This is a genomic window from Azospirillum brasilense (genome assembly GCF_008365405.1).
GTDB classification, from domain to species: Bacteria; Pseudomonadota; Alphaproteobacteria; order Azospirillales; family Azospirillaceae; genus Azospirillum; species Azospirillum brasilense_D.
In genome coordinates, this window is sequence record NZ_QOKV01000012.1 from 56,917 (window position 1) to 114,587 (window position 57,671).

The following is a 57,671-nucleotide window of genomic DNA, read 5'->3' on the forward strand; positions in this document are numbered from 1 at the left end:
ACCAGCTCCGGAACGACGAAGCTGGCGTCGTAATCCTCGACCCAGAAGAACAGGTTGTACTTGCACAGCCACTGGCCGTTGACGCCGCGGATGCCGTCGTAGCGGACGAAGGCCGGGCCGCCGGTGGCGCTGGGCAGCACCTTGTCGGCGTTCTGCAGGGCGGTGGTCAGCAGGCCGCCCATCCGGCCGGGGTCGTGGCGGGCGTCGGCGTAGTATTCGAGCTTCATCGACACCCGGTCGACCGCGCTGAAATTGACGACGGTCGCCTCCGACACCTTGGCGTTGGGCATGGCGACGATGAAGCCGGCGACGTTGCGGATGCGCACCGTGCGCCACGTCATGTCGACCACGACGCCGCGCACCAGATCGGTGATCTGGATGCTGTCGCCGATCTGGAACGGCCGCTCGATGTTCAGCACGATGCCGGAGAAGACGTTGGCGATGTTGGCCTGGATGGCGAGGCCGATGACCATGCCGACGAGGCCGGAGGCGGCGAGCAGGCTGGTGATCGGCTGCTTCAGCACGAAGGCGATGATGCCGCAGCCGGCGAAGCCGAAGACGATCAGCGTGGAGAAGCGGCGAACGATGCCGGGGATCTTGCGCTGGGTGCGGATCTCCAGCGGGGTCCAGACGAAGCGCTCCAGCGTGCGGTCGACCAGGATGGCCGGCACGATCCACCACAGCACGTTGACGCCGTTCACCACCATGGCGATCCCGCTCGGCGGCAGCGTCGCCACCGCCTGGTCCAGCACGATGTTGCCGACGGACATCAGCAGCAGCGGCCAGGACAGGATGCGCATGAACAGCGTCTGGATCTTCCAGAACTGGCCGCGGTCGCGGCGGTCCATGACGGCGGCGAAGACCGCCAGGACGGCGCTGAAGATGGCGATGTAGACGAAGAAGTCGCGGTGGATGAAGTCGCGCGCCGCCGGGGAGTCCGGTGCCGCGACCACGCCGAAGTCGACGCGCGAGAAGTCCGGCTGCGGGCGCCCGAAACCGACATAGTTCGGATCGCCCTCGCTGCCGACCGAGGCGACGTCCTGCGAGATCCAGGCGCGCGCCAGCCGCCAGCCGGGCGACGGCGCCAGCACCCGCTTGGCGCGGAGCTGGTCGAGCAGGGTGGAGCTCTCGCTCTCGCCCTCCAGCGCGCGGCGGAAGCGGTCGGCGAGGCCCGGATCGGCGGCGGACGCGGTCTCCGCCGCGGCCATCGCCTTCAGCTTCTCCACGAAGTCGTTGGTGTCGACCAGCGACATGCCCAGAACGTCGGTGACGAACATCACCGTGTTGCGGTTCTGCGTCCGGTGGCGGAAGCTGACGCCGACCGTCTGGCTGCCGTAGGGCGGGCGCTGGTCGAAGACGTTCAGGGCGAAGCGCCCCTCGATCCGGTAGGCGACGTAGGTGGTGACCTCGCCGCGCTCCTCGCGGTAGGGCTTGCCCAGCTCGACCGGCTTGACCGCGTTGGTGAAGACGACGTCCGCCGGGTTGAAGGCGCCGCGGTAGCGGAACCAGATCGTCAGGTTCAGCGTCGCCTCGTTGGCGTCCGGGTTCAGGTCGCGGATCTCGTGGAGCTGGACGCCGGTGTAGATGACGTCCGTCTTGTACATGAAGCGGTCGTTGACGTAGAGCGCCCGGCCCTTGGTGACCTCCTCCAGGAAGTTGGAGACTCCGGCCTCGCGGATCGGCTGGAGCTGGGTCAGCGCCGCCACCGGGTTCAGGCCGTTGTAGGAGGCCATCATCACCGGCAGGGTCGCCTGGCCGCGACTGTCGAAGGTCCAGGTGCCGACCGTGCCCTGGAAGGCGGTCTCGGCGCGGTCATGATCGGCGATGGCGCGGCGCAGCGCCTCGCCGTCCGGCTTACCGGCGGCGGTGTTCGTCTTGGCGATGGAGCCGGCGATCAGGTCGACGCCGTCGGCGCCCAGTGCCGCCGCCCAGTCGGGCACCGCGTTGAAGCGCTTCACATACTGGCCGTAGAAGCGCTGCGCCCGCTCGTTCGCCGTGTCGAACAGCACGGGCGAGGACACCAGCAGGCCGTGGCCGTAGGCCTCTGGAGTCAGCGCCTTGGGGTTGGCCTGCGCCTGGGCGACGATCTCGGTGCGGAAGGCCGAGGAGGCCATCTCCGAGCTGCCGGCGATCAGGTTGCGCACCCCGGCGTCGCGCAGCGCCACCACCACCCGCGCGCTGTCCACCGCCGAGCCGATGACGACGACGGCGCCGGTCGGCATCTTCTCCTTCACCGCCTGGGCAAGCGCCGGCAGGGCGGACGCACCGCCGCGGCCCGGCGCGAAGGTCCACTGGCCGACCAGCTTGGTGCCGAAGCGCTGGAGGATCGCGTCGAACTGGCCGGCCTGCGACGCGGCCTGCTCGCTGTCCTCGCGCACGATGGCGACGGTCGGCTCGCCCACCACGTTGCGCACGTAGTTGGCGAGGAAGCGCGTCTCGTGCGTGCGGTCCAGCGTGATGCTGAACAGCCAGGGGCTGGGCGCGGCGTCGGCCGGGCGGACCAGCGGGCGCGGGGCGATCAGCGGGATCTGCCGCTGGGCGTAGATCGCCGTCGCGCTGTCGGTGGCGTCCGGCGTGTGGCCGATCACCGCGAGGATGGAGGGATCGTTGGAGACGCGCCGGGCGATCTCCAGCGACTTGCCCTTGTCGCCCTCGTCGTCGAAGGGCTTGACCACCACCGGGCGTCCGGCGATGCCGCCCGCCGCGTTGATGGTGTCGGCGCGCAGCGCCGCCCCCTTGCGCAGCGCCAGCCCGAGCGCCGCGTCCGGCCCGCTGAGCGGCCCGACGACGGCGACGGTCAGCGGCTCGCGCGCGCTGTCGCCGAGGAAGCCGGCGCGGACGACCAGGGAGACCAGCACGGTGACGAGCATCGCCGCCGCCAGGATCAGCGCGAAGCGCGCCTTCTTGGTCAGGTGCGACCAGCGCAGCGGCGGCCGGGAGCGGGGCTGGAGCGAGCTCAGCATGGGGTGGGCCTCGGGCGGTCAGCGGTCGTTTCCCTCTCCCGTCCCGGGAGAGGGAAGGGGCCCGCGAAGCGGGAAGGGTGAGGGTGAATGCAAGGATCGGGTGGTCGCGCCGTTGGACGACCCTCACCCTCCCGCGCTTCGCGCGGGTCCCTCCCTCTCCCGGGACGGGAGAGGGGAATGGACGCGGGGAAAGGGGTGCCCATCCTCATTGCTCCTGCATCGCGTGCTGGAGGCCGTTGAGGACCGGCGAGAACACATAGTCGAGGATGGTGCGCCGCCCGGTCAGGATGCTGCAGGTCACGCGCACGCCGGGGAACAGCTCGTAGGTCTTGCCGCCGTAGTCGAAACGGGTCACCGGCAGCTCGACGCGGACCTTGTAGTAGGACTGCTTGTTGGCGTCGAGCAGCGTGTCCGGGCTGATCGTCCGCACCCGCCCCTCGATGTGGCCGAAGCGCGAGGCGTCGCCGCCGGCGAGCGTCACCACCACCGGCTGGTCGGGGCGGACATAGCCGATGTCCTGCACCGGCAGGCGGGCGTCCACCACCAGCTTGCCGTCGCGCGGCACCAGCTCCACCACGGTCTCGCCGGCCTTGACCACGGCGCCCTTGGTCGAGACGGCCAGCGTCTTGACGATGCCGTCCATGGGCGCGCGCAGGCTGCTGCGGTCCAGGCTGTCCTGGTAGCGGGTCAGGCGCTGCGACAGTTCGTCGTGGTTGCGCCGCGCCTCGTCGAGGGCGTTGCGGCTCTCTTCCTCGTACTTGCGGCCGATCCACACCAGCTTGCTGCGCGCCTCGGCCAGCGCCGCCTCGGCCTGGGCCAGGGTGGCGCGGTCCTCGGCGATGGCGCTGCTGACGCGGGCGTCGTCGCGCAGCAGCTCCAGATGCTTCATGCGGTTGGTGATCTCGCGCTTCAGCAGGGTCTCGCTGATGGACAGCTGTTCGCGGATCAGCCCTTGCGCCACCTGCGAGCCGCCGATGCGCGCCCGCACGGCGGCCACCTGCTGCTCGCGCTGCGCGATGTCCTGGCGCTGGATGTCGAGGTCGGAGGCCAGCCGGTCGCGGCGGGCGCGGAACAGGTCGCGGGTCTGCGCCACCAGATCGGGCCGCTCGCGCAGCAGCCGCTCGGGGAAGGCGATGGCCTCGCGGCGCCCGACCTCCGCCTCCAGCCGCGCGGTGTCGGCGGACAGCGAGCCGAGGCGCAGCTTCAGCTCCTCCAGATCGGCGCGGATCTTGGTCTGGTCCAGTTCGACCAACACTTGGCCGGCGGTGACCGAATCGCCTTCCTGCACCAGGATGTCGCGGACGATGCCGCCCTCGAAATGCTGGACCGACTGGTTGTAGGACAGCGGCACCACGTCGCCGGGCGCGCTGCTGGAGACGTTCAGCTCGGCGATGGCCGCCCAGCCGAGCGCGGCGAGGAAAGCGGCGATGCTGACGACGAACAGGCCGTCGCCGAAGCGGCTTTCGGTTTCATCGGTGACGGTGACGGCGCCGGCCAGGGTGACCGGTGCCGTTGCGGCCGCGCCGGCGGCGGGCTTGCGGATCAGCAGGGGGAGCGGCTTCACGGCGTCACCAGCCCCACCGGCTCGCGGACGGCGGCCGTGCTGTTCGGTTGGTCAAGGTCGAGCACCAGGGAGGCACCCTGGAGGATGCGCGGGTCGTGGGAGGCGATGATCACCGTGTGGCCGCTGCGCGCCAGCTCGATCAGCGTGCGGTAGACGGTGGCGGTTCCCTCGGAGTCCAGCCCGTCGGTCGGCTCGTCGAGCAGGATCAGCCGACCGCCGACCGCCAGGGCGCGGGCCAGCGCCAGCCGGCGGCGGTGGCCGGTCGGCAGCTCGTGGCCGAAGTTGCGCAGCGGCGTGTCAAGGCCCTGGGCGCAGTCGGCCACCGTGCGGTCGGCCCCGGCGCGGTGCAGGATGGCGTGAAGCTCCGTCTCCGACAGGCGCGGGTTGGCGAGCAGCAGGTTCTCGCGGATCGTCCGGTTGAGGAACACCGGCTCCTGCGGCAGCAGCCCGATCTGCTGGCGCCACCAGGAGGGGGCGAACTTGCGGATGTCCACCCCGTCGGCCAGCACCGCGCCCTCCTGCGGGTCGGCCAGCCCGGCGATCAGGCGGATCAGCGTCGATTTGCCGGAGCCGTTGCGGCCCTTCAGCACCAGGATGTTGCCGGCGGGCACCGACAGGGTCAGCCGGCGCAGCAGCGGAGTGACGCCGCCCGGCGGGGTGAAGGTCAGGTCGCGCAGTTCCAGCGTGCCGGCGTAGCGGGGCAGGCTGGTGCCGCCGGTCGGCTCGACCGCGGTGCGGGCGAACTGCTCCAGCCGCGCCTGCGCCTGCCGGGCCATCGCCAGGGACTCGCCGATCTGGGCCAGCCGGGTGAAGGGGGCCAGCGCGCGGCCGACCAGCAGGTTGATGCCGATCAGCGACCCGACGTCCAGCTCGCCGCGCACCACCAGGACGGCGCCGGTCGCGATCACCGCCACGCCCTGGAGCGCCTGGAGGCTCTGCGCCGCCGACTGGGCGCGGCCCTGGCGCATCGACATGCGCTCGCGGACCACGCGCAGGGCCTTGGCCGCGCGCTGCCAGTCGCCGAGGAGCGGCTTGGCGCCGCCGAACAGGGCGACCGCGTCGCGCCCGACGATGGCGGTGGTGACCAGCCCCTGGGCGTCGGCGCCGGCTTGGGCGAGGTCGCGCCCGACCGCCCGCATGTCCGCCTGGGCGAGCAGCCCGGCGGCGATGGCCAGCAGCGTGAAGACGAGGCAGATCGCCGCCAGCGGCCAGGAGATCAGCGCCACCACCAGGATGAAGCCGAGCGCGAAGGGCAGGTCGAACAGAGTCGCGAGGTTGGCGGAGCCGAGCGCGGAGTCGATCTGCTCCGGCGCCCGCAACGCCTCGCGCCGGGCCGCGTCGCCCTCCGCCGATCCGGCGCCGCTGCGCGCGGTCATCAGGATGCCGAAGGCCCCGGTGGTCAGACGCTCGTGCTCGGCCCGCCCGATGCGCCCGGCGATGCCCAGCCGGACGTGGCGGAACAGATGCTCGAAGGCGATGGACAGCACGACGCCGACGGTCAGCGCCGCCAGCGTCGAATCGACGCCGTGCGTCACGTAGCGGTTCAGCACCAGCATCGTGTAGAAGGACGAGGCCAGCCCGAGCAGGTTCGCCGCCAGCGACGCCGCAAAGACGCGGGCGGTCAGCCGCAGGTTGGCGCGCAGCCGCAGGGCGAGAAGCCCAAGGGCGCCGCCGCTCATCGTTGCTCTCCCGTGCCGCGCCGGCCCATATCGCGGAAGGCGCCGCGGCCCATCGGGGCCAGCTTCGGCATCGGCTTGGTCTGGATGTCGGCGGCGTTCAGCCGGCCCATGGCGGCGAGCAGGCGGTAGCCGGCCAGCACCAGCTCCGTCTCCGCCGCGGCGGCGTCGCTGCGCGCGTTGATCAGCGTCGTCTCGCCCGACAGGATGTCGATCAGCGACCGGGTGCCCAGCTCTCGTTCCGACCGCGCCACGTCGAGGAAGCCGGCGGCGAGGCTCGCCTGATCGTTCAGCAACTGGACTTGGGCGCGGGCGCTTTCCAGGCGGTTCCAGCTGTTGCGGACGGTCTCCAGCACCGTGCGCTCCTGGTCGGCCCAGGTGGCGTCGGCGGCCCGCAGGTCGGCCTCGGCCAGCCGGATGCTGTTGAGCGCGGTCAGGCCGGTGTTCAGCGAAAAGGTGACCTGGAGCTTGAACAGCAGCTCGTTCTGCCGCCCGGACTGGCCGGCGACGTCGCGCTTGATGTTGTGTTCCACGAAGCCGTCGATCCGCGGGTAGAGGGTGCGGCCGCGCACCGAGGTCACCGCCTCCTGCGCCGCGGCGGCGGTCAGGGCCAGCTCCTGAAGGCGCGGGTTGTGGCGGCGCGCCTCCTCCACCGCCGCGTCCATCGAGACGGGCAGGCCGGCGCGCGTCATCGCCAGGACCTGGGCGTTGCTCACCTGGAAGGGGACATGGCCGAAGAAGGCCTGGAAGCGGCTCTGCGCGTTCTGCGTCGCCTCCTCCGCCGCGACGCGGCGCGCCTGGGCGCCGGCGAGCTGGCTCTTGGCTTGGAGAACGTCGGTGGAGAAGCCGAAGCCCTCCTGAAGCCGCACCTCCTCCAGCCCGGTCTGGCGGCGGATGTTGTCCTCGGACTGGCGCGCGAAGGCGAGGAGCTGGTGGGCGCGGACGAGGCTGGCGTAGGCGGTGAGGCCCTCCACCAGCAGCTCCTGCCGGGTGCGCTCCACCGCGATGTCGGCGCGGACCAGCGTCACCTGGGCGCGCCGGATGTCGGCGTTGGTCGCGTCGAAGTCCCAGATCAGCTGCGTCGCCCGCGCCGAAAACTGCGAGGCGTTCATGTCCGTGTTGGGCAGGCCGGCCGGCTTGGTCGTGCTCTCACGCCCGCCGTTGGCCGACAGGCTCAGCGTCGGGAACCAGCCGCCATGGCTGACCCGCAGGGCGTTGCGGGCCCCGTCTGCAGCGGCCTCCGCCCCACGCAGGCGGTCGTGGGTCTCCGTTGCCTTGCCGATCAGCGCCACCACCTCGTCGCGCGGAGACGCAACCGAAGGTTGTGAGGCTCCGGTCAGGAGCGGAAGCGCAACCGTGGCGATAAGACAAAACTTGTGCATGAGGGTCCTGGAGATCGCCGCATGTCTAGGCTCTTCGGCCTACAGCGATGATGATCTTAGTCGAGAACTCTCATACTCATTTAGGACAAAACAGTATCCAAATACCTAAAAATGCGTCGAATTCTGTCAGTCGCTCATGAATTTTCTGCGACCGGCACAATCGTCGAGGCGTGGGTTGTGGCGTGGTGTGTGTCGGCGGTGTGGGCGGTCATGGCCCAATCGCCGTTGTGCGCATCCAGGCCGTTTTGCACAACCGGAACGGTGTCCGGCAGGCCCAGGCCGGAGGAGAGAAGCGCTGCGTAGTCGAAGCGCCCGTGATCGGCCTGCGGCAACGCGGCCAGCGGCTGGCTGTGCAGCTGCGCCGCGGCGGTGGCCTGCGCGTCGAAGGTGACGCCGGCCACCAGGCGGCTGCTGCCGTCGGCCATGGTCATGCTGGTGGTGCCGAGGATCTGGTTGCCGGCAAGCGTCGTGTCCGTTGGGGTCGCCGTGGTGGCGATGGAGAGGATTCCGGCGTCAGCCAGCGTGCGCAGCTCGCCCGGCTGGCTCACCCCGTCGCCGTCGGCGTCCTGCCAGACCTGGAGCGTGGCGAAGCTCTCGTCGGCGGCGTCCAACCGCCCGTCACGATTGCTGTCGAGCGAGGCGAGCGCCTCCAGGCTGCTGTTGAAGCCGCCACCGCTCGAGCCGGCTCCGAAATGCTCCGACACCAGTTCGCGCCCGTCGTCGATGCGCCCGTTGTGGTTGTCGTCGCGCACCAGAAGGGCGTTGCCCTTGCCGACCCAGCCGGTCCGGTCGGCCACGCCGTCGCCGCTGACGTCGAACAGGACGCCGTCGGTCAGCGCCCGCAGGGCCAGCCCGTCACCGCCCATGTCCAGCACGATGGGGTCGCTGGCGACGGAGGTCAGCTTGATGTTGTCGACGCGCAGGATCGGGTTGACGCTGTTATCGCTGGTGTCGGAGGTGCCGAATCCCAGCGACAGGGTGCTGTTGGCCGCGATCACCACGCTGAACTTGCCGCTGGCGCTCGCGTCCTTGGCGAGCAGCGTGACCACGCCGTTGACGCTGACGAAGGCGAAGTCGTGATAGCCGGGGTCGGAGAAGATGAAGGTCCAGTCGAAGGTCAGCGTCGTGTCCTTCGTCACGGTGACGGTGCTGGCCAGCTTCATCGCGTTGCCGAAGGAGGGAATGGTCCCGGTCGCCGTGGCGATGGAGCCGTGGGCGAGGCCGAGGAAGTCCTCCAACTGCGTCGGCGACCGCCCGCCCGCGGAGGTCAGGGTGCCCTCATGCCCGTCGCCCGTGGCGCCCACCGTGGCGCCGCCGGTGTAGTTCCAGCCGGTCAGCCCCTTGTCGAAGGAGCCGTTGGGGATCAGCACGCCGGGATGCAGGGTGACGGTGTCCGTCGCGGCGGAGAAGGCGCTGCCGGCGCCGAGGGTGACGGCGACCTTGGACCCGGCGCTGCCGGTGGTCTGGTCCCAGGCGCGGATGGTCAGGGCGCCGTTGACGGTGGCCGGCACCGCGGCGTCGGGCTGGAAGTAGAGCCGGTCGGTGGCACGCAGCAGAAGGGCGGAATCGCTGTCGTTGACCGCGCCGACGAGGCTCCAGCTGGCGCCGTTGTCGGTGGAGAACCACCAGCGGCCATAGCTCTCGTTGGCGCCGGTCAGGGCGATGCCGGTGAGGGCGCCCGCGTCTGCGTCGGTGACGTTCGCCGGGCCGCTGCCGTTCAGCCCGACCAGCTTGGACACCGCGAAGCCGACCGCTCCCGCGGTGGGGGCGGCCAGGGCCTCCGCCGCCACGGTCACGTCGAGGTTGGTGTCGATCAGGATGGGGGAGGCGTTCGGCGGCGCCACGGTGACTCCGATGGAGGCGGTCGCGGTCAGCGGCCCGCCGGCCCCGCCGTTGCCGAGATCGTTCACGACGATCCGGATGGCGTCGGCCCCGGTGTAGGAACTGGCCGTGTAGAGGAGCCCGTTGGCGGCGCCGAGCAGCCCGTTGATGGTGGCGAGCGTCGCACGGACGGTGACGGTGTCCGTTCCGTTGCCGGTGATGACGGCGTCCCACCCGGCATCGGCCAGGGTCAGCGTGCCGTGGCCGGCGCTCAGCGTCACCAGCATCGGCAGCGCGCCGGCGTCGACGTCGGACAGCGACAGGCCGGTGACCGCCACGGCCACGCCCTTCACCGTCGCCAGCGCCGCCGTGCCGGCGGTGATCTGCGGCGCGTCGTTGACGGGGGTGACGGCTCCGGTCAGGGCGATGGTGTCGGCGCTGTAGACGGTGCTGCCGCCGACGCCCGCCGTCAGGTCGACGCGGCCGCCGGTGACGACGGGCGCGCCGCCGTCCTCGATCAGCCGGACGGTCAAGGCCGGGGTGGTGCCGTTCCAGTCGGTGGCGGGAACGAAGCGCAGCAGCGCGTTGGCGGCGACGACCAGCGCCGCCCCCTCGGCCACCGCGCCCACGGTGATCCAGGCGGAACCGGACCAGTACTGCCAGACGCCCTGTCCGGCGGTCGCCGCGTTGCCGACGATGGCGACGCCGGCGAAGCCGTTGGCGGAGGAGCCGCCGCCCACCGCGTCCGCCGGGTCGGAGAACAGATGGCCGAACAGGGCGGTGACGCTGGTGCCCGTCGGATTGGCGGTGTCCTCGGCGATGGTCGGCAGTGTGGCCGCCGTGCCCGTTGCCACCGGGGCATCGTTGACGGAGGTGACGGTGCCCGTCAGCGTGATGGTCCCGGCGCTGAAACGGCTGTCTCCGCCGACGCTCGTCGCGTCGATCCGCTCGCCGCTGGCGATCGGGCCTTGCGACGTGTCGACCAGTCGGACGGTGAGGGCCGGGGTGGTGCCGTTCCAGTTGGCGGCGGGAACGAAGCGCAGCGCCGTGTTCGCCGCCAGCAGCAGGCCGTTGCCGCCGCCGATTGCGCCGATGTCGGTCCAGCCGCTTCCGGTCCAGTACTGCCATGCTCCTTGCGCCGCGGTGGCGGCGTTGCCGACCACCACCACGCCGGCCAGCGTGTCGGCCGCCGATCCGCCGCCCACCGCGTCGGCGGCGTCGGAGAAGAGAGGACCGAACAGGCTGGAGACGGTGGTGCCCGTGGGGTTGGCGGTGTCCTCCGCGATGGGCGTCAAGATGGCCGCCGTGCCCGTCGCCACGGGGGCGTCGTTGACCGCGCTGACCGTGGTGGTCAGGGCGACGGTGCCGGCGCTGTAGCGGCTGTCGCCGCCCACGCTCGCCAGGGCGACCCGCCCACCGCTGGTCACGGCCCCTTGGGAGTCGTCGATCAGCCGGACGGTCAAAGCCGGGGTGGTGCCGTTCCAGTTGGCCGCGGGAACGAAGCGCAACGCCGTGTTGGCGGCCAGCAGCAGGGCGTTGCCGTCCGAGGCGGCGCCCACGGCGGTCCAGCCCGTGCCGGTCCAGTATTGCCAGACGCCTTGCGAGGTCGCCGCGTTGCCGACGATGGCGATCCCGGCGAAACCGTTGGCGGCGGAACCGCCGCTCACGGCGTCCGTCGCGTCGGAGAACAGGTGGGCGAACAGGCTGGTAACGGTGGCACCCGCCGGGTTGACGGCGTCTTCGGCGATCATCGGCAGGGTGGCGGTCGTTCCGGTGGCGACCGGCGCGTCGTTGATGGGGGTGACGGTTCCGGTCAGCGCGATGGTCCCGGCGCTGTAGACCGTGCTGCCGCCGACGCCACCGGTCAGGTCGACGCGGTTTCCGGTGACAATGGGCGCGCCGCCGTCCTCGATCAGCCTGACGGTCAGGGCCGGGGTGATGCCGTTCCAGTTGGCGGCGGGAACGAAGCGCAGCGCCGTGTTGGCGGCCAACAGCAGCCCGTTGGCGTCGCTCGCAGCGCCGATGCCGGCCCAGGTGGTGCCCGTCCAGTACTGCCACGTTCCTTGCCCCACGGTGGCGGCGTTGCCGACCACCACCACGCCGGCGAAGCCATTGGCCGCCGAGCCGCCGCTGACCGCGTCGGCGGCGTCGGAGAACAGGTGACCGAACAGGGCGGAGACGGTGGCACCCGCCGGGTTGGCGATGTCCTCGGCGATGGTCGGCAGGGTGGCCGTCGTGCCGGTCGCCACCGGAGCGTCGTTGACCGCCTCAACGCCGGTGGTCAGGGCGATGGTGCCCAGGCTGTAGCGGCTGTCGCCGCCGGCACCCGTCACGTCCGCCCGCTCGCCGCTGGTGACCGACCCTTGCGAATCGTCGATCAGGCGAACCACCAGGCTTGGCGGCACGCCGTTCCAGTCGGCGGCGGGCAGGAAGCGCAGCTTGGTGTCGGCGGACAGCAGCAGGGCGTTGCCATTCGACACCGTTCCCACGGCGGTCCAGGCCGTGCCGGTCCAGTATTGCCATTGCCCCTGGGCGGTGTCCGCACCGTTGGCGATCACCGCCACGCCGGCGAAGCCGTTGGCGGCGGAGCCGCCCGCCACGGCGTCCGCCGGATCGGAGAACAGGTGGGCGAACAGGGTGGAGACGGTGGCGCCGGACGGATCGGCGGCGTCTTCGGCGACCGCCGGCAGAAGCGTCGTCGTTCCGATCGCGACCGGCGCGTCGTTGACCGGGGTGACGGTCCCGGTCAGGGCGATGGTGCCGGTGCTGTAAACGGTGATGCCGCCGACGCCGGTCGTCAGGTCGACGCGGCCACCGGTGACAACGGACGCACCGCCGTCCTCGATCAGCCGGACGGTCAGGGCCGGGGTGGTGCCGTTCCAGTTGGCCGCCGGCAGGAAGCGCAGCTTGGCGTCGGCGGCGAGGATCAGCGCCGTTCCCTCTGCGACCTCGCCCACGGCGGTCCAGGCGGAACCGGTCCAATATTGCCAGACGCCCTGCCCGGCGGTCGCCGCGTTGCCGACCACCGCCACGCCGGCGAAGCCGTTGCCGGCGGAGCCGAACACCGCGTCGGTGGGGTCGGAGAACAGCCCGCCGAACAGCGACGCGACGCCGGCGCCCGCCGGGTTTGCGGTGTCTTCGGCGACGGCGGCGAGGACCGCCTGCGCGCCGGTCGCCACCGGGGCGCCGTTCACCGGGGTCACCTCCAGCGTCAAGGGAGCGACGTCCCCCGACAGCGGGGTGGTGCCGCCGACGCCGTCCAGCGTGAACAGCCGGTGCTCGGCGCCGCTGAAGCCCTCGGCCCATTCGCCGTTCACCGCCCGCAGCCCGAGCGACGGTGCGGTGCCGTTCCAGTTGGCGGCCGGCAGGAAGCGCAGCAGGGCGCTGTCCGGAAGAACGAGGGCCGCCCCGTCGCCGACCGTGCCCACCGCCTGCCACACGCTGCCGTCCACGCTGTACTGCCAGACGCCGAACGGGGAGTCCGGGTTCGCCACCACGGCGACGCCGATCACGCGGCTGCCGGCCTCGCCGGGCCGGAACATCGCCTCGATCAGGTGGAAGACGGCGAAACCGGCCGGGGCCGCGGTGCCCTCGGCGATCGCCAGGGCCTTCGCGAAGGCCGCCGCGTCGAAGCCGGCCGAGAGGGTGGGGGCCGCCACCGGCGGCACCGCCGCGGGCAGGGTGGCGGCGGCCGCCTCGATGGCGCGGGCGACCTGCTGCTGGATTTGCGCGGCGACGGCGAAGGGGTCGCTGGTCAGCGCCTTGGTGACCGCCGGGGAGGCGGGCGGGGCGCTGGTGGTTGGCGCGGGGGCGGTGGCGCTCGGCGCGGCGGTGTCGGCGCTCTTGGCGGTTCCGGCCGCGTCGAAGCTGATCGGCTTCAGCGCGGGTTCGCTTCCCATGCTGGATTTGGCCGCGGCCGGAGGCGCCTCGCCCTCCGCCGAGGACGCGTCGGCGGTCTTATCGGCGGCTTCGCCCTTCGCGTCCTCCTTGGCCCCGTCCTCCTTGGCGCCTTCCTCTTTGGCGCCGTCTTTCTCGCCGCCCTCGTCCTTGCCGCCCTCCTTGCCCTCGGCCGGGGCTTCGGCGACCTGCTCGGCGGATTTCTCCCCGCCGCCCTTGTCGCCGTCTCCTTTGGCGCCGTCCTTGGCCGCCTCTCCTGCGGGCGGCGGGTTGGCGAGATCGGCCAGCGCCTTGTTCTCGGCGGAAACGGGAACTTCGCTGCCCTGGGCGTTCTGCTGCACCGTCTCCGCCGCTTGGCGGGCGGCGGCGAGCGCCGATCCGGGGGCACGCCCGTCCGCCAGAGCCTGCCCGAGCGCGGCGTTGAAGGCGGCGCCGGAGCCGCCGAGCGCCTGCACCGCCTGCTGGACGTTCTGCCCGCTGGCGAGCGCCGCGATCAGCCCGTCGCTCTTGACGCCCTTTGCGGTTTCGGCGGACAGGGCCAGCGTGGTGGACACGGTCTGCTGCGCCGATCCCAGCGCGCCGGACATCTCCTGACCGCTGGACAGGGCCCGCCCCAGCGCCTCGCCGAAGCCGCCGGCCGCCGCGCCGTCGAGCCCGGCGGCGGCGGCGAAGGTCTTGACGGTGGCCGCCACATTCTGGCCGGACGACAGCGAGGCGACCAGCGCGTCCGCCGGCTTCGCCGGCACGGCGGCGGCCTCCTGCCGGGCCGCCATGTCCGTCTGCGCCCGGGCCGAGGCGCCGAGCGCCGCGTCGGGTGGCGCGCCCTGCGCCAGCGCGTCGTTCAGGACGCTGGTGAAGGCTGGGTTGCCCGCCAGCGCGCCGCTTGCGCCGTCCGTCTTTCCGGCAGCGAGGGCGCCGAGCAGGCGCGCGCCGTCGGTCTGTTCGACTGCGACGGAATTGGTCTGGACCGCGCCGGCGGCACTCAACGCCTGAGCCTCGGCAATGGCGCCGGCGGCGTCGGCGCCGCTGGACAGGGCGTGCTCCAGCGCTTCGGCGAAGTGACCGCCCGATCCGGGGCCGAGCGCCGTCACCGCGTCCTGCACCCCCACGCCGGAGGCGAGCGCCGCGGCGAGCTTGTCGGACGGCGAGACGGGAACGGCGTCCGGCATCGCCGGGGCGGTGGGGGGAGCGGTCAAGGCCTGCGACAGGGCGGCGATCGGATCGGCGGCCCCCGCCGGGCGGGCCGCCGGGTCCATCACCCCGCTGAACAGAGCGGCCGACAGGTCGGACGCCGCCTTGGGATCGTTCGCGCCACCCGGCCCGATTCCCTGTCCCTGGGCCAGGGCGACGGCCAAGCGCTGCTCCCCGGTCAGCGCCGCGGTTTCCTGGGCGGCTTCCGCCATGCGCGCCGCGGTGCCGGCGGCGATCCGGCTCGCCTGGGCGATCGCGTCATCGGGCGTGGCGCTGGCGCCGACCCCCGCCGCGACGTCGCGCATCCAGCCGTCCGCCACGCTGCCCGCGGCGCCTTCCGGCAGGCCCTGTCCGGTCAGCGCCGCCGCCAGCTTCTCCTGCACGGCCTTCAGCGCGCCGGGATCGCCGCCCAGCAGCACCGCCGCCGCTTCGGACGCCAGGGCATCGGGGATGGTCAGGAGCGGGGCGGTAGCGTCCAGGGTGTCCGGCATAGTGGCCCTCTCGCCATCGCGGCGGTCGCGTATCGGGAAGGCCAATAACAAAGTGATTTGTTAAAGAAATTCTGAACGCTGCCGGTCTTTTGGCCGATCGGAAGTTAATTCTTCTTGGATCGGCGGTCACACAACAACGAAATCCCCGCAGGGCGGGGATGGTTACTGCATGAATTTTGGCTCATGCGGAAGCAAATTGTCGATTATTGACACATTTGAGACTTTGGTTGTGAAAGAGGCGGAGGTGCCTTTCTAAAAAGTGGTGTTCGGAAACGGCGCCGCACCCGCCAACCCAACCCTGGGGTGGCTGCGCGGCGCCGTCCGTACGGATCGCGTCAGGAGGCCGTGCGGATGGTGCCGACGCGTCCCCCGGCCAGGAAATCCTCCGCCGCCCGTCCGCCAACGCGGAGGCCGCTGTCCTTTTCGAACAGCGAGAAGTCCTTCAGCAGGCAGTCGATCCCGACCGCCTCGCCGACGCGCAGCTCGCTGTAGCCGGGGACGGAGACCATCACCTCGTCGGTCAGGCCGCCGTCGTCGTCGTGGGCGGTGTGGACGCCGGACAGCTTCACCGAGATCAGCGATTCCGCCCCCACATGCTCGACCAGGGTGACGGTGCCCGGCAGGCTCTTGCCCTGGCCCGGCGGCACGATGGCGAGCGCGCCGGGGCGCAGGCCCAGCCAGATCTTCATGCGGCTGCTGCCGCCCGGGCGTTCGGCCTTGTCGGGCAGCGGCAGGACGCTGTTGCCGATGCGCACGGTCATGCCCTCGACCTCGGCGTCGATCAGGTTCATGGGCGGCGTGCCGATGAAGCGGGCGACGTAGGTGTTGGCCGGCTTCTCGTAGATCTCGCGCGGGGTGCCGTACTGCTGGAGGTGCCCGTCGCGCATCAACGCGATGCGGGTGCCCATGGTCATCGCCTCGATCTGGTCGTGGGTGACATAGACGAAGTTGCCGCCGACCCGCTGGTGGAGCTGGGTGATCTCCGCCCGCATTGCGGTGCGCAGCTTGGCGTCGAGGTTCGACAGCGGCTCATCCATCAGGAAGGCCGACGGCTCGCGCACCATGGCGCGGCCGAGCGCCACGCGCTGGCGCTGGCCGCCCGACAGGGTGCGCGGGTGGCGGTCCAGCACCTTGGTCAGGGCCAGCGTGTCGGCGGTGCGTTCCACCAGCTCGCGCACCTCCGGCGAGTTCTCGATGCGGCGCTTGAAATAGTCGCCGATGAAGGGGACGTGGAACCACCAGCGGAACTGCCGCATGATCAGCGGGAAGGCGATGTTCCGCCGCACCGTCATGTGCGGGTAGAGCGCGTAGGACTGGAAGACGAAGGCCATGTCGCGGTCGCTGGGCGGCAGCTCGTCCACCCGCTTGCCGCCGAGATGGATCTCGCCGCTGGTCACCGTCTCAAGCCCCGCGATCATGCGCAGGATGGTGGACTTGCCGCAGCCCGACGGGCCGAGCAGCACCAGGAATTCGTCGTCGCCGGCCTCCAGGCTCACGTTGTCGATCACGGTCAGGGAACCGAAGGACTTCGTGACGTTCTGCAGTTTGATAGCCATGGGCTTTTCCCTTTTATCTCTCGGGCGTGTCGGTGCAAGGGGGGCGGGATCGGCCCACGGTCAGCCCTTGACGCCGCCGGTCGTCATGCCGGCGACCACGTAGCGTTGGACGAACAGGTAGAAGACGACCGCCGGCAGCGTGTAGATGAAGCCGACCGCCATGACCGTGTGCACCGGGGTGCTCAGCTCGCCCACGAAGCTGGCGAGGCCGACCGAGGCGGTGCGCAGGGCGTCGTCGCTGATGAAGGTCTGGGCGAAGACATACTCGTTCCAGCCGTGGAAGAAGGCGATCACCGCCGCCGCCGCCAGCGTCGGCGCGATCAGCGGAACCACCACCGCCAGCACGATGCCGAGGCGGGAGCAGCCGTCCACCCTTGCGGCCTCCTCGATCTCCGAGGGCACGCCGTCGATGGCGCCCTTCAGAATCCAGGTCACCACCGGCACCGTGAAGGCCGTGTTGGCCAGGATCAGGCCGAGCAGCGTGTTGAGCAGCGACAGCTTGGTGAAGATGTCGTAGAGCGGCACCACCAGCATCGCTTCCGGCAGCATCTGCGTCATGAACAGCGCGAAGCCGAGCAGCAGCTTGCCGTTGAAGGTCAGCCGCGACAGCGCGTAGGCCGGCAGCACCGACAAAAGGATGCTCAGCACCGTGGTTCCGACCGCGACGATCAGGCTGTTGACCAGCCACTGGCGCAGCGAGGTCTCGGTGAAGGCGGCGGCGTAGGTGCCGATCTGCGACAGCGTCGGCAGCAGGTTCGGCGTGTCGTCGAACAGCCGCTCCGACGGGGTGAGCGAGGTCACCAGCATCCAGTAGAGCGGGAAGGCCGCCACCCCGAGGAGGACCAGGACGGCGAGCGTGCGGGCCGTGGAATTGTGTTTCATGACATCACCGCTTTCCGGCGGCCTTTTCCGCCCGCGTCGACAGCCAGAAGTAGACCAGCGTCACCAGGATCGCGACGACCAGCCCGATGATGCCGACCGCCGCCGCCCGGCCGAGGTCGAGGTAGACGAAGGCGCGGCGGTAGAGGTCGATGACCAGCGTGTTGGTCTCGCCCAGCGGGCCGCCCTGGGTCATCAGCCAGATCACGTCGAAGCGGCGCAGCGACCACACGGTGATGAGCAGGGTCAGCAGGGCCACCGACGGGCGGATGGTCGGCCAGGTGACGGCGCGGAAGATGCTGAGCCGGTCGGCCCCGTCGATCACCGCCGCCTCGCGCAGCTCCGACGGCACACCCTGGAGGGCGGCCAGGATGACGACGGAGGAGAAGGGGAAGATCTGCCAGATCGTGGTGATCAGGATGGCCGGCAGGGCGAAGGACGGCTCGTCCAGCCAGTTCACCCCGCCGTCGGCGAAGCCGAGGAACTGGGCGAGGTGGCTGAACAGGCCGTACTGCGCGTTGAACATCCACACGAAGATCAGCGCCGCGGCGACCGGCGGGGCGGCCCACGGAATGGTGACCAGCGCGCGGGCGATGCCGCGCCCCCGGAAGGTGCCGTCGAGCAGCAGCGCCGCCAGCAGGCCGAGCCCGATGGAGGCGACCACGCAGACCAGCGTGTAGACCGCGGTGACGCGCAGGACCTGATGGAACTCCGGGTCGAAGACAAGCTCGCGGTAATTGTCGAGCCCGACGTAGGTCTGCTGGCCGGGCGAGAGCAGCGAGGTGGAGGTGACGCTGAGCAGGAATTCCTGCACCAGCGGGTAGCCCTGGAAGACCAGGAGATAGAGCGCCACCGGGGCGACGAAGAGCGCGGGAACCCAGCGGCCATGGTCGATCGGCGCGCGCCGCGCGGCGGCCCTGGGCTGGCTCACGGTCCTGCTCATCATGATGCGGTATCCGGAGTTGGGACCGGCGGCGCCGGGGCGCCGCCGATGAAGGCGTTACTTCTGGGCGAGCACGCGGGCGGTGATCAGGCGCTGCGCCTCGTCCATGGCGGTCTGCGGGGCGACGCCGCCCTGGAGCACCTTGAGGAGCTGCTGGACGATGATCTGCTGGATCTCCGGCGCCTTGGTCTCAAGCCCCTGCGGCAGGGCGGGGACGCTGTTCGGGGTCTGCGCGTCGTAGACCTTCAGCCAGGGCATGGCCTGAAGCTCCTCCGGCGTGCGCTCCACCGTCGTCGCGACGTTGGCCGCACCGAGAAGGGTCTGGAGTTCCTGCTGCTGCTGGGGCTGGAGCGCCCATTGCAGGAACTTGCCGGCGGCGTCCTTCACCTTGGTGTTGGCGTTGATGGTCACCGGAGCCAGGATCATGCCCTGCTCCTTGTGCGGGAAGGGCGACGGGGCGGCGGCGATGGGGTGCGCCTTGCCCTGCGAGGTCAGGATGGTGGCGACGCCGCCGTTGTCGATCTCCATGGCGACCTTGCCTTCCCAGAACATCCGCCGGTAGGTGGCGGCGTCGGTGCCCTTGGGGATCATGCCGGCGTCATAGACGGTCTTGTAGGCGGCGACACCCGCCACGACCTCCGGGCTGTTGAAGGTCGGCGTGCCGTCCGGCTTGGACCAGCGCCCGCCGAAGCCGTAGACGAAGTTGGTCAGGTCGTACCAGACGCCGCCGCGCTCGGCCATCGTGGCGCGGAAGGCGAAGCCGTAGTTGCCGTCCTTCGTCGCCTCCTTGCCGAGCTTCACGAACTCCTCGAAGGTCTTGGGCGGCGTGCCGTTGGGCAGCAGCGCGGCGTTGTAGACCATCGCGTAGTTGGCGGTGTCGAAGGCGAAGCCGTAGCGCTTGCCCTCGACCTTCATGTACTGGTCGGCGGCGGTGAAGTTGTGGGCACCGTCCTTCACGATGTCGTCGATCGGCAGGACCGACTTGGCGGCCACCGCGGCGTAAAATTCCGGCAGGTCGAAGCGGATCACGTCGGGGCCGCCGTTGCCGCCCATCTGCGTGAAGATGGTGGTGGCGAAGGAGGAGAAGGGGATGGTGACCGGCTTTACCTCGATGTCGGGCTGGGACTGGTTGAACTTCTCCACCCAGGCCTTCAGCCGGTCGCCGCGGCCGACCTCGGCGAAGTGGGACGCAGCGAAGGTCACCACCGTCTTGCCCGACGATTGGGCCAGGGCGACCGACGCGGTGCCCAGCGCCAGGGCGGCGGCGAGCCCGCCGGCCAGGATCGGGGTGATGCCCGTGATTGCGCTCAGAAACGGCTTCATGCTGCGTCCTCCTCTGAATTTGTTCGTTTGCTGTCTTTTTTGGTTGGATTGGCCCGCAATCCGGGAACCATACCAGAGTATGCGGGCCGGTGGTCGGGGTTCAGTGCCGGCCCAACGCTCCGTCGACCCGGCGCCACAGCCCCAGCGGGTTGCCGTCGCGCAGGGCCTCAGGCAACAGTTCGGCCGGGATGTCCTGGTAGCAGACGGGCCGCAGGAACCGCTCGATGGCCGCCGTGCCGACCGAGGTCGTGCGGCCGTCCGACGTGGCCGGGAAGGGGCCGCCATGCACCATGGCGTGGCAGACCTCGACGCCCGTCGGCCAGCCGTTCGCCAGGATGCGGCCGGCCTTGCGCTCCAGCGTCGGCAGCAGGACCGCCGCCGCTCCGGTGTCCGCCGCGTCCATCTGAAGCGTCGCGGTGAGCTGGCCGTCCAGCCGTTCCGCCACCGCGCGCAAGGAGTCCAGATCCGGGCAGCGGATGAGCAGCGAGGCGGCGCCGAACACCTCCTCCCGCAGGGCCGGATCGTCGAGGAAGGCGTCGGCGGTCGTGGCGAACAGCGCCGCCCGGCACCGGTTGGGGCCATCGCCGTCCAGCCCGCGGGCCAGCGTCGCCACGCGGGCGTTGCCGGACAGGGCCGCCACCCCGGCGTCGAAGGCGGCGTGGATGCCCGGGGTCAGCATGGTCGGCGCCGCGCTGCCGCCCAGCGCCTCCACGGCGGCCGCCACGAAGCGGTCGAGGTCCGGCCCGTCGACGCCCAACAGGATGCCGGGGTTGGTGCAGAACTGCCCGGCGCCCAGGGTCAGCGAGGCGACGAAGCTCTTGCCCAGCGCCTCCGCCCGCGCGGCGAGCGCCGCCGGCAGCAGGAAGACCGGGTTGATGCTGCTCATCTCCGCGTAGACGGGGATCGGTTCCGGACGCTTGGCCGCCACCTCCATCAGCGCGACGCCGCCGCGGCGCGACCCGGTGAAGCCGACCGCCTTGATGCGCGGGTCGGCGACCAGCGCCGTGCCCACCGACGAGCCGGCGCCGAAGATCAGCGAGAAGACGCCCTCCGGCAGCCCGCATTCGGCGACGGCGGCCTGGACGGCGCGGCCGACCAGCTCCGACGTGCCGGGATGGGCGGAGTGGGCCTTGACCACCACCGGGCAGCCGGCGGCGAAGGCCGAGGCGGTGTCGCCGCCGGCCACCGAAAAGGCCAGCGGAAAGTTGCTGGCGCCGAACACCGCCACGGGGCCGAGCGGGATGCGGCGCTGGCGCAGGTCGGGGCGGGGCAGGGGCGCGCGCTCCGGCTGGGGCGGGTCGATGCGGGCGCCGAGCCAGCTGCCCTCGCGCACCACCGCGGCGAACAGGCGGAGCTGGCCGACGGTGCGGCCCCGCTCCCCCTCCAGCCGGGCGCGCGGCAGACCGCTTTCGGCCATGGCGCGGACGATGAGGGAGTCGCCGAGGTCGAGGATGTTGCGGGCGACCGCCTCCAGGAAGACGGCGCGGTCCTCCGGTGCGGTTTCGCGGAAGCGGTCGAAGGCGTCCCAGGCGAGCTGGCAGGCGCGGTCCACCTCCGCCGCCCCGCCGCCGCCGAAGGCGGGGTCCAGCGTCGCCCCGGTGGACGGGTCGATGGCGTGGATCTCGCCGTTGCGGCCGCGGTGGCTCTCGGCGCCGATCAGCATCATGCCGGTGAGGGTCACGGGCGGGTCCTTTCTTGGTCTCGCTGCTCTTGGTCTCGCTGCTCTTGGTCTCGCTGCTCTTGGTCTCGCTGCTCTCGGTCTCGGGGCGGCATCAGCCGAGCAGGCCGCGGCCCGCGAGGTTCCGCATCAGGGCGGCGGCGCCGAAGTCCCAGGGCGCGCAGTCGGCGCAATGGCGGACCCGGTTGGTCAGGCTGCCCAGCGCCGGGGCGGTGATGGTCACCACGTCGTCCAGCTTGTGGGTGAAGCCCTCGCCCGGACGGTCGCGGTCCTTGACCGGCGCGAACATGGTGCCGAGCAGCAGGACGAAGCCGTCCGGATACTGGTGGTTCTCGCCGATGGTGGCCTCCACCAGTTCCACCGGGTCGCGGCTGATCTGCGACATGGAGCTGGAGCCCTCCAGCCGGAAGCCGTCGCTGCCCTCGACCACCAGCCCAAGCTCGGCGCTGCGCACGCCGTCGAGCGTGAAGCGGTCGTCGAACAGGCGGATGAAGGGGCCGATGGAGCCGCTGGCGTTGTTGTCCTTGGCCTTGCCGAGCAGCAGGGCGGAGCGCCCCTCGACGTCGCGCAGGTTCATGTCGTTGCCGAGCGTGGCGCCGACGATGTCCCCGCGGCTGGAGGCCAGGACGGCGATTTCCGGTTCCGGGTTGTTCCACACGGAATAGGGCGGGATGCCGACATGGGCGCCGGTGCCGACCGCCGACATCGGCTGGCCCTTGGTGAAGATCTCGGCGTCGGGGCCGATGCCGACCTCCAGATACTGCGACCACACCCCGCGGGCGATCAGCGCCTTCTTGACCTCCATGGCCTCCGGCGAGCCGGGCTTCAGGCTGGACAGGTCGCGCCCGATCAGCGCGTCGATGTCGGCGCGGATGGCCAGCGCCTTTTCCGGGGCGCCGCGCGCCTGCTCCTCGATGACGCGCTCCAGCAGGCTGACCACGAAGGTCACGCCGGACGCCTTCACCGCCTGGAGGTCGATGGGAGCCAGCAGCCAGGGCCGCTCCGGGTCGCGCCGGTCCTCGTCGGAGTTGGCGAGGATGGCGGCGGCGGTGCCGATCCATTCGCCGGGAAGGTCGCGGGCGATGGCCGCGGCGGCGCCGGATTCCACCAGATCGCGCACGGTGGGCGCGTCGCGGCTGGTGATGTCGAAGACGTCCCGGCCGCGCACGGCGATGACCGAGGGGCCGACGCCGGGGCGCCAGGCGCGCCCGACCAGGAGCGCGCCCTCGTCCGCCGGCAGGGCGGCGGCGGGGTCGAGGGGAAGGGGTCGCTTGCTCATGGTGTCCGCTCCTCGTCTTACTTGCGCCGGAAGACCGGGCTGCGCTTTTCCTTGAAGGCGGCGCGCCCCTCGGCGGCGTCCGCGGTGGCGAAGCAGATGGTCTGCAGGTCGCGCTCGTACTCGATGGCCTTTTCCACCGGCATGGTGTGGGCGGCCTTCAGGTTCAGCTTCGCCGTCTCCGCCGCGATGGGCGCGCGGCTGGCGACGATGGCGGCGATCTCCTGCGCGCGGGCGAGCAGGCGGTCGGCGGGCACCACCTCGCTGACGAGGCCCCAGGCCAGCGCCTTGTCCGCCGGGATCGGGTCGCCGGTCAGGATCATCATCGCGGCGTTGGAGGTGCCGATGGAGTGCGAGAGGAAGGCCGCCACGCCGCCGCCGCCGATCCAGCCGAGCTTGATCTCCGGCGCGCCGAACTGCGCGTTCTCCGACGCGATGCGGATGTCGCAGCTCATCGCCGTCTCCAGCCCGCCGCCGAAGGCGTAGCCGTTGACCGCGGCGATGCTGGGCTTGCGCAAGCCGCGGATGGCGTCGCAATAATCCTCGCGGTTGCGGAAGTTCCAGGCGGTGTCGTAGCGGTCCAACTCGCGGATGTCGGAGCCGCAGCAGAAGGCGCGCGGCCCGGCGCCGGTCAGCACGACGCAGCGGATGTCGTCGTCGGCGTTGCAGCGGGCGACGGCGGCGACCAGCTCCGCGGCCATCTCCGGGGTCACCGCGTTCAGCTTCTGCGGGCGGTCGAGCGTGATGGTGGCGACGAAACCGTCCACCGTGACGGTGACCGCGCCGAGCGCCGGATCGGGGGTGTTGAGCGAGTCCATGGGATGGGCCTTATCGTTCGGCGCCGGCAACCGGGCGGCTGGCGGCGTAGCGGTGTTGCAGGCGGTCGAGCAAGGCGGCGTGCGGCGTGCCCTCGGCCAGCGCGTCGCGGATCATCGCGGCGGCGTCGGCCTGGAAAGCGATGTAGCCGGCGTGGCGCGGGCGGACATAGGCGGCCTCCAGCGTCGCGGCGGTGTTGCGGTAGAAGCCGCCCCAGCGGGCGTTCACCGCCTCGTCCGCCCAGGCGTCGCGGCGGCTCGGCTGGCCGTCGTGGGCCGGGATGAAGCTCCGCTGCGCCTCGGCGCCGAGCAGCCAGCGCAGATGGTCGAGCAGGGCCGGCGTCACCTCGCAGCGCACGGAGACGCCGATGCCGGTGCCGCCCAGCGTCGAGCCGGGACGCCCGTCCGCCGTGGCGCGGGGCGCGTCGGCGAAGGTGACCGGCTTGTCGCTCGCCGCCGTCGGAGCGGCGTAGTTGACGTAGCCGTAGACCAGCGGGCAGAGCGCCACGTCATCGGTGCGGGCCATGTGGCCGAGCAGCCCGATGGGGTTCAGCCCGCGCACCGCCGCCGGCATCCGCCCGGCCAGGGTCGCCATGAGGTCGAGCACCTGCGTCCCCACCTCCGGCGAGACCAGCCGGTCGGGATCGGCCACCGCGGGCGGCTCGCCGAAGGCCGTGGCCATGGACAGGAAGGTCAGGCAGGCGTGCGGTCCGGCCAGCGACAGGGCGACCGGCGCCCGTTCGGACAGGCTCGTCACCTCCGCCCAGGTGACGGGAATCGGCCCGTCCATCCGATCGGCGCGGCAGGCCGTGACCTGCGTCGCCGCGTCGAGCGGCAGCGCCCAGTGCCGGTCCGCGAAGCGGTAGCTGGCGAGGCTCGGCCCGATGCTGTCGCGCTGCCAGCCGGCGATGTCCTCGGCGGTGAACAGGTCCTCCAGCGGGATCAGGCCGCGTTCCGCCACGGCCTCCCCGACATGGGGGTGGTCGAGGACGATCAGGTCGTAGCGGGCGCAAAGGTCGCCGATCGGATGGGCCTCGAAGCCTTCGAGCGGCTGCTTGTCCCAGTCGATGGCAAGCCCGTCGCGCGCCTCGTCCAGCCCGGCCGCCGCGGCGGCCAAGGCGTTGTAGCCGCGCGGGTGGTCCCAGGTCAGCGCGCGGTAGCGCATGCCCGAACCTCCTCTTCCTCCGCCTCCGGCTCGGTGGCGGCGACGACGCCGGCGGCCAGCAGGCGGTCGACGGCCTCGGCGGTGAAGCCGGCGGCCTCCAGCACCTCGCGGGTGTGCTCGCCGGTCAGGGGGGCGCCGCGCTCGACCTCCGACGGGGTCTTGGAGAACTTGATCGGGAAGCCCGGGGTCTTGACGCGGCCCTCGGTCGGGTGGTCGTACTCGACGAAGGTGCCGTTGTGCTTGATCTGCGGGTCGTTCACGAGGTCGGCGTAGCCGTAGACCGGTCCGGCCCAGACCCCGGCGGAGTTGAACAGCTCCAGCCACTCCGCGGAGGTCTTGGCGGTCAGCCGGTCGCGGGTCTTGGCGAAGATCTCATCGCGGCGCGACCAGCTGTCGGTCTCGTCCTCCATGTCGAGGAAGGACGGCTCGCCGATCAGCTCGCCCAGCAGCTTCAGCGGCGGGAAGGCCACGATGATGAAGCTGTCGCTGGTCGCGAAGGCGCCGTAGGGGGCGCGGATGTAGACGTGGGCGTGCGGCTCGGCGGAGCGGGTCTGCGGCTTGCCGCCGACCGTGAAGACCGACAGCTCCTGCATCTGGATCGTCGTGATGGCGTCCAGCATGTTGACCTGGACGAGCTGGCCCTCGCCGGTGCGCTCGCGGTGGAGCAGGGCGGCCAGAACGCCTTCGAAGGCGGTGTAGCCGGTGATCGCGTCCACCAGATACTGGCCGGCGGGGGTCGGCGCCTCGCCCTCGCGGCCCGCCGACAGCATGGCGCCGGACATGCCCTGGAGCAACAGATCCTGGCCTGGGCGCTGGACGTAGGGGCCGGTCTCGCCGTAGCCGGAAATCGACAGGTAGATCAGGCGCGGGTTGATCGCGGAGAGCGATTCATAGTCCACGCCCAGCCGCTTGGCGACGCCGGGCCGGTAGTTCTGGAGGAACACGTCGGCGGTCTTGACCAGCTCCATGAGCAGGGCCTTGCCCTCGGCGTTCTTCAGGTCGACGGCGAGCGAGCGCTTGTTCCGGTTCAGCGATAGGAAGGAGACGTTCACCTTGTTGCCGGTGATGCCGCCCGCCGCGGTGTGGCGCTGCCACTCGCCGGTCACCGGCTCCACCTTCACCACGTCGGCGCCGAGGTCGCCCAGGCGCTGCGCCGCCAGCGGGCCGGCCATGGCGATGGAGCAGTCGAGCACACGGTAACCGCTTAGGATGTTGCGTTTCTTGTCCATGATGTCCGGGTCTTGTTGCCGTGGGTCCGCCGGCCATGGCGGAAAGATGGGGCGGAGGATGGGGCGGAAGGATTGATTCGGTCAGCCGTTGGTCACCGGGGCTTCGGTGAAGAAGGCGCGGTTCCAGACGGGGCTGATGAGGATTTCGTTGACGCAGACGTGGGGCGGCATCTCGGCCACGAAGCGGATGGTGCGGCCCAGGTCGTCGGGCTGGAGCAGGCGCGCCATCTCCTCCGCCGGCGGCGGAGAGGGGCGCTGGCCCAGCAGGTCGGTCGCCACCTCGCCCGGCATGACCACGCAGGAGCGCAGACCGTTGCGCCATTCCTCCATGTTCAGGCTGTGGCTCAGCGTCACCAGCGCCTGCTTGGTGGCGTTGTAGCCGGGGCCGCCGAGGACGAGCGCGTGCCGCCCGACCCAGGAGGACACGATGATGACGGTGCCGGACCGGCGCTCCCGCATGGCGGGCAGCACCGCCTGGATGGCGTGCATGGTGCCGTTGAGGTTGACGTCGATCAGCCGCCGCCAGCCCTCCGATCCGACCGTGCGGAAGCTGCGGTTCGGCAGGTTCATCCCGGCGCTGGCGACCAGCGTGTCGATTCGTCCGTGGCGGTCGAGGATCGCCGCCGCCATGCGCCGCACCGCCGTTTCGTCGGCCACGTCGAGGACCGCGGTCTCGGCCCTGCCGCCGGCGGCGCGGATGGACTCCGCCACGCGGTCGAGCGCGTCGTCGCGCCGTCCGGACAGGACGACGGTGGCGCCGCCCTGCGCCAGTGCCCGCGCGCCGGCCTCCCCGATTCCGCTGCCGCCGCCGGTGATCCAGGCGACGCTGTCCGCAAGAACGCTCATGTCTTGCCTGCTTCGTTGCTTGTCTTTTTTGCGTGCCCGCCGTCCGGCCCTCGGGCCGCCGCGGTGTTCCTCCCCGCGGCCCCCGGATCGTCCGCCTTCGCGTTCGTTTCGAGTGACCGCTAACGTGACCGGTAACATGATTGGTTGGGGCAATCAAGCATCTTTGGTGAGCGATGACGTTAGCGTTCGCGTGACCGCTAACATGAAATGCGCTATGGATTGTGGAAACGGTGCCGCACCCGGCTTGCAACCGGCGGCCCGGCCATGCACAAGAAGGCGGCCGGTCGGTGCTGGAAGGCGGGCCGGCGGAGGCAGGATAAGAGGTCATCCCAGGTGTCGGACGAAGGACAGCTTTCGCTCAGGAAGGCGGAGTCACGGCGGCGCTCCGCGACCCGCGCGGTGACGATGGCCGATGTGGCGCAGGCCGCCGGCGTCTCCACGCAGACGGTCTCGCGCGCGCTCCGCGATCCGCGCAGCGTCGGCCCCGACACGCTCGCCCGCATCGAAGAGGCGGTGCGCGAAACCCGCTACGTGCAGAATCTGGCGGCGAGCCACCTCGCCTCCAACCGCAGCATGACGGTGGCGGCGATCATCCCGACCATCTCCGCCTCGATCTTCGCGGAAACCATCCAGGGGCTGACCGACGTCCTGCTGCCGGAGGGCTATCAGGTCTTCCTCGGCCACACCGACTACATGGCGGGGCGGGAGGAGTCGCTGGTCCGCAGCTTCAGCGGGCGGCGCCCCGACGGCTTCTTCATCATCGGCACCCGCCACACCCAGGAGACCACCGCCCTCCTGAAGCGCACCGGGGTTCCGGTGGTGGAAAGCTGGAGCTGGACGAACCGCCCCGTCGACATGCTGGTCGGCTTCTCCAACCACGCCGCCCTGATGAGCGTGGTCGACCATCTGGTGGGGCGCGGCTACCGCCGTCTGGCCTTCACGGGCGTCATGAAGCCGGGCGACCACCGCGCCAAGGAGCGTCTGAAGGGTTTCCTGGACGCCCATGAGCGTCATTTTCCGGGCGTGACGCCGCGCGTCGTCACGGTCGCCAGCGGACCGATGGTGATGGCGACCGGCGTGGAACTGCTGAAGCTGGTCCGGGAGCAGCATCCCGACACCGACGCGGTGGTGTTCGTCAGCGACGTGCTGGCTTCCGGCGCCCTGCTGGCCTGCAGCGGCCTGGGGATCTCGGTGCCGAAGGATCTGGCGATCACCGGGTTCGGCAATTACGACATCGCCGGGCAACTGACGCCGGGCCTGACCACCATAGCCATCGCCAGCCGCAGGATCGGCACGGAATCCGCCAACCTCCTGTTGCGGCGGATGCAGGGCGGCGAGGTGGAGAACCGCACCCAGGACGTGGGGTTCGAACTGCTGGTGCGCGGCAGCGCCTGAGCCTGTCGGCTTGATGCCAAACCCTCTCCCGCCTTTCGCGCCCGCTTGCGGGCGCTGACGTTGCCTGTGGAATTCCCCTAGAGAAATCACGGACATAAAGACGCACACGATCACCAGGACGGTGACGTTGCCCCCTTGCGCAATCCTCACCCTGATGCTTAGAATGAAAATCATTCGCATTCAGGCGATCAGCGCAGATGTTCGGCTTATTTGAAACGGACAGGGTGCCGGTCGCTGACGCTACGCCACATATACACCCTTTGGTAGAGGAACTGGCTCAATGTCTCAATCTTGCGGCAAGGACGCTCTGCGCCTGACCGTCCGCCGCCGCGGCGCCGCGCACAATGTCCTTGCACCGGGTCTGCGCCCGGTCGCCATGGCCGTTTGCTTTGCCAGCGCCGTCCTCGCGGGCGGCCTTCCCTTCGCCCCGGCCGCGCAGGCTCAGACCGCGGCGGCTCGTACGGTCGACGCCAACGTGCCGCCGGGCCCCCTGGATGCCGCGCTGCGCGGCTTCGCCGCCCAGGCCGGGGTGAGCATCGCCGTGGACCCGTCGCAGGTCCGGGGCAAGACCTCCCAGGGGCTGCGCGGAACGACGACGGTCGAGGACGGCTTCCGCCGCCTGCTGGACGGCAGTGGTTATCAGATCGCGGGCACGTCCTCGGGGTACGGCCTCGTCGCGCAAGGGTCCGTGCCGGTCGCGAACGCCCCGGCCGGGGCGACGGTGCTGCCCACCGTCCAGGTTTCGGCCAACGCCGGCACGCTGCCGGGCGAGCCGCCGCCGCCCTACGCCGGCGGTCAGGTGGCGCGCGGCGGCACGCTGGGCCTGCTGGGCAGCAGGAACACGCTGGACACGCCGTTCAGCACGACCAACTACACCTCCGAACTGATCGAGAATCAGCAGGCGCGCACGGCGGCGGACACGCTGATCAACGATTCGTCGGTGCGCACGACCACCGGCGGCAACGGTTTCGACGACACCTTCCAAATCCGCGGCTTCGCGGTTCCGTCGGGTGACGTCGGCTTCAACGGCATGTACGGGCTGGTGTCCTCCAACCGCGTGCCCTCGCAGATCATCGAGCGGATCGAGCTGCTGAAGGGGCCGGGTGCGCTGATGAACGGCATCGCCCCCAACGGCAGCATCGGCGGCGGCATCAACATCCTCAGCAAGCGCGCCGGCGATCAGCCGCTGACCCGCGTGACCGGGCTCTACCAGAGCGACGCCAATTTCGGCGTCCATGTCGACACCGGGCGCCGCTTCGGCGAGAACAACGCCTGGGGCGTGCGCTTCAACGGCCTGCTCCGCGGCGGCGAGGCCTCGATCGAAGACGGCGACGTGAAGACCGGGCTCGGCTCGCTGGCGGTGGATTACCGGGGCGAGCGGCTGCGCTGGTCGCTCGACGGCATCATCCAGCGCGACGACACCGACAATTTCCGCCCGCAGATCAGCATCCTTCCCACGACGACGGCCATCCCGTCGCCGCCCGACGCGCGCAGCAACTGGTACCCGAACACCAAGCTGGTCCAGAAGGACAAGACCATCGCCTCGAACATCGAGTTCGACGTGACGGACTGGCTGACCGCCTACGCCGGCATCGGCTACCGCGACGGCACCAACGATCAGGTGTTCCCGCAGTCCAACCCGGCCGTGAACGCGCTCGGCAATTTCACGGTCCGCAACTCCTACTACGACTCCTACAGCGAGACGGTCAGCGGCACGGCCGGGGCGCGCCTGCGCTTCGAGACGGGTCCCGTCCGCCATCAGGTCAACATCGGCTACACCGGCTTCCAGCGGGAGGAGGGCAACGCCTACATCCAGGCCGCCGGTTCGGCCCCGTCGAACATCTACAACCCGGCGCCGCTGCCCGTCATCACCGCGCCGCGCACCGATCCGCGCAAGTCGGCCGAGACGACGCTCAGCAGCATCGCCATCGCCGACACGCTGTCCTTCGTCAACGACCGCGTCCTGCTGACGCTCGGCGTGCGCGACCAGACGGTGAAGGTGAAGGGCTTCAGCACGACGACCGGCGCGCAGACCAGCAACTACGACGCCAGCGCCACCACGCCGCTCGCCGGTCTGGTCGTCAAGCCGCTGGAGAACGTCGCGGTCTACGGCAACTACGCCGAGGGCCTGTCGCGCGGCACCATCGTCGGCGCCGGCTACGCCAACACCGGCGCGGTGCTCGAACCCTACAAGTCGAAGCAGCTCGAGGGCGGCGTCAAGGTCGACTGGGGAACCATCACGACCACCGCCGCGGTGTTCCAGATCACCCGCCCCAGCTCGATCCGCACCGCGTCCAACGAACTGGCCTATGACGGCGAGCAGCGCAACCGCGGCCTGGAGCTGTCCGCCTACGGCGAGATCCTGCCCGGCCTGCGCGCCATGGCCAGCGCGACCTTCCTGAAGCCGGAGCTGACGAAGACCGCTGTCGCCTCAGAAGAGGGCAACGACGCCGCCGGCGTGCCGGACAAGAGCTTCTCCGCCAGCCTGGATTGGGACACCCCGTGGGTCGAGGGACTCGCCCTCAACGGACGCGTGATCCACACGTCCGGTTCCTACCTGACCAACGCCAACACGCTGCGTTTCGACGGCTGGACCCGCTTCGACATCGGCGCCCGCTACACCACCGACGTATCGGGCAAGCCCGTCGTGCTGCGCGCCAGCGTCGAGAACCTCTTCGACAAGGAGTACTGGCTGACCACCGGCACCTACGTGACCGTCGGGTCGCCGCGCACCGTGCTGCTGTCCGCCACCGTCGATTTCTGACCCTCTTGATCGTCCTGGAATTCGTCATGAACAAACTGTCGCTTGCCCTCATCGCCGCGCTGGGCTTCGCCATGCCCGCCGCCATGCCCGCCCAAGCCCACCAGATCTGGATCGAGCAGCCCGAGCAGGGCAACGCCACGATCCGTTTCGGAGAGTTCGGCGAGAACCTGCGCGAGGTCTCGCCCGGCCTGCTCGACAAGTTCGGCAAGCCGGCCGGCACCCTCCTCTCCGCCAAGGGCGAGCGGAAGGTCGAGGCCGCCAAGACCGCCGACGGCTTCGCGCTGCCCTTCAAGGCCGCCAACGGCGAGAGCATCGTCGCCGAGGACGCGCTCTACCCGCTCTACACGTGGAAGCAGGGCGACAAGGAGACCACCAACTGGTTCCACCCCGCGGCGCGCCTGATCACCGGCTTCGCCGAGCAGGCGCCGAAGCTGACGCTGGATCTGGTGCCCACCGGCAAGCCCGGCCAGTTCAAGCTGGTCTTCCAGGGCCAGCCCAAGGCCAAGACCAAGGTGATGCTGGTCACCCAGTCCGGCTGGGCCAAGGAGGAGCACAGCGACGAGCAGGGTCTGGTCACCTTCGATCTGCCGTGGAAGGGCACCTACGTGGCCGAGGTCAGCCTGAACGAGCGCACCCCCGGCGAGCGCCAGGGCGCCAACGGCGCCGAGAAGTACGACGGCGTCAGCTACGTCACCACGGTGACCTACGTCCACCCCGACGGTCTGGCGCCGGTTCCCGCCGGCCCGGCGGCGACGCCCAACAAATGACCTCCGTGGCCGGACGGGTGCGCACTTTCGGCCCGCTCGTTTCGCGCATAGCCGCCGCCCTGTTCGGCGGCTATGCGCTGGCGGCACTCGCCAGCGTGGCGGTGCTGGCGCTTCCCATGAGCACGCCGCAGGCGGTGCTCACCGGCCAGTTGGCGAGTTTCCTCGTCTACGCCGCCGCCGTGATCTGGGTCTTCGCGGTCCGCAGCGCGCTGCGCGCCTGGGCGGGCCTTCTTGTCGTGGCCGCGCCGCTGCTTCTGGCGGCGTGGTCGGTCTGGTGATGGGGAGCCCGAGCGTGACGACGGACCAGCAAGCGCGCCCCGACGGCCGCGGCCTCCGCCAGAGCATGTCCGACCTGCACACGTGGGTCGGGCTGCTTCTCGGCTGGGTGCTCTACGCGATGTTCCTCACCGGGACGGTGTCCTACTTCAAGGACGAGCTGTCGCAATGGATGCGCCCCGAACTGCCGGCGCAGAGCGGGGTTCCGGATCAGGCCGCGGTGGCCCAGCGGGTGGCCGACGAACTCGTCGCCCTGGTGCCGGGCAGCCCGCAATGGAGCCTGCGCCTGCCGGACGCCCGCAACAACAGCGTCTACGCCTTCTGGCGCACCGCCGGGACGGCTCCCGGGCAGCGCGGCTTCGGCGAGGGCAATTTCGATCCGGCGACCGGGCAGACGGTGTCGTCGCGCGCGACGCTGGGCGGCGACTTCTTCTACCGCTTCCATTTCCAGTTCCATTACATGCCGGTGGTGTGGGGGCGCTGGCTCGCCGGCATCGCGGCGATGTTCATGCTGGTGGCCATCGTCAGCGGGGTCATCACCCACAAGAAGATCTTCATCGATTTCTTCACCTTCCGCTGGGGCAAGGGGCAGCGCTCCTGGCTCGACGCGCACAACGCGCTGTCGGTGTTCGGGCTGCCGTTCCACGCCATGATCACCTACACCGGGCTGGTGACGCTGATGGCGCTCTACATGCCCTGGGGCCAGCAGGCGGGGATCAAGACCGCGGCGGAGCGCCAGCAGCTCAACGCCGAACTCAGCGCCTTCATCCAGCCGGGCAAACCCAGCGGCGAGGCGGCGCCGCTCGCCTCGATCGAGGACATGGTGCGCCACGCCCAGGAGCGCTGGGGCCGTGACGGTGTCGGGCGGGTCACCGCCACCCATCCGGGCGACGCGGCGGCGCGGGTGGCGGTGGCGCGCGGCGACGGCGGGCGCGTGTCGATGAGCCCGCAATATCTGGAGTTCGAAGGCACCACCGGGAAACTGCTGGCCGTCCACGAAGGGGTGGGGCCGGCGGCGGAGACCCGCGGCGTGCTCTACGCCCTGCATCTGGGACGCTTCAGCGACTCGGTAACGCGCTGGCTCTATTTCCTGGTCAGCCTCGCCGGCACCGCCATGGTGGGGACCGGTCTGGTGATGTGGACGGTGAAGCGCCGGCAGAAGCTGCCCGATCCAGCCCGGCCCCACATCGGCTTCCACGTCGTGGAGCGGCTGAACATCGCCAGCATCGCCGGCCTGTCGATCGCCATGGCGGCCTTCCTGTGGGCGAACCGCCTGCTGCCGGAGACCCTGGCGGACCGCGCCAACTGGGAGATCCACAGCTTCTTCATCGTCTGGGCGCTCACGCTGCTGCACGGCGTGCTGCGCCCGGCGAAGAAAGCCTGGGTCGAGCAGTTGTGGCTGGCCGCGGCGCTGCTGGCGCTGCTGCCCGTGCTCAACGCCGCGACCACGCACCGGCCTTTCTGGCGCAGCCTGGCTGAAGGGGACTGGGTGTTCATCGGCATGGACCTGATGTGCTGGGCGCTGGCGGCGCTCCACGCCGTGCTGGCGGTCCGCACGCTCCGCCACCAGCCCAAGACGCGGGCCGCCCGCAAGCCCGTCCACCAAGCCGTTAACAAACCCGCCGGCGGCGCCGTGCTGCGTGAGGGATGACCATGATCCATCTGTCGTCCTTCATCCTGTGCCTGACGGGCTTCGCCGCGCTGGCCTTCGCGATGGACCGTCCGCAGCACGACCTGTTCGGACGGTCCCTGCCGACGCCCGCGACGGTCGCCCTGCGCGTCGGCGGGGCGGTTTCCCTGCTGGGGGCGCTGGGCCTCCTCGTGGGGTGGCAGGGCTGGGGACTCGGCCTCGTCATGTTCAGCGGCCACACCAGCCTGGGCGCCGGAGTCGTCCATGGCGCCCTGATCGTCCAAGGGCGACGGAGTGCTCGCCCAAATTGAGGCTACGCCTTATTTCTGACCCATTTTGTCGCGTCCGGCGAGTTTGCTCTTTCCGTTCGGGCGTGATGGGAGGATGGTTCTCCATCGTTTTCATCAGGTTCATCGTGCTTTTCGACGATTGCGAATCGTTTGGGAGGAGTACGCATGCCCCGCATCCTCAATCATGCACCGTGGTTGGTTCTCGCCGTGTTGGGTGCCTTCGCGCTCGGCACCGTCGCCCTGGCGCGCGGCGAGACCATCAACGCCCTCTGGCTGGTCGTGGCCGCCGTCTGCACCTACTTGGTGTCCTACCGCTACTACAGCCTGTTCATCGCCACCCGCGTCATGCGGCTGGACCCGGCGCGCCCGACGCCGGCGATGCGCCACAACGACGGGTTGGACTATGTTCCGACCAACCAGTACGTCCTGTTCGGCCACCATTTCGCGGCCATCGCCGGCGCCGGCCCGCTGGTCGGCCCGGTGCTGGCGGCCCAGATGGGCTATCTGCCGGGCATGCTGTGGATTCTCGCCGGCGTGGTGGTCGCCGGGGCGGTCCAGGACTTCATGATCCTGTTCGTCTCGATGCGCCGCGACGGGCGGTCGCTCGGTGAGCTGATCAAGGCCGAGCTGGGGGACATCCCCGGCGTCATCGCGCTGTTCGGCACCTTCATGATCATGGTCATCATCCTGGCGGTGCTGGCCCTGGTCGTGGTCAAGGCGCTGACCAACAGCCCGTGGGGCTTCTTCACGGTCGCCGCCACCGTGCCGATCGCCCTGTTCATGGGCGTCTACATGCGCTTCCTGCGCCCCGGCCGGATCGGCGAGATCTCCATCATCGGCTTCTTCCTGCTGATCGCGGCCATCCTGCTCGGCGGGCAGGTCGCGCAGAGCGAGACTTGGGCGCCGGTCTTCACGCTGACCGGCGTGCAGATCACCTGGATCCTGATCGGTTACGGCTTCGTGGCGTCGGTGCTGCCGGTGTGGCTGCTGCTGGCGCCGCGCGACTATCTGTCGACCTTCCTCAAGGTCGGCACCATCGTGATGTTGGCGCTGTGCATCCTGCTCGTCGCGCCGCCGATGAAGATGCCCAGCGTCACCCGCTTCGTCGACGGCACCGGCCCGGTGTGGTCGGGCAGCCTGTTCCCGTTCCTGTTCATCACCATCGCCTGCGGCGCGGTGTCGGGTTTCCACGCCCTGATCTCCTCCGGCACCACGCCGAAGATGGTGGAGAACGAACTCCACACCCGCTTCATCGGCTACGGCGGCATGCTGACCGAGTCCTTCGTCGCCATCATGGCGCTGGTCGCCGCCTCCTGCATCGAGCCGGGCATCTACTTCGCCATGAACAGCCCGCCTGCGCTGCTCGGCACCACGGCGGAGTCGGCGGCCCAGGTGATCAACAATTGGGGCTTCGTCATCACGCCGGAAATGATCACCCAGACGGCGCAGGACGTCGGCGAGGTGAGCATCCTGTCACGGGCCGGCGGCGCGCCGACGCTGGCGGTCGGCATGGCGCAGATCTTCTCCGAGCTGTTCGGCGGCAAGGGCATGATGGCCTTCTGGTACCATTTCGCCATCCTGTTCGAAGCGCTGTTCATCCTGACCGCCGTCGACGCCGGCACCCGCGCCGGGCGGTTCATGCTTCAGGATCTGCTCGGCGTCTTCTTCAAGCCGTTGCAGCGCACGGCGTCCTGGGCCGGCAACCTGATCGCCACCGGCCTGTGCGTCGCCGCCTGGGGCTACATCCTCTATCAGGGGGTGATCGATCCGCTGGGCGGCATCAACACCTTCTGGCCGCTGTTCGGCATCTCCAACCAGATGCTGGCGGGCATCGCCCTGATCCTGGCGACGGTGGTGCTGTTCCGGATGAAGCGGGAGCGCTACGCCTGGGTGACCATGGTGCCGGCGACGTGGCTGCTGATCTGCACCTTGACCGCGGGCGTGCAGAAGGTCTTCCACAGCAACCCGGCGATCGGCTTCCTCGCCCACGCCGAGCGTTTCAGCACCGCCGCCAACGAGGGCCGTCTGCTCGCCCCGGCAACCTCGATGGAGCAGATGCGGCAGGTGATCTTCAACGACTACCTGGACGCGGCGCTGGCGTCGCTGTTCGTTCTGGTCGTGCTGGCGGTGCTGGTCTTCGGCGTCCTGTCCTGCCTGAAGGCGCTGCGCAGCGACCGCCCGACCACCCGGGAAATCCCGACCGGCGGCGCCACCGCGCGGGCCGGGGATTGAGCGTTGCAGGAGTTGCAGCCAAGCCCCTCTCCCGTCCCGGGAGAGGGCGGCCCGAAGGGCCGGGTGAGGGTCGTGCGAGAATCATTGCGCTGATTCTCGGCGGTACCCTCACCCTCCCACCGCTTCGCGGCGGGCCCCTCCCTCTCCCGGGGCGGGAGAGGGGATGTTCGAGGCGGCGGTTGGAGCGACCGTGCCTATACAATGGGAAACACGCCTTATGAGCGGCTTGAAAAGCAACCTCAGCCGGTTCCGCGGTTACTTCGAGCAGACGGCCAAGCTCATGATCGGGGTGCCGGATTACGACACCTATCTGGAGCACATGCGGACCCGGCACCCCGACCAGCCGGCGATGACCTACACCGAGTTCCTCGACAACCGTCTGCAGGCCCGTTACGGCGCCGGCAAGGCGGGGTGTTGCTGACCCACTTTGGCCGGTTCGAAACGCAGGATGTCCGGGGTCCGCATGTCGGCGGGGATCGGGGCGTCCTTGGCGGCACCGCGCATGGCGGCGGGCGGGCGCGGCAGGCCGCTGCGGTCGCTGTAGTCAGGGGGCGGCGTCCCGGCCGTTGCCTCCTCGCGGTGCAGCATCGCCGTGCACAGCACGTCGAGCGCCGTCACCGCCGCGACCGCGCCCAGCGCCGTAGCGACGTTCTCCCGGCGCGGGTTGCCGTCGTGATGCGCCGACGCCAGCGTGGCGAGGTCCAGCGCGTCCCCGGCGACCCGGCCCCACATCCAAGGCCGGGCGTCGCCCATCGCCAGCAGCCCGACGCCGGTCGTCACCTCGCGCGCGCCGTAGGCGCGGATCAGCCCGGCCTGCTCCTCCATCCCCATCCAGCGGGCGAGGGGACGGGCGGCCACCAGTTCGGCGACACCCAGCCCGATGCTGAACCAGCCCAAACCACGGGCCATCCGGTCCGCCGACGAATTCCTGCGGTAATACGCCATGTTGCGCCTCCCTGTTACGGCTTGAGCACGACCTTGATGCAGCCGTCCTGCTTGTCGCGGAAGGTCTGGTACATGCCCGGCCCATCGGCCAGACCCACGGTGTGGGTGATGACGAAGGACGGGTCGATCTGCCCCTCCTGGATGCGGCGCAGCAGATCGTCGGTCCACCGGTTGACGTGGGTCTGGCCCATGCGCCAGGTCAGGCCCTTGTTCATCGACATGCCGAAGGGGACCTTGTCGATCAGCCCGCCATAGACGCCGGGGATCGACAGCGTGCCGGCGGGGCGGCAGACATACATCATCTCGCGCAGCACGTGCGCGCGGTCGGATTCTAGGGCCAGCGCCTGCTTGGCGCGGTCGTACATGGAATCGAGCGTGGCGGTGGCGTGCGCCTCCATGCCGACGGCGTCGATGCACTTCTCCGGACCCTTGCCGCCGGTCAGCTCGTTCAGCCGCTCGACGACGCTTTCCTCCTCGAAGTTGATGGTGATGGCGCCGCCGGCCTTGGCCATGGACAGGCGCTCAGGGACGCGGTCGATGGCGATGACCTGCTTGGCGCCCAGCAGGATGGCGCTGCGGATCGTCATCTGCCCGACCGGGCCGCAGCCCCAGATCGCCACCGTGTCGGTCGGCTGGATGTCGCACTGCGCCGCCGCCTGCCAGCCGGTGGGGAAGATGTCGCCGAGGAACAGCACCTGCTCGTCGGTCAGCCCGTCCGGGATCTTCACATGGGTGCGGTCGGCGAAGGGGACGCGCACATATTCCGCCTGCCCGCCGGGATAGCCGCCGGTCAGGTGGGTGTAGCCGAACAGCCCGGCCGTGGTGTGGCCGAACAGCTTGTCGGCCATCGCCTTGTTGCGGTTGGAGCGCTCGCAGACCGAATAGTTGCCGCGGCGGCATTGGTCGCACTCGCCGCACCAGATGGTGAAGGGCACGACGACGCGGTCGCCGACCTTCAGGGCGCTCTTGGCCTCGGCCCCGACATCCACGACCTCGCCCATGAACTCGTGACCCAGGATGTCGCCCTTCTCCATGCCGGGCATGAAGTGGTCGTAGAGATGCAGATCCGAACCGCAGATGGCGCAGGACGTGACCTTGACGATGGCGTCTCGGGGCTGCTCGATCTCCGGGTCGGGGACGGTGTCGTAACGGACGTCGGCGGTGCCGTGCCAGACCAGGGCTTTCATGCGGGGCTCCTCCGTAACGGGTGGTGGGGGAAGGGGGGCGGGAGACCGCCGATCAGTGGTGGCCCGAACCGGGCTCGGCCTGCTTCCGGTGCTGCTCGGCCAGCACGCCGGAGGGCGTCACGGCGGCCATGGCGGTCTGCAGCTTGTTCTTCCAACCGGCCACCACGTCGCCGTCGCCGCGCATCATCGCGTCGAAGCCGACTTTGGCGACCATCGCCGGGTCGTCCTTCTTGCCCTGGCCGATCCTGGTGTCCTCCATGCCGGCGCGCTCGAAGAACTCGGTGTCGGTGGCGCCAGGCATCAGGCAGGTGACCGTCACCCCGGAGTCCTTGATCTCGTGGCGCAGCGCGAAGGAGAAGGAGTCGATGAAGGCCTTGGTGCCGTTGTAGACCGCCTGATAGGTGCCGGGCATGAAGCCGGCGATCGAGCCGGTGATCAGGATGCGGCCCTGCTTGCGGTCGCGCATGCCGCGCCCGACCGTCTGGATCAGGTACAGCGTGCCGGTGATGTTGGTGTCGATGACGTGGCGGGCCTCCTGGAAGTCTTGGTCGAGGAAGCCGTGTCCCAGCCCGTGGCCGGCGTTGGCGAGCAGCGCGTCGACCGGGCGGCCCTTCACCGCCGCGCACAATTTGTCGACGCCGTCGAGGGTGGCGAGGTCCGCCTGCACCGTCTCGACCGTGACGCCGAGCGCGCGCAGCTCCTTGGCGGCCTCCTCAATGGCCGGATCGTCGGCGGCGATCAGGAGGTCGAAGCCATTGCGGGCGCACTGCTTGGCGAGTTCGAGGCCGATGCCGGTGGACGCACCGGTGACGATGGCAAGGGAACGGGTGGCTGCGCGAGCCATGGACATTGTCCTCTTTGAAAAAGCGGGATTCCCCAAGCCCAACTGGACGCGGCGGCCGATGGTTCCGCCGTCGCGGCTTCAGGGCGCAACTCCGATGGCGCCGGTGCCGCAAATCCGTGCATAAGGCTTAATCAGGTCGGGGCCTTGCCTGGTTCTTAATCAAAAGAGACGCCGCCACCCAGCGATTCCGCGCCGTTCCGGCTGGCACGCCGCTTGCTCAACAGTCTTGTATACAAGATTGGTGCGGCAGCCTGATGACCCAGCTTCCCGACAGCATCGAAGACAGCGTGATCTCCGCCATCCTGGGCGGCCGGCTGCGGCCCGGCACCCGGTTGGGCGAGGCGAAGCTGGCCGAGGTCTACGGCGTGTCCCGCACCCGCGTGCGCGAGGCGATGATGCGGCTGGAGACGCGCGGCATCGTCCATGTCAGCGCCCGGCGCGGCTGGTTCGTCGTCGAGCCCTCGGCGACGGAGGCGCGGGCCGCCTTCCAGGCGCGGCGGGTCATCGAGACCGGGATGCTGCGCGATCTGCACAGGCTGCCGGGGCACACGCTGCCGGGGGACGCCGTCGCCCACCTGCGCGCCCATGTCGAGGAGGAGCGCGAGGCGCTGCACACCGGCCATGTCGGGTCGCGCACCTGCCTGCTCGGCGACTTCCACATCCACCTCGCCCACGCCTTCGGCAACCCCTTCCTGACCGACATCCTGCGCGACCTGACCGCGCGCACGACGCTGGTCTCGATGCTTTACCAGTCCGACCAGGACGCCGCGGCGTCCAGCGACGACCACGCCGGCATCGTGACGCTGCTGGCCGACGGCGACTACGCCGGGGCGGCGCGGCTGATGGACGAGCACATCCGACGCGTCGAGGACGGCCTCGACCTCGCCGCCGCCCCCGATCCCCTGGCCGGCCTGCGCGAGATCCTCTCGCCCGGCGCCCCCGCCTGACCCCTTTCACACAAACCATTCCATCCAGACCAACCGGAGGAGTTAGAGACATGAAGCGCAGGACCCTGCTCGCCCTGGCCGTCGCCGCCGTCGCCGGCCTGTCCATCGCCCAGGCCCCCGCGGCGCGGGCCGACGCCCTCCAGGACATCACGAAGCGCGGCACGCTGCGCGTCGCCGTCCCGCAGGACTTCCCGCCCTTCGGCTCGGTCGGCCCGGACATGACCCCGCTCGGCTACGACATCGACGTTGCCAAGCTGATCGGCGCCAAGATGGGCGTGAAGGTGGAACTGGTGCCGGTGACCAGCGCCAACCGCATCCCCTTCCTGCAGACCAACAAGGTCGATCTGGTCATCTCCAGCCTTGGCAAGAACGCCGAGCGTGAGAAGGTCATCGACTTCACCGACGCCTACGCGCCCTTCTTCAACGGCGTCTTCGCCCCGGCCGGCGTCACCGCCGCGAAGCCGGAGGATCTGGCCGGCAAGACCGTCGGCGTGACCCGCGGCGCCATCGAGGATCTGGAACTGACCAAGATCGCCCCGGCCGACGCGGTCATCAAGCGCTACGAGGACAACAACGGCACCATCTCCGCCTTCCTGTCCGGTCAGGTCGAGGTGGTGGCAACCGGCAACGTCGTGGCGGCGGCGATCCTCGCCCGCAACCCGCCGAAGCGGCCGGAGCTGAAGTTCCTCATCAAGAACTCCCCTTGCTACATTGGCCTGAGCAAGGAGCAGCCGGCCCTGCTGGAAAAGCTGAACGGCATCCTGGCGGCGGCCAAGGCCGACGGCTCGCTGAACGCCGTCGCGCAGAAGTGGCTGTCCGCTGACCTGCCGAAGGACCTCTGACGACGATGGGGCCGGGACGCCGCGGGTGGCTTCGGCCCCCACGGCGGCCCGGCGTACGGGGGGCTGACCGGAGGGCCGCATGACCTACCGCTTCGATTATTCATGGATCGCCGAATACTGGCCCGTCATCCTGAAGGGGCTGGTGACGACGGTCGAACTGACCCTGATCGGCACGCTGTTCGGAGTGGCGCTGGGCATCGCCTGCGCCTGGACGCGGTCGCTCGGCCCGCGCTGGCTGCGCCCGCCGGTCGTCGCCTATGTGGAACTGATCCGCAACACGCCCTTCCTGATCCAGCTGTTCTTCATCTTCTTCGGCCTGCCGTCGCTCGGCGTGCAGATGACCGAATTCCAGGCGGCGGTCCTGGCGATGATCGTCAACCTCGGCGCCTACAGCGGCGAGATCATCCGCGCCGGCATCGAGGCCACCCCGCGCGGCCAGTTCGAGGCCGGGGCCAGCCTCGCCATGACCCGCTTCGAGACCTTCCGCCACGTCGTGCTGATCCCGGCGCTGCAACGGATCTGGCCGGCGCTGTCGTCGCAGATCGTCATCGTCATGCTCGGTTCGTCGGTGGTGTCGCAGATCGCGGCGGAGGACATCACCTTCGCCGCCAACTTCATCCAGTCGCGGACCTTCCGCGCCTTCGAGAGCTATTTCCTGACCACCGGCCTCTATCTGCTGCTGGCGCTGGCCCTGCGGCAGGCGCTGCGCGGCGTCGGGAAGATGCTGTTCCCGCGGAGGGCCGCGCGATGATGACCTTCACCCTGTGGGACATCCTGCGCAACCTGCTGCTGGCGGCGCGCTGGACGGTGGTCCTCTCGCTCGTCTCCTTCATCGGCGGCGGGCTGCTGGGGATGGCGCTGCTCTACCTGCGCATCGGCAAGGCGCGGGCCGGACGGATCTTCGTCCAGGGCTATGTCGAGCTGTTCCAGGGCACGCCGTTGCTGATGCAGCTCTTCCTCGCCTTCTTCGGGCTCGGCCTGTTCGGCATCGACGTGCCGGCCTGGCTGGCCGCCGGGCTGGCACTGATCCTGTGGACGGCGGCCTTCCTGGTGGAGATCTGGCGCGGCTGCGTGGAATCGGTCGCCCGCGGCCAGTGGGAGGCGTCGGCCAGCCTCGGCATGGGCTACGTCCAGCAGATGCGCTACGTGATCCTGCCCCAGGCGGTGCGCGTCGCCGTCCCGCCCACCGTCGGCTTCTCGGTGCAGGTGGTGAAGGGCACGGCGCTGACCTCGATCATCGGCTTCGTGGAGCTGTCCAAGGCCGGCACGGTCGTCACCAACGCGACCTTCGAGCCCTTCACCGTCTATGGGCTGGTCGCCCTGATCTACTTCGCGCTGTGCTGGCCCCTGTCCAAGAGCAGCCAGATTCTGGAAAGGAAGCTCAATGTCGCTCATCGCGATCACTGAGGTGAAGAAGCGCTTCGGCGACGTCGAAGTCCTGAAAGGGATCAACCTGGACGTCGAGCGCGGCGAGGTCGTCGCCATCATCGGCAAGAGCGGTTCGGGCAAGAGCACGCTTCTGCGCTGCGTCAACGGGCTGGAGATGATCGACGACGGCTCGATCATGGTGGCCGGCGCCCAGCTCATCAACGACGACCTGCACCTGAAGGCGCTGCGGCTGAAGGTCGGCATGATCTTCCAGCAGTTCAATCTGTTCCCGCACCTGTCGGCGGGGCGCAACGTCATGCTGTCGCAAATGGTCGTCAAGAAGACCCCGGCCCGCGAGGCGGAGGCGATGGCCCGCCGCATGCTGGAGCGGGTGGGCTTGGGCCACAAGTTCGACGCCTACCCCGACCAGCTCTCCGGCGGGCAGCAGCAGCGCGTCGCCATCGCGCGGGCGCTGTCGATGCAGCCGATGGCCCTGCTGTGCGACGAGATCACCTCGGCCCTCGACCCGGAGCTGGTGAACGAGGTGCTGGCGGTGGTGAAGGAGCTGGCCGCCGACGGCATGACGCTGATGATGGTGACCCACGAGATGCGCTTCGCCCGCGAGGTCTGCGACCGTGTGGTCTTCATGCACCAGGGCCGCGTGCACGAGATCGGCCCGCCCGAAGAGGTCTTCGGCAACCCCCGGACTCCGGAACTCCGGCAGTTCCTGGGGGCGCAACTGGTCGTCTGACGGGTGGGGATATCCCCTCTCCCGCCCCGGGAGAGGGAAGGGGCCCGCGCCGCAGGCGTGGGAAGGGTGAGGGTGTCGACAAGGATAAATCCCCGATCTTCGTGCGACCCTCACCCGCCCGCTTCGCGGGCACCCTCTCCCGGGGCGGGAGAGGGACTCTCAGACAGGCTCAGCGCGCCGCGGTCTTCTCGCTCACCACCCGCGGGGTGTCGATCATGTCGGCGACGAACTCCGCTAGGCAGCGGTAGCTGAGATCCTTCAGGTGCAGGCCGTCGGTGCTCAGCACCTGATCGGCGGCAAAGTGCCGGCTCTCCAGCCACCAGGCCATGATGCGGTAGCGGTCGAGCACCGGCACGTCGAGTTCGCGGCCCAGCGCGACCACGGTGGACGCATAGGCGGCGTAGGACTCGACCTTGACTTCGCCGGGGAAGGACTGCGGGTTCATCAGGATGACATCGGCGCCGGTCTTGCGGATGCGGGCGATGCCGTCGCGCAGGGTGGCGGCGAAGGCGTCGAGCGGCACCTTCTGGAAGCTGTCGTTGGTCCCGACCTGCCAGACCACGAGGTCCGGCTTGGCGGCCAGCACGTCCTTGTCGAAGCGGACGAGGTTGGCCCCCGCCGTCTCGCCGCCGATGCCCTTGTTCAGAACCTGGATGGCCGAGGTGGCGTGACGCTGCTCCAGAATGGCGTCGAGCTGGGCGGGGTAGGTGGCGGCGACGCCGGTGGCCCCGACGCCCTCCGTGCTGGACGACCCCATCGCGACGACGGTCAGCGGCTGCCCGGCGGCCAGGGCGGCCCGGCTGTGCGTCAATCCGGCGGCGGCTGGATCCGCGCCGGGCGGGACCGGGCACAGCGCCGACGCGGCGGCGGCACCGCTCCACAACACCCATGCGGCCATCAGTCCGCCAAGCACCCGTCCCGTCATGAGCCACGCTCCCCTGCTTCGCCTCGTCCGAGGCACGCTGTCCGGGAGCCATGGTCCGGCGATCATGGTTAATGCATCGCTAAGCGAGGGGCGGCCAACCCCTTTTCGCTCCCCGTCAAAAAGGATGCCGAGGCGCGCTGGCCCGCGTTCGACACCGTAACCACGAAACCAAGGCGCCGCCGTGCTGTTCAACAGGGCAGACATCACGTCCCATTCCGTCGCTTCGCGTGGTTGAAGGCATGCATCCGGCTGATCTGTTCGTTGCGCTGCGGCACCACCTGGACCGAGACCCGAACGAGACCGAACGCGCCGCGCAGCGCCTGGAATTCGCACCCGATGACGCGGGTGATGCGCTGCGCCGTCTGATGGCGCTGTTGGAGGCCGACGACGGCGCCGATGCGCTCAAGGCATGGGTCGACACGGCCGACGAGGGGACGCCGTTGGAACGGACAGTCCTGGCGGCCCAGGCCATCGACCAATGGTTCGCGCCGCTGGCCTCGCGCTTCCTGGCGCGCAGCGCGCTGTCCGATGGTCATCTGCGGGCGCGGCAATGGTACAAGCGGCATGGGCGCTTCAACGGTGACGCCGCCGATGGCCAGCTCATCCTGCGGCCCGGCCTGTTCGACCGCTCGGTGAACATCCGGGAGGTGACGCCTCTGCGCGGGTCCTTCGACGTGGCCGATCTGTTCCACAACCTCCTTCTGCTGCCGCCGACTCTCGCTGCGGAGTGCCCCCACGGTGAGGACGGCGAACGGCCCGTCTCGCTGGCCTTCCAGCGCGTTGCCGAGGTCGCCGACCAGTGCCCCAGCGATCCCGCTTGGGCGCCCATCGTCGGCGTCGTTCCGCTCGCCCTGGCCGAGGACGACCTCGCCCTTCGGACCTTTTCCCAGGACGGCGCGGACTGGTACGCCGCGGTTCCCGGCGACCTCGGCGCCCGTGCGGCGTCGGCCATCGACGCGTTGGCCGCCGAAGGCGCGACCATCGTCGTCTTTCCCGAGGTGACCGCCGATCCTGCCACGCTCGACGCCATCAAAGCGGCGGTGCGGCGTCACGCCTTGGACGGCCCGCTTCGCTACGTTCTCGTCGGCGTCCGGCAGGATGGGGAGGAGGGCGGCAAGCCGCGCAGCACAGCGGTCCTGCTCGACCGGACGGGAGCCGAGATTTTTTGCCAGACCAAGCTGCATTGCTGGGACCTCGACGCAGACCAGTGCCGCTCCTACGACGTGCGCGGCCCGGACGGCCGGCTGCTCGACGCGGCGAAGGAATTCATCGCGCCGGGGGACGGCGTCACCATCGTGGAGTTGCCCAACATGGGCCGGCTGGCGGTGATGATCTGCGAGGATCTCGGGCGCGAGCAGCCGGCGGCGTGGCTGTGCCGGGCCAAACTGCTGGACTGGATCGTCACGCCGGTGATGGACGCCGGCCTGACGGAGGAGCGGTGGCAGGCCCAGGCCGGCGACGAGTCCTCCCGCGCCGGGTCGTGCCGGGTGGTGGTGGCGAACAGCATGTCCTTCTCGCACCGCTTCAACCGCGTCTGCGACGCCGACGGGGAGGAGGACAAGCGCATCACCGATTGCGGGGTCGCGCTGTTCTTCCAGCCGCGCGCCGATCCGGCGCAATCCTCGCGCATCCGCCGGCTGTCGCTTCCCATCGACGCGCCGGAGCCCGGCTGCGTCGCGGCGCGCTGGGAGCCGCAAGGCTGGCCGGAGCTGAAGACGGAGGGCTGTCCATGAGCGGGGAGGCGTATCGGGAATTGGCCGACGGCATCCGGGACGCCGTCGAGGCCGGCCGCTGGGACGAAGCCGACGCGGATCTCGACACCCTCGCCGAGGAGGTGGCGCTGTGCCTCGTGCAGGACCGTGCCGCCAACCTCGCCGCCCTGGCGCGGGAGGTCGCCCGCTGCCACACGGCGCTGGCGTTGCGCGAGGACCGCGGCGCCGAGGCGATGCACCGGCTGGGCCAGCTCCGCGCCATCGCCGCGATGGTCGCCGCCGGCCGGGCGAACCGTCCCGCCCGCAGCGAGGCGGCGCTCGCCCAGGCCGGAACGCCGACCGCGGCGGTGCTGCACGCTCTGCGGAGCGGAGCGAAATCCGGGCCGGCGCTGGTCGAGGCGACGGGTCTGTCGCACGACACTGTGGCCCGCGCCCTGCCGGAACTGCGCGCTGCCGGGCTGGTCCGCTCCTGGCCGGCCGGGCGGCTGGTGATGAACGAACGGACCGGTGCGGCGGGGTAGGGCGGCTACTCCTTGGGAACTTCGCGCTCCAGCTCCGCCAGCCAGATGCGGGCGTTGCCGTCGGACGGGGCGCGCCAGTCGCCGCGCGGCGACAGGGACCCGCCCGCCGTCACCTTCGGCCCGTTGGGCATGGCCGAGCGCTTGAACTGGCTGAAGCCGAAGAAGCGCTGGATGAAGACGCGCAGCCAGGAATGGATTTCGGCCAGCGTGTAGGCGGTGCGCTTCTCCACCGGATAGCCCGCCGGCCAGTCGCCGCGCGCCGGATCGGACCAGGCGTGCAGGGCGAGGAAGGCGATCTTCGACGGGCGCAGACCGTAGCGCAGCGTGTGGAACAGATGGAAATCCTGAAGCTCGTAGGGGCCGACGACGGCCTCCGAACTCTGCAGGGCGCGGTCGCTGCCGGCGGGGACCAACTCAGGCGAAATCTCTGTTGCCAGGATGGCGCCCAGCGTGTCCAGAACCTCGTCCGGAAACTGGCGGGAGCCGATGACCCAGCGGATCAGATGCTGGATCAGCGACTTCGGGACGCCCGAATTGACGTTGTAATGGGCCATCTGGTCGCCGACGCCGTAGGTGCACCAGCCGAGTGCCAGCTCCGACAGGTCGCCGGTGCCCAGAACGATGCCGCCCCGCTGGTTGGCGAGGCGGAACAGGTAGTCGGTCCGCAGACCCGCCTGGACGTTCTCGAAGGTCACATCGTACACCGCCTCGCCGCGGGCGAAGGGGTGGTCCATGTCCTTGAGCATCTGGTTGGCGGCGGGACGGATGTCGAGTTCATGGTGCGACACGCCGAGCGCGCTCATCAGGCGCATGGCGTTGCCCTTGGTCTTGTCGCTGGTGCCGAAGCCCGGCATCGTGAAGGCGAGGATGTCGGTGCGCGGCCGGTCGAGCAGGTCCATGGCGCGGGCGGCGACGATCAGGGCGTGGGTCGAATCCAGCCCGCCCGACACGCCGATCACGATGCGCGGCATGCCCGTGGCCCGCAACCGCTGGACCAGCCCGGCGACCTGGATGTTGTAGGCCTCGTAGCAGTCCAACTCCAGACGCTCCCGCGCCGCCGGGACGAAGGGGAAGCGCGGCACGTTGCGGCGCAGCCCCAGGTCCCCGCGGGGCGGATCGACGCGGAAGGCGACCTTGCGGAAAACCGCCCCGTGCGAGCGGCGGTTGTCGTCGAAGGTGCCCATGCGCAGCCGCTCCTGGCGCAGCACGTCGAGGTCGACGTCGGCGACGGCCATCTGGGCGCCCTTGGGAAAGCGCTCGGTCTCGACCAGCGTCTCGCCGTTCTCGAAGATCGACGCCTGCCCGTCCCAGGCCAGATCGGTGGTCGATTCCCCGGCCCCGGCGGAGGAGTAGAGATAGGCGGCGATGCAGCGCGCCGATTGCGACTTGCAGAGCAGGCGGCGGGTCTCCGCCTTGCCGATGGTGATGTTGCTGGCCGACAGGTTCGCCAGCACCGTCGCCCCGGCCAGCGCCGCTTCGGAGCTGGGCGGGACGGCGACCCAGAGATCCTCGCAGACCTCGGCGTGGACCACCAGACCGTCCAGGTCCTCCGCCGCGAACAGCAGGTCGGGGCCGAAGGGGGCGTCGTGAGCGCCGATGCGGATCGTCCCGCCCTCGGTGCCCGCGCCGGAGGCGAAATGGCGGCGCTCGTAGAATTCCCGGTAATTGGGCAGATGGACCTTCGGCACCACGCCCAGCAGCCGGCCGCGATGCACGGCGACCGCCGTGTTGTAGACGCGGCCGGCGTGGCGCAGCGGCGCGCCGACGAGGATCAGCGGCATCAGGCCGCGCGACTGCTCCACCAGATGGATGACGGCCTTCTCCACCGCGTCGAGCAGACAATCCTGAAGGAACAGGTCGTCGATGGCGTAGCCGGACAGCGCCAGTTCGGGGAACAGCGCGACCGCGACCGCCTGTTCGTCGCACTCCCGCACGCTGTCGAGCACCGCCGCGGCGTTCGCCATGGGGTCGGCGATCGTGCAGGGCGTCGTGCAGGCCGCGACCCGGGCCATCCCATGGCGATAGAGTGACCCAAAGCTCATGGTCCGAGCCGCGCCGTCAACCGTCATCGTGATCCTCTCCCAACCGGTCCTGCGGTAAAGCACACGAGAGGGAAACCGGCGGAGGCCGCCGGTCGTCTCGCGCCGCACCGCCGCATTCTGGCCGTTGCCGGCGCGCCGCTCAACCCATTGATCTGGCCGATCGGTTATGGACGATGGATTGGGGGAGGGATCAGGCGGTCTTCACCTCGGCGATGAAGGCGTCGACGCTGCCCTTGAGGGCCACGGCGCGGCCGGCCACCTCGCGGGCGGATTGCAGGACCTGCGCCGATCCGGCGGCGGTCGATTCGGAGGCGACGCGCAAGGTGCCGATGGTCCCCGTCACCTCCGCCGTCCCCTGCGCAGCCTGGACGGCGTTGCGGCCGATCTCGGCGGTGGCCGCGCCCTGCTGCTCGACGGCGGCGGCGACGGCGGTCGCCATCTCGTTCAGGCGGAAGATCACCGTAGCGATCGTCTGGATGGCCGATACCGCGCCGCCGATGGTCTCCTGCATGGAGCCGACCTGGCTGCGGATCTCGTCGGTCGCCTGCGCCGTCTGGTTGGCGAGCTGCTTGACCTCGCTCGCCACCACGGCGAAGCCCTTGCCGGCCTCGCCGGCACGGGCGGCCTCGATGGTGGCGTTCAGCGCCAGCAGGTTGGTCTGGCTGGCGATGCCCTGGATGAGGTCGATCACCTCGTTGATGCGCTGGCCGGATTCGGTCAGGGCGCCGACGCGCTCCTGGGCCTGCTGGGCCTGCCGCGTCGCCTCGTCGGCGAAGCCGCGCGCCTCGTTCATCTGGCGCGACACCTCCTGAACGGTGGCGGTCATCTCCTCCGTCGCGGCGGCGACCGTCTGGACGTTGGCGGCGGTCTGCTCGGCGGCGGCGCCGACGACGGTCATCCGTTCCGACGCCTGCTCCGCCCCGGCGGACAGGGAGTTGGCGGTGGCCTCCAGCGCGGCGGCGGCATCCTTCATGACGTGCAGGGCCTCGCCGACCTCGCGGTCGAAGCGCAGGATCGTCGCGCCGACCGCTTCGGCGCGGTCCAGCTTGTGCCGGGCCTCGGCCTCCTGCTCCGCCTGGATGCGCTGGCGGTCGAGCGCGTTGTCCTTGAAGACGGCGAGCGCCCGCGCGATGTCGCCGACCTCGTCGCGGCGATCGGCGCCGGTGATGACCACCGTCAGGTCGCCGCCCGACAGACGGCGCAGGCAGGACACCGCTTCCACGATGGGGCCGACGATGCCGCGCGCCGACAGCCAGCGCCCGATCAGCCCGCTGGCGAGGATGCCGAGCAGGGCGACCGCGGCGATCAGCCACGTGGTCCGGTCGGCCAGCGCTTCCGCCTCCTCGGAGATCCGCGCCGTCTTGGCGACGGTGAGGCCGTTGTAGTCCTGGACAGCGCGGATCAGCGCCTCCACCTGTTCCTGGCTGCCGGACACGTTGTTCAGCACCTCGCGCCGGGCGTAGGTGATGCCCATGTCGGCGTGCTTCTTCGCCGCCGCGACCGTGGCGTCCAAGCTGCCGACATAGGCGGCGTATTGCGTCTCGATGCCGTCCAGCAGGGGGCGCTGCTGCGCGTCGGCGCCGGCGCGGGCGTGCTCCAGATGGGCGCGGACCTCGGCCTTGCGGTCGGCGACGACGGCCTCGATGGTGGCGACGCTGGCCGGGTTGGCGCCCATCTGGTACTCGGCGCGGCTCAGCTCGACCAGATAGCGGTTCAGCCGGGCGCCCTGCGTCGCCTCGCGGCCCGCCCCCTCGACCCGGTTCAACTCCCCGCCGAGCGTGGCGAGGCCGTAGCCGCTGACCAGGGCGGTGGACACCGAAACGGTGCCCAACACCACCACAATGCCGAGAATCTTCCCGGCGATGCGCACATTCTTCAACTGCATGTCGGCCTCGGGCGGCGCCCTGTTTGGGTGTTAACGCGCTAAATCGATGCGGTGGATGGTGGAGCCGACGTCGCCCTTGGCGGCATCGGCGGCGCGGACGGCCCAGGCGGCGATCGCCAGATCCTGGATGCCCATGCCGGTGGAATCGAAGACGGTGATCTCGTCCGCGCCGGCGCGGCGGGGCGCCTTGCCCTCCAGCACGTCGCACAGCGTGCCGCGGATGGATTCGCGGGTCAGGCCGTGCGCCAGCGCGTGCTGGCATTCGCCGAGTGCGGCGGCCTGCGCCCAGTCGTCCACCCAGACGGCGGCGCCGAGCAGGATCGCCGGGTCCAGCTCCTGCTTGCCGGCGGTGTCGGCGCCCATGGCGCAGATGTGCGTGCCGGGGCGGACCCAGCCGGCCTGCACCACCGGCTCGCGCGCCGTGGTCAGGGTGATCAGCGCGTCGGCGCTGCGCGCTGCGGTCTCGGCGTCCACGACCTCGACGGGGACCGGCCCGGCGAAGGAGGCGGCCAGTTCCTCGGCCCGCGCGCGGTCGCGGTTGGCCACCAGGATGCGGTCGAAGTCGCGCACCAGAAGCGCCGCCTCCAGATGGTGCGCGGCCTGCCCGCCGGTGCCGATCAGGGCGAGCACCCGCGCGTCGGGCCGGGCCAGCTCGCGGATGCCGATGGCGCAGGCGGCGGCGGTGCGCAGCCCCGTCAGGTGGTTGGAGCTGACCAGCGCCGTCGGGCAACCCGTCTCCGGGTCGGTCAGCACGGTGGTGGACTGGTGGTTGGTCAGGCCGCGCGCGCGGTTGCCCGTCCAGTAGCCGCCGATCTTCAGCCCGAGCAGCCCGATGGCGAGGTCGCCGCCGGCCTTGATGCCGTAGACGTCCGGCCCCGGCAGCAGCCGTTCGCGCACCACCGGGAAGTTGCGGGCCTGCCCGCGGGAAACCTCGCGGAAGGCCATGTCCATGGCCTCGATCGCGTCGGCGGGGGACACCAGACGGCGGGCGGCGGTTTCATCGATGACGATCATTCTTCTACTCCAGCCGCATCCAGCACCAGCCGCGACAGCGCGTCGTCCGGCGTTTCCATCCGTGCCATGATCGAGAAGTGATCCTCCCCGGCCAGCGTGTGATAAGAGCAGCGCGAGCCGCGGCACTGGCACAGGGTGGCGAAGTCGCGCGACTGGGCGATCCAGGCGGGAGTCTCCGCCGAACCGACGACGACCGTCAGGGCCGTGGCGGTGGACGGCGGGTGGCGCATCGGGCTGACCCCGTCGACCATCTCCGGGCGCAGCCCGATGGTTTCGTTGACGGTGATGTCCAGCACCGGCGCCAGTTCGTAGATGCCGCTGATCAGGACGGCGGCCTTGATGGCGCCATCCTCCAGCCGGTCGGCCCCGGCCCCGGCCCCGGCCCCGGCGTCCTCGGCCAATGCCATGGCGATCAGATGCGCCCCGGCGGAATGGCCCGACACGGTGAGGCGGTCGGGATCGCCGCCCAGAGAGGCGGCGTTGCGGTGAATCCAGCGCAGCCCCTCGCGGGTGCGCCGCGCGATCTCCGGCAGGGTCGCGGCCGGGCACAGGTCGTAGTTCATGACCACGGTCGTGACGCCGCGCGGCACCAGCGCGTCAGCGACGTAGCTGTAATCGGCCTTGTCCCGTCCGCGCCAATAGCCGCCGTGCAGGAAGACGTGCAGCGGGGCGCCGGGCGTCGCCGCCGGGAACACGTCGAGCGTGGACAACGGGCTGTCGCCGTAGGCGATGTCGTAGCGCGCGGCGTGACGCTCGCGGACGGCGCGGCTCAGCGCGGCGGCGCGCTCGGCGTGGCGCGCGAAGTCGGGAACGGAATGGCGGGGGTTGTACTGCCACTCGTGATCGTCAGGGACGACTGACACGATGGGACCTCCTGGGTTCCGGAGAAGGGGGGCGCTCAGACCAGATCCATCAGCTGGGTCCACAGCTGGTGCCGCTTGGCGACGTATTCCGGCGTGTCGCGCAGCGCCTCGCCCAGGCTGGCGCGCGGGCGCGGAATGTCGATGGGCACGATCTCGCGGATGCGGCCGGGGCGGGGCGACATGACCACCACCCGGTCGGCGAGGCAGACGGCCTCGTCCACGCTGTGGGTGACGAAGAGGATCGTCTTGCCCATGCGTTCGGTCAGGCCGAGCATCTCGTTCTGCAAAATCTCGCGGGTCAGCGCGTCGAGCGCGCCGAACGGCTCGTCGAGCAGCATGATCTCCGGCTCGATCGCCAGGGCGCGGGCGATGCCGACGCGCTGCTGCATGCCGCCGGACAGCTGGTGCGGGAAGCGGTCGCCGAAGCCCTTCAGCCCGACAGTGGCGAGCACGCGCTCGGTCGTCTCGCCCTGGCGGGCGGCGGGGATGCCCTTGGCCTCCAGCGCGAAGCCGATGTTCTGGGCGGCGGTCAGCCAGGGCAGCAGGCCGTATTGCTGGAAGACGAAGCCGCGGTCGTGGCCAGGGCCGGTGACCGGCTTGCCGTCGATGCGGATCTCGCCGCTGGTCGCCGTCTCCAACCCCTGGATGATGCGCAGCAGCGTGGTCTTGCCGCAGCCGCTGGGCCCGACGAAGGCGATGAACTCACCCTCCTCCACGTCCAGGTCGACGCCGTCGAGCGCCGTCATCGACGGCCCTCCGGACACCGGGAAACGCTTGGTCAGGTTGCGGACGGACAGCTTGGGCATGGGGCGGCACCGGGTCTTGAAGCGGGACGGCAGGCGGGGCGGGGGCGGAGCGGGGGAGGGGGCCGGCGGTGCGCCGCCGGCCCCGGCGGGATTACGGCTGCTTGTAGGTGCCGATCTCCGCCAGCACCTCCTGGACGATGCTGGTGTCGAGCACCTTCTCGGCCGGGTGGACGGCCTTCTGCAGGCCGCCTTCGACGTTCAGCTCCTGCATGTACTTGGCCTGTTCGGCGGTGACGGTGCCGTTCGGGTTCCAGATGCCGCCGACCTTGTAGAACTCGTAGAACTCGGCGAGCTGCTCGTCGTTGTAGTCGAAGTGCTTCTTCGCGACGTCCAGCGCGCCCTTCTCGTTGTCGAAGATCCAGCGGGTCGCCTCCAGCTCCGCCTTGACGAAGCGCTTCAGCACGTCGCGCTTCTTGGCGATGGTCTGGTCGTTCACGTCCCAGGGGGTCATCACGTAGTTGGGCAGCTTCTTGGAGACGACGAACAGCACCTTGGCGTTCTTGTCGTGCGCCGCCTTCGGGTCGTAGTTGGAGACGGTCGCGTCGATGGTGCCGGTCAGGATGCCGTTGATGCGCGCCGAGGAGCCCTTCAGGGAAACCCACTGGACCGACTTGATCTGCTCCTCGCTCATGCCGGCTTGGCGCATCAGGGCGGTGATGACGACGTGCGGCAGCGAGCCGGGGGAGGAGATGCCGACCTTCTTGCCGGGCAGGTCGGTGACGTCCTTCACGCCCGACGCGGCGTTGGCGTAGAAGGCGTAATGCAGGCCGGTGTGGACGCCGCCGATGGTCTTCAGCGTGCCGCCCTTGTCGGCCGCCGCCAGCGTCTCCGACATGCCGGCCTGGCTGATGTCCAGCTCCCCGGCGATCAGGGAGCGCACGGGGATGGAGCTGTCGGCGATGTGCACCAGCTCCACCGTCAGGCCGTTCTTCTCGTAGAAGCCCTGGTCCTGCGCGACGAACTCGACGAGGTTCAGGAACATCTTGGCCGGCATGCCGATCTTCAGCGCGTCGGCGGCGAGCGCGGCGGTGCTCATCGCCACGGAGATGGCACCCGCCAGCAGGGCGGCCTTCAGCGAACGGGACATCATGCTCATGATCCCTCTTCCTTCCTCAATCCGGTGTGGTGTGGGGCGCGTGTGGTGCGGGGGGAGGCGGGCCGGTCAGCGGCGGCGCCAGCGGCCGAAACGCTCTTCGACCTTTTGAACGAGAACCGTCAGCGCGTTGGCGAGCAGGGCCACCACCAGGACCGGGGCGAAGGCCTTGGCCGTCTCGAACGCGTTGGTGTAGTTGATGATCAGGCCGCCGAGGCCGGAGATGGAGGTCAGGAACTCCGCCACGATCATCGCGATGATGCCGCGGCCGAGCGCGATGCGCAGGCCGCTCGCCACGTAGGGCAGGGCGTAGGGAGCGATGATCTGGCGGTAGACCATGAACCGCGAGGCCATGAAGGCCTTGCCGATGTCCAGGTAATGCCGGTCCACGTTCTTCACGCCGGTGACCGTGTTGATGATCACCGGGAAGACCGCGAACAGGATGATGATCGTGATCTTCGCCAGGAAGCCGATGCCCACCCACAGCATCAGGATGGGGATCAGCGCCACCAGCGGCATGGCGTAGAGCGCGTTGATGTAGGGATCGAGGATCACCTCCACCGTGCGGTTCGTGCCCATCGCGAAGCCGATCACGATGCCGATGACCGAGGCGATGACGAAGCCCAGGACGAAGGTCGACATGCTGTCGATGGTCGCCGAGAACAGCTCGCCGTTCAGCAGCAGCTCCCAGGTCGCCACGGCGATGTCGCTGGGCACCGCGACCAGCAGCTTGTTCGCGTCGCGTGCCGCGAATTCCCAGACGGCGAGCAGCAGGACCAGCGTGCCGAATTGAAGCAGCCGTTCGCGGCGCCTCTGCCGGTTGGGGTCGGACGCCGCCGCAGGCTCGTCGGCGCTTTTTGAAACGGCGCTCGCTTGTGCACTCCGCTGCACGCCTGCCTCCTGTGTACGAGGTGATGGTATGGTGTGGTGGGTGTGGCGTTCGCCCCTATGGGCCGCCGCTGATACGTATGCTAATCGAACGTGGTAGTGTGGCGCAAGCAGATCGTCATACTGTCTGACAAGAAGAGAAATTTTATGTCAAATTTGCCGCTAAATATTGTCCGCGTCGCCGCTCCCCTGCGCCAGCAGGTGATCGACCTGTTGCGCGCGGCCATCGCCGACGGGCGCTATTCCCCCGGTGACCGGCTGGTCGAGCGTGAGCTGTGCGAGACGTTGCAGGTCAGCCGCCCGATCCTGCGGGAGGCCCTGCGCCAGTTGGAGGCGGAGGGGCTGGTCCACAACGTGCCCCAGCGCGGGCTGGAGGTGGTGACGCTGACGGCGGAGGATGTCCGGCAGATCTATCAGGTGCGCGGGGCGCTGGAGAGTCTCGCCGCGGCGGAGTTCATCGCCCAGGCCAGTCCGGCGCAGTGGGCGATCCTGACCGACGCCATGGCGGGTTTCGAGGCGGCGGCGGCGGAAGGCGTGCCGTCGCGCATCCGCACGGCGAAGACCATGTTCTACGACACGCTGATCGCCGGCTGCGGCAACCCGACGATGGCGCAGATCCTCAAGGCGCTGCACAACCGCATCCAGCTTTTGCGCGGGGTGTCGCTGGCCGAGCCGGGACGGCTGCCCAACACGATCCGCGAGATCCGCGAGATCTACGAGGCGATGACCGCCCGCGACACCGTCCGCACGCGCCAGCTCTACGACGAGCACATCGCCAGCGCCGCCCGCGTGACCATGCAGGCTTTAGCCGCTGGGCGATGAGGGCTGGGCGATAAGGGCGGTCAGGCGCCGCCGATGCCCTCGGTGAAGGTCTCGCCGGTCCTCGGGTCGATGTCCTCGCCGGTTCCCGGCGTGCCGGGCGCGGCCTCGTCACGGTCGTTCGCCGGCTTCTGGCTGTCGGGATCGTAGCTGCGCGGGGGATGGATGCCGGTGTCGTCCGGCTTCTTCGGGTCGCTCATGCGCCACCTCTGCGAAAGGGATTGCAACCCTCCCGTCAACAGGGGCGCCAGCGCATCCTCACGCGTTCCGGTTCGGGCGGCGCTGCTTTATCCTGTCGCTGCGCTTGCCAGCAAGGCACCGAAGGGGAGGGGACACACCATGACGACCGCCAAGAACACGATCTGCCTCTGGTACGACAAGGACGCGGAGGCCGCGGCCCGCTTCTACGCCACGGTCTTTCCCGACAGCGCGGTGGGGGCCGTTCATCGCGCTCCCGGCGACTACCCGTCCGGCAAGGCGGGCGACGTGCTGACCGTCGAGTTTACCGTCGCTGGCGTTCCCTGCCTCGGCCTCAACGGCGGGCCGACGTTCAAACACAACGAAGCCTTCTCGTTCCAGATCGCCACCGACGATCAGGAGGAAACCGACCGTTATTGGAACGCCATCGTCGGCAACGGCGGGCAGGAAAGCGCCTGCGGCTGGTGCAAGGACCGCTGGGGCGTCTCCTGGCAGATCACGCCGCGCGTGCTGACCGAGGCGCTGGCGGCCGGCGGCGATGAAGCCGGGCGCGCCTTCGCGGCGATGATGGGCATGACGAAGATCGACATCGCCGCGATCGAGGCGGCGCGGCGCGGCTGACGATCCCCGGAGGGCCGGGCTCAGCGGCCGGGGGCCGGCGCCTCCACGGCCTCCGCCGTGCGGCGCGCGGGAACGCGCAGCAGGCTGGTCAGGCCGCCCGCCAGGGTGAGGGCGGCGGCCAGGGCGAGGCCGAGGCGCGGCGCCGCGTCCGGGCCGGACAGCAGCGAGAACAGCACGGTCATGAGCACCGCCCCGGCGGTCTGCCCGACCAGACGCGCGGTGCCCTGCATCCCTCCGGCGGCGCCGCTGCGCGCCTTGGGCACGGTCAGCAGCATGTTGCGGTTGTTGGGCGTCTGGAACAGCCCGAAGCCGAAACCGCACATCACCATGAAGGCCAGCAGCGGCCGCGCGTCCTGCCCGAGCGGCCAGACCGCCGCCAGGGCGAGACCGGCGGCGAGGAGCAGACCACCCAGCGCGCACAGCCAGCCCGTCCCCACGCGGTCGGACAGCCGGCCCGCGATGGGTGCGGCGACGGCGGTCGCCAGCGGCCACGGCACCAGGAACAGCCCCGCCGTGACGATGTCCTGCCCAAGGCCGTGCTGCAGGTAGAAGGGCAGGGCCACGGCGCCGGCCATCTGGCCGGTGAAGCAGAGGATTGAGGCGACCACCGACAGGCGGAAGGAGCGCACCCGCAGCAGGTCGAGCGGCACCAGCGGGGCCTCGCGTTCCTTTTCGCGCCGGACCAATCCGGCAAGGCAGAGCACCGCGGCCAGCAGCAGCGCGCCGCCGCGCAGAGGCTGCGACGCGACGGTCTCGGCCCCCATCACCAGGGCGGCGAAGAAGCCGGCGTTGAGGGCGACGCTGGCGGGATCGAGGCGGCGCCTGGTGCCGACGACGGCGGGCAGCACGCGGGCGGTCGCCAGAACCACGAGGCCGACCGGGATGTTGACCGCGAACAGGAACGGCCAGGGGGCGACGGCGAGGATGCCCGCCCCGATCGTCGGTCCCGCCGCCGAGGCCAGCGCGATGGCCAGGGCGTTCCAGCCGATGGCGGCGCCGAGCAGCCGCTGCGGATAGACGAAGCGCAGCAGCGCGACGCCCAGCGCCATCACCGCCGCGCCGCCGAGCCCCTGGACGAAGCGCGCGGCGATCAGCCAGGGCAGCGTCGGCGCCAGGGCGCAGCCGGCGGAGGCTGCGGTGAACAGCAGCACCCCGCCGGCGAACACCTTGCGGTGCCCGAGACTCTCGCCGAGGGCGCCGACGGGCAGGAGCGCGATCACCAGCGCCAATTGGTAGGCGGTGATGATCCAGACGGTGTCGGCGGGCGGAACCCCGAGGGTGCCGGCGACGGTCGGCAGGGCGATGTTGGCGATGGCGCCGTCGAGCACGACGAGCACGATCGCGGCGATGA

45 protein-coding genes (2 of these 45 only partly in view) are annotated in these 57,671 nt (G+C 70.2%); 17 read left to right on the plus strand and 28 right to left on the minus strand.

Annotated features, from left to right (window positions below):
• From DS837_RS18550 to DS837_RS18625, 15 genes are all read right to left on the minus strand, one after another.
• On the minus strand, nt 1-2,963 hold the 5' portion of the coding sequence (locus DS837_RS18550) for an ABC transporter substrate-binding protein (protein WP_149166123.1). The gene continues 124 nt to the left of window position 1, outside the view; only the first 2,963 of its 3,087 coding nucleotides appear in the window; the start codon lies at nt 2,961-2,963; its stop codon lies off the left edge, out of view.
• A gap of 205 nt (nt 2,964-3,168) precedes the next feature.
• Nucleotides 3,169-4,527 carry an HlyD family type I secretion periplasmic adaptor subunit gene (locus DS837_RS18555; protein WP_247890015.1) on the minus strand — a complete coding sequence of 453 codons (1,359 nt, stop codon included), beginning with the start codon at nt 4,525-4,527 and terminating at the stop codon, nt 3,169-3,171.
• Nucleotides 4,524-6,206 (minus strand): ATP-binding cassette domain-containing protein, encoded by a 1,683-nt coding sequence (locus DS837_RS18560; protein ID WP_149166124.1) that lies wholly within the window; start codon nt 6,204-6,206, stop codon nt 4,524-4,526. Before DS837_RS18560 ends, DS837_RS18555 begins: the two co-directional genes overlap by 4 nt.
• Complete coding sequence (locus DS837_RS18565) at nt 6,203-7,495, minus strand: TolC family protein (protein WP_247890016.1); 1,293 nt, start codon at nt 7,493-7,495, stop codon at nt 6,203-6,205. Before DS837_RS18565 ends, DS837_RS18560 begins: the two co-directional genes overlap by 4 nt.
• Before the next feature lie 224 nt (nt 7,496-7,719).
• Nucleotides 7,720-14,985 (minus strand): hypothetical protein, encoded by a 7,266-nt coding sequence (locus DS837_RS32385; RefSeq protein ID WP_211102327.1) that lies wholly within the window; start codon nt 14,983-14,985, stop codon nt 7,720-7,722.
• A gap of 335 nt (nt 14,986-15,320) precedes the next feature.
• Nucleotides 15,321-16,541: an ABC transporter ATP-binding protein gene (locus DS837_RS33105; RefSeq protein WP_149166125.1), complete on the minus strand. Its 1,221-nt coding sequence runs from the start codon at nt 16,539-16,541 to the stop codon at nt 15,321-15,323.
• 60 nt (nt 16,542-16,601) lie between these two features.
• Nucleotides 16,602-17,423, minus strand: coding sequence for a carbohydrate ABC transporter permease (locus DS837_RS18585; RefSeq protein ID WP_035677626.1), 822 nt, complete (start codon nt 17,421-17,423; stop codon nt 16,602-16,604).
• 4 nt (nt 17,424-17,427) lie between these two features.
• Nucleotides 17,428-18,366: a carbohydrate ABC transporter permease gene (locus DS837_RS18590; RefSeq protein ID WP_104675440.1), complete on the minus strand. Its 939-nt coding sequence runs from the start codon at nt 18,364-18,366 to the stop codon at nt 17,428-17,430.
• Nucleotides 18,367-18,420: 54 nt separating this feature from the next.
• The gene (locus DS837_RS18595) at nt 18,421-19,686 is read right to left on the minus strand and encodes an ABC transporter substrate-binding protein (RefSeq protein ID WP_149166126.1); all 1,266 of its coding nucleotides are present in this window, start codon (nt 19,684-19,686) and stop codon (nt 18,421-18,423) included.
• Nucleotides 19,687-19,786: 100 nt separating this feature from the next.
• Nucleotides 19,787-21,367, minus strand: a complete 1,581-nt coding sequence (locus DS837_RS18600; RefSeq protein ID WP_149166127.1) for an aldehyde dehydrogenase (NADP(+)) — start codon at nt 21,365-21,367, stop codon at nt 19,787-19,789.
• A 91-nt stretch (nt 21,368-21,458) separates the two neighbouring features.
• On the minus strand, nt 21,459-22,643 hold the full coding sequence (locus DS837_RS18605) for a fumarylacetoacetate hydrolase family protein (RefSeq protein ID WP_149166128.1): 1,185 nt from the start codon (nt 22,641-22,643) through the stop codon (nt 21,459-21,461).
• Between the two features lie 17 nt (nt 22,644-22,660).
• Nucleotides 22,661-23,458: an enoyl-CoA hydratase/isomerase family protein gene (locus tag DS837_RS18610; RefSeq protein WP_051140522.1), complete on the minus strand. Its 798-nt coding sequence runs from the start codon at nt 23,456-23,458 to the stop codon at nt 22,661-22,663.
• 10 nt (nt 23,459-23,468) lie between these two features.
• Nucleotides 23,469-24,620 (minus strand): extracellular solute-binding protein, encoded by a 1,152-nt coding sequence (locus tag DS837_RS18615; RefSeq protein ID WP_149166129.1) that lies wholly within the window; start codon nt 24,618-24,620, stop codon nt 23,469-23,471.
• Nucleotides 24,602-25,849 carry a CaiB/BaiF CoA transferase family protein gene (locus DS837_RS18620; protein ID WP_149166130.1) on the minus strand — a complete coding sequence of 416 codons (1,248 nt, stop codon included), beginning with the start codon at nt 25,847-25,849 and terminating at the stop codon, nt 24,602-24,604. Before DS837_RS18620 ends, DS837_RS18615 begins: the two co-directional genes overlap by 19 nt.
• A gap of 81 nt (nt 25,850-25,930) precedes the next feature.
• Nucleotides 25,931-26,695, minus strand: coding sequence for an SDR family oxidoreductase (locus DS837_RS18625; RefSeq protein ID WP_149166131.1), 765 nt, complete (start codon nt 26,693-26,695; stop codon nt 25,931-25,933).
• A 333-nt stretch (nt 26,696-27,028) separates the two neighbouring features.
• Here DS837_RS18625 and DS837_RS18630 point away from each other — a divergent pair, with 333 nt between their 5' ends.
• The 8 genes from DS837_RS18630 (at nt 27,029) to DS837_RS18675 (ending at nt 36,470) form a co-directional block, all read left to right on the plus strand.
• Nucleotides 27,029-28,090: a LacI family DNA-binding transcriptional regulator gene (locus tag DS837_RS18630; RefSeq protein WP_149166132.1), complete on the plus strand. Its 1,062-nt coding sequence runs from the start codon at nt 27,029-27,031 to the stop codon at nt 28,088-28,090.
• A gap of 280 nt (nt 28,091-28,370) precedes the next feature.
• Entirely contained in the window at nt 28,371-30,854 is a 2,484-nt protein-coding gene (locus DS837_RS18640; protein ID WP_247890017.1) for a TonB-dependent receptor, read from the plus strand.
• A 26-nt stretch (nt 30,855-30,880) separates the two neighbouring features.
• The gene (locus tag DS837_RS18645; RefSeq protein ID WP_149166133.1) at nt 30,881-31,621 is read left to right on the plus strand and encodes a DUF4198 domain-containing protein; all 741 of its coding nucleotides are present in this window, start codon (nt 30,881-30,883) and stop codon (nt 31,619-31,621) included.
• On the plus strand, nt 31,618-31,899 hold the full coding sequence (locus DS837_RS18650) for a DUF3649 domain-containing protein (RefSeq protein ID WP_149166134.1): 282 nt from the start codon (nt 31,618-31,620) through the stop codon (nt 31,897-31,899). The genes DS837_RS18645 and DS837_RS18650 overlap by 4 nt, the downstream gene beginning before the upstream one ends.
• A 14-nt stretch (nt 31,900-31,913) precedes the next feature.
• Nucleotides 31,914-33,548 (plus strand): PepSY-associated TM helix domain-containing protein, encoded by a 1,635-nt coding sequence (locus DS837_RS18655; RefSeq protein WP_247890018.1) that lies wholly within the window; start codon nt 31,914-31,916, stop codon nt 33,546-33,548.
• 2 nt (nt 33,549-33,550) lie between these two features.
• Nucleotides 33,551-33,838, plus strand: a complete 288-nt coding sequence (locus tag DS837_RS18660) for a DUF3325 domain-containing protein (RefSeq protein WP_149166136.1) — start codon at nt 33,551-33,553, stop codon at nt 33,836-33,838.
• 144 nt (nt 33,839-33,982) lie between these two features.
• On the plus strand, nt 33,983-36,049 hold the full coding sequence (locus tag DS837_RS18665; protein ID WP_149166137.1) for a carbon starvation CstA family protein: 2,067 nt from the start codon (nt 33,983-33,985) through the stop codon (nt 36,047-36,049).
• A gap of 217 nt (nt 36,050-36,266) precedes the next feature.
• Nucleotides 36,267-36,470 carry a YbdD/YjiX family protein gene (locus DS837_RS18675; protein ID WP_014197888.1) on the plus strand — a complete coding sequence of 68 codons (204 nt, stop codon included), beginning with the start codon at nt 36,267-36,269 and terminating at the stop codon, nt 36,468-36,470.
• Here DS837_RS18675 and DS837_RS18680 read toward each other — a convergent pair.
• Genes DS837_RS18680 through DS837_RS18690 form a run of 3 tightly spaced genes read right to left on the minus strand, consistent with a single transcriptional unit; the run spans nt 36,440 to nt 39,025 of the window.
• On the minus strand, nt 36,440-36,994 hold the full coding sequence (locus DS837_RS18680) for a cyclase dehydrase (protein WP_149166139.1): 555 nt from the start codon (nt 36,992-36,994) through the stop codon (nt 36,440-36,442). The genes DS837_RS18675 and DS837_RS18680 overlap by 31 nt on opposite strands.
• Nucleotides 36,995-37,008: 14 nt before the next feature.
• Nucleotides 37,009-38,181 carry a zinc-dependent alcohol dehydrogenase gene (locus DS837_RS18685; protein ID WP_149166140.1) on the minus strand — a complete coding sequence of 391 codons (1,173 nt, stop codon included), beginning with the start codon at nt 38,179-38,181 and terminating at the stop codon, nt 37,009-37,011.
• A 52-nt stretch (nt 38,182-38,233) separates the two neighbouring features.
• Nucleotides 38,234-39,025 (minus strand): SDR family NAD(P)-dependent oxidoreductase, encoded by a 792-nt coding sequence (locus DS837_RS18690; RefSeq protein WP_149166141.1) that lies wholly within the window; start codon nt 39,023-39,025, stop codon nt 38,234-38,236.
• A gap of 254 nt (nt 39,026-39,279) precedes the next feature.
• On the opposite strand from DS837_RS18690, the gene DS837_RS18695 reads away from it, so the two are divergent.
• The 5 genes from DS837_RS18695 to DS837_RS18715 all read left to right on the plus strand — a co-directional run bounded on the left by DS837_RS18695 (nt 39,280) and on the right by DS837_RS18715 (nt 42,933).
• Nucleotides 39,280-39,972, plus strand: a complete 693-nt coding sequence (locus DS837_RS18695) for a GntR family transcriptional regulator (RefSeq protein WP_149166142.1) — start codon at nt 39,280-39,282, stop codon at nt 39,970-39,972.
• A gap of 50 nt (nt 39,973-40,022) precedes the next feature.
• Nucleotides 40,023-40,814: a transporter substrate-binding domain-containing protein gene (locus DS837_RS18700; RefSeq protein ID WP_149166143.1), complete on the plus strand. Its 792-nt coding sequence runs from the start codon at nt 40,023-40,025 to the stop codon at nt 40,812-40,814.
• 79 nt (nt 40,815-40,893) lie between these two features.
• Complete coding sequence (locus DS837_RS18705) at nt 40,894-41,565, plus strand: amino acid ABC transporter permease (protein WP_149166144.1); 672 nt, start codon at nt 40,894-40,896, stop codon at nt 41,563-41,565.
• Nucleotides 41,562-42,221, plus strand: a complete 660-nt coding sequence (locus DS837_RS18710) for an amino acid ABC transporter permease (protein WP_149166145.1) — start codon at nt 41,562-41,564, stop codon at nt 42,219-42,221. Before DS837_RS18705 ends, DS837_RS18710 begins: the two co-directional genes overlap by 4 nt.
• Complete coding sequence (locus tag DS837_RS18715; RefSeq protein ID WP_014197879.1) at nt 42,199-42,933, plus strand: amino acid ABC transporter ATP-binding protein; 735 nt, start codon at nt 42,199-42,201, stop codon at nt 42,931-42,933. The genes DS837_RS18710 and DS837_RS18715 overlap by 23 nt, the downstream gene beginning before the upstream one ends.
• Before the next feature lie 169 nt (nt 42,934-43,102).
• Here the strand turns inward: DS837_RS18715 and DS837_RS18720 are convergent, their stop codons facing one another.
• Nucleotides 43,103-43,858, minus strand: a complete 756-nt coding sequence (locus tag DS837_RS18720; protein WP_149166146.1) for an SGNH/GDSL hydrolase family protein — start codon at nt 43,856-43,858, stop codon at nt 43,103-43,105.
• A gap of 239 nt (nt 43,859-44,097) precedes the next feature.
• Here DS837_RS18720 and DS837_RS18725 point away from each other — a divergent pair, with 239 nt between their 5' ends.
• Both DS837_RS18725 and DS837_RS18730 read left to right on the plus strand, forming a co-directional pair.
• Nucleotides 44,098-45,591 (plus strand): carbon-nitrogen hydrolase family protein, encoded by a 1,494-nt coding sequence (locus DS837_RS18725; RefSeq protein ID WP_149166147.1) that lies wholly within the window; start codon nt 44,098-44,100, stop codon nt 45,589-45,591.
• The gene (locus DS837_RS18730; protein WP_149166148.1) at nt 45,588-46,091 is read left to right on the plus strand and encodes a hypothetical protein; all 504 of its coding nucleotides are present in this window, start codon (nt 45,588-45,590) and stop codon (nt 46,089-46,091) included. The genes DS837_RS18725 and DS837_RS18730 overlap by 4 nt, the downstream gene beginning before the upstream one ends.
• 5 nt (nt 46,092-46,096) lie before the next feature.
• Here the strand turns inward: DS837_RS18730 and DS837_RS18735 are convergent, their stop codons facing one another.
• The 7 genes from DS837_RS18735 to DS837_RS18765 all read right to left on the minus strand — a co-directional run bounded on the left by DS837_RS18735 (nt 46,097) and on the right by DS837_RS18765 (nt 54,685).
• Nucleotides 46,097-48,160, minus strand: a complete 2,064-nt coding sequence (locus DS837_RS18735; protein WP_425599261.1) for an NAD(+) synthase — start codon at nt 48,158-48,160, stop codon at nt 46,097-46,099.
• A gap of 163 nt (nt 48,161-48,323) precedes the next feature.
• A complete protein-coding gene (locus DS837_RS18740) occupies nt 48,324-50,018 on the minus strand; it encodes a methyl-accepting chemotaxis protein (protein ID WP_149166149.1) in 1,695 nt (564 codons plus the stop codon).
• 30 nt (nt 50,019-50,048) lie between these two features.
• Nucleotides 50,049-51,032, minus strand: a complete 984-nt coding sequence (locus DS837_RS18745) for an ornithine cyclodeaminase family protein (RefSeq protein WP_149166150.1) — start codon at nt 51,030-51,032, stop codon at nt 50,049-50,051.
• Nucleotides 51,029-51,895, minus strand: a complete 867-nt coding sequence (locus tag DS837_RS18750) for an alpha/beta hydrolase (RefSeq protein ID WP_149166151.1) — start codon at nt 51,893-51,895, stop codon at nt 51,029-51,031. Before DS837_RS18750 ends, DS837_RS18745 begins: the two co-directional genes overlap by 4 nt.
• Nucleotides 51,896-51,930: 35 nt before the next feature.
• Nucleotides 51,931-52,701: an ABC transporter ATP-binding protein gene (locus DS837_RS18755; RefSeq protein WP_145678882.1), complete on the minus strand. Its 771-nt coding sequence runs from the start codon at nt 52,699-52,701 to the stop codon at nt 51,931-51,933.
• Nucleotides 52,702-52,792: 91 nt separating this feature from the next.
• The gene (locus DS837_RS18760; protein WP_149166152.1) at nt 52,793-53,797 is read right to left on the minus strand and encodes an ABC transporter substrate-binding protein; all 1,005 of its coding nucleotides are present in this window, start codon (nt 53,795-53,797) and stop codon (nt 52,793-52,795) included.
• A gap of 66 nt (nt 53,798-53,863) precedes the next feature.
• Nucleotides 53,864-54,685 carry an ABC transporter permease gene (locus DS837_RS18765; protein WP_149166153.1) on the minus strand — a complete coding sequence of 274 codons (822 nt, stop codon included), beginning with the start codon at nt 54,683-54,685 and terminating at the stop codon, nt 53,864-53,866.
• Between the two features lie 144 nt (nt 54,686-54,829).
• Between DS837_RS18765 and DS837_RS33110 the strand changes: the two genes are divergently transcribed.
• Entirely contained in the window at nt 54,830-55,504 is a 675-nt protein-coding gene (locus DS837_RS33110) for a GntR family transcriptional regulator (RefSeq protein WP_282187577.1), read from the plus strand.
• Nucleotides 55,505-55,524: 20 nt separating this feature from the next.
• Here DS837_RS33110 and DS837_RS32110 read toward each other — a convergent pair whose 3' ends face one another.
• Nucleotides 55,525-55,701, minus strand: a complete 177-nt coding sequence (locus DS837_RS32110) for a hypothetical protein (RefSeq protein ID WP_170295901.1) — start codon at nt 55,699-55,701, stop codon at nt 55,525-55,527.
• 139 nt (nt 55,702-55,840) lie between these two features.
• Between DS837_RS32110 and DS837_RS18775 the strand changes: the two genes are divergently transcribed.
• A complete protein-coding gene (locus tag DS837_RS18775; protein WP_149166154.1) occupies nt 55,841-56,320 on the plus strand; it encodes a VOC family protein in 480 nt (159 codons plus the stop codon).
• Between the two features lie 20 nt (nt 56,321-56,340).
• Here DS837_RS18775 and DS837_RS18780 read toward each other — a convergent pair whose 3' ends face one another.
• Nucleotides 56,341-57,671 carry the 3' portion of an MFS transporter gene (locus DS837_RS18780; protein ID WP_211102313.1) on the minus strand. The gene runs 31 nt beyond the window's last position, so 1,331 of the gene's 1,362 nt are visible here — the last part of the coding sequence; the start codon falls outside the window, past its right edge; it ends in the stop codon at nt 56,341-56,343.

What these genes read in the sequence shown, in the direction of transcription:
- DS837_RS18560 (WP_149166124.1), bottom strand. Translation starts at nt 6,206, where the DNA reads ATGAGCGGCGGCGCCCTTGGGCTTCTCGCCCTGCGGCTGCGCGCCAAC.
- DS837_RS32385 (WP_211102327.1), bottom strand. Translation starts at nt 14,985, where the DNA reads ATGCCGGACACCCTGGACGCTACCGCCCCGCTCCTGACCATCCCCGAT.
- DS837_RS33105 (WP_149166125.1), bottom strand. Translation starts at nt 16,541, where the DNA reads ATGGCTATCAAACTGCAGAACGTCACGAAGTCCTTCGGTTCCCTGACC.
- DS837_RS18585 (WP_035677626.1), bottom strand. Translation starts at nt 17,423, where the DNA reads ATGAAACACAATTCCACGGCCCGCACGCTCGCCGTCCTGGTCCTCCTC.
- DS837_RS18590 (WP_104675440.1), bottom strand. Translation starts at nt 18,366, where the DNA reads ATGATGAGCAGGACCGTGAGCCAGCCCAGGGCCGCCGCGCGGCGCGCG.
- DS837_RS18595 (WP_149166126.1), bottom strand. Translation starts at nt 19,686, where the DNA reads ATGAAGCCGTTTCTGAGCGCAATCACGGGCATCACCCCGATCCTGGCC.
- DS837_RS18605 (WP_149166128.1), bottom strand. Translation starts at nt 22,643, where the DNA reads ATGAGCAAGCGACCCCTTCCCCTCGACCCCGCCGCCGCCCTGCCGGCG.
- DS837_RS18610 (WP_051140522.1), bottom strand. Translation starts at nt 23,458, where the DNA reads ATGGACTCGCTCAACACCCCCGATCCGGCGCTCGGCGCGGTCACCGTC.
- DS837_RS18615 (WP_149166129.1), bottom strand. Translation starts at nt 24,620, where the DNA reads ATGCGCTACCGCGCGCTGACCTGGGACCACCCGCGCGGCTACAACGCC.
- DS837_RS18620 (WP_149166130.1), bottom strand. Translation starts at nt 25,849, where the DNA reads ATGGACAAGAAACGCAACATCCTAAGCGGTTACCGTGTGCTCGACTGC.
- DS837_RS18625 (WP_149166131.1), bottom strand. Translation starts at nt 26,695, where the DNA reads ATGAGCGTTCTTGCGGACAGCGTCGCCTGGATCACCGGCGGCGGCAGC.
- DS837_RS18640 (WP_247890017.1), top strand. Translation starts at nt 28,371, where the DNA reads ATGTCTCAATCTTGCGGCAAGGACGCTCTGCGCCTGACCGTCCGCCGC.
- DS837_RS18645 (WP_149166133.1), top strand. Translation starts at nt 30,881, where the DNA reads ATGAACAAACTGTCGCTTGCCCTCATCGCCGCGCTGGGCTTCGCCATG.
- DS837_RS18650 (WP_149166134.1), top strand. Translation starts at nt 31,618, where the DNA reads ATGACCTCCGTGGCCGGACGGGTGCGCACTTTCGGCCCGCTCGTTTCG.
- DS837_RS18660 (WP_149166136.1), top strand. Translation starts at nt 33,551, where the DNA reads ATGATCCATCTGTCGTCCTTCATCCTGTGCCTGACGGGCTTCGCCGCG.
- DS837_RS18665 (WP_149166137.1), top strand. Translation starts at nt 33,983, where the DNA reads ATGCCCCGCATCCTCAATCATGCACCGTGGTTGGTTCTCGCCGTGTTG.
- DS837_RS18675 (WP_014197888.1), top strand. Translation starts at nt 36,267, where the DNA reads ATGAGCGGCTTGAAAAGCAACCTCAGCCGGTTCCGCGGTTACTTCGAG.
- DS837_RS18680 (WP_149166139.1), bottom strand. Translation starts at nt 36,994, where the DNA reads ATGGCGTATTACCGCAGGAATTCGTCGGCGGACCGGATGGCCCGTGGT.
- DS837_RS18685 (WP_149166140.1), bottom strand. Translation starts at nt 38,181, where the DNA reads ATGAAAGCCCTGGTCTGGCACGGCACCGCCGACGTCCGTTACGACACC.
- DS837_RS18690 (WP_149166141.1), bottom strand. Translation starts at nt 39,025, where the DNA reads ATGGCTCGCGCAGCCACCCGTTCCCTTGCCATCGTCACCGGTGCGTCC.
- DS837_RS18695 (WP_149166142.1), top strand. Translation starts at nt 39,280, where the DNA reads ATGACCCAGCTTCCCGACAGCATCGAAGACAGCGTGATCTCCGCCATC.
- DS837_RS18700 (WP_149166143.1), top strand. Translation starts at nt 40,023, where the DNA reads ATGAAGCGCAGGACCCTGCTCGCCCTGGCCGTCGCCGCCGTCGCCGGC.
- DS837_RS18705 (WP_149166144.1), top strand. Translation starts at nt 40,894, where the DNA reads ATGACCTACCGCTTCGATTATTCATGGATCGCCGAATACTGGCCCGTC.
- DS837_RS18710 (WP_149166145.1), top strand. Translation starts at nt 41,562, where the DNA reads ATGATGACCTTCACCCTGTGGGACATCCTGCGCAACCTGCTGCTGGCG.
- DS837_RS18715 (WP_014197879.1), top strand. Translation starts at nt 42,199, where the DNA reads ATGTCGCTCATCGCGATCACTGAGGTGAAGAAGCGCTTCGGCGACGTC.
- DS837_RS18720 (WP_149166146.1), bottom strand. Translation starts at nt 43,858, where the DNA reads ATGACGGGACGGGTGCTTGGCGGACTGATGGCCGCATGGGTGTTGTGG.
- DS837_RS18725 (WP_149166147.1), top strand. Translation starts at nt 44,098, where the DNA reads ATGCATCCGGCTGATCTGTTCGTTGCGCTGCGGCACCACCTGGACCGA.
- DS837_RS18730 (WP_149166148.1), top strand. Translation starts at nt 45,588, where the DNA reads ATGAGCGGGGAGGCGTATCGGGAATTGGCCGACGGCATCCGGGACGCC.
- DS837_RS18735 (WP_425599261.1), bottom strand. Translation starts at nt 48,160, where the DNA reads ATGACGGTTGACGGCGCGGCTCGGACCATGAGCTTTGGGTCACTCTAT.
- DS837_RS18740 (WP_149166149.1), bottom strand. Translation starts at nt 50,018, where the DNA reads ATGCAGTTGAAGAATGTGCGCATCGCCGGGAAGATTCTCGGCATTGTG.
- DS837_RS18745 (WP_149166150.1), bottom strand. Translation starts at nt 51,032, where the DNA reads ATGATCGTCATCGATGAAACCGCCGCCCGCCGTCTGGTGTCCCCCGCC.
- DS837_RS18755 (WP_145678882.1), bottom strand. Translation starts at nt 52,701, where the DNA reads ATGCCCAAGCTGTCCGTCCGCAACCTGACCAAGCGTTTCCCGGTGTCC.
- DS837_RS18760 (WP_149166152.1), bottom strand. Translation starts at nt 53,797, where the DNA reads ATGAGCATGATGTCCCGTTCGCTGAAGGCCGCCCTGCTGGCGGGTGCC.
- DS837_RS33110 (WP_282187577.1), top strand. Translation starts at nt 54,830, where the DNA reads ATGTCAAATTTGCCGCTAAATATTGTCCGCGTCGCCGCTCCCCTGCGC.
- DS837_RS32110 (WP_170295901.1), bottom strand. Translation starts at nt 55,701, where the DNA reads ATGAGCGACCCGAAGAAGCCGGACGACACCGGCATCCATCCCCCGCGC.
- DS837_RS18775 (WP_149166154.1), top strand. Translation starts at nt 55,841, where the DNA reads ATGACGACCGCCAAGAACACGATCTGCCTCTGGTACGACAAGGACGCG.